This window comes from Mesorhizobium sp. LSHC420B00, from assembly GCF_000503055.1.
GTDB lineage: Bacteria > Pseudomonadota > Alphaproteobacteria > Rhizobiales > Rhizobiaceae > Mesorhizobium.
Genome location: NZ_AYVY01000031.1, coordinates 1 through 54,463, shown reverse-complemented (window position 1 = coordinate 54,463; position 54,463 = coordinate 1). Strand labels below are relative to the sequence as shown.

Sequence of the window (54,463 nt, the reverse complement as noted above, 5' to 3'; positions counted from 1 at the left end):
CGATGTCCGAACCCTTCATGCCGGGCCGCTGATTTGATGCCGCACCACATACTGGTCGCCGACGACGATCCGCACATTCGCGAAATCATCTGCTTCGCGCTCGAAAAGGCCGGCATGAAGACGCTGGCGGTGCCGGACGGCGCGGCTGCCTTGCAGGCGATCGAACGCCGCGCGCCCCATCTCGTCGTGCTCGACATCGGCATGCCGGAAATGGACGGGCTGGAAGTGTGCCGGCGGCTGCGCCACACATCCGACGTGCCGGTGCTGTTCCTGTCCGCGCGGGATGAAGAGATCGACCGCATCCTCGGGCTGGAAATGGGCGGCGACGACTATGTCACCAAGCCGTTCAGCCCGCGCGAGCTGGTCGCCCGCGTCAACGTCATCCTGCGCCGCGCCCGGCCTGCGCCCGAACATGCCGACGATCGGCAATTCTCGCATGGCAGACTGGCCTTAGTGCCGGCAAGCCATACAGCCAGCTTCGACGGCAAGCCGCTGGTGCTGACGGGCATCGAATTCGCGATCCTGAAAGGGTTTTTGGCGCGTCCCGCGCATGTGCTCGGCCGCGACATGGTGATGGCTAATGCCTATGCTGCCAATATCCACGTCGCCGACCGCACCGTCGACAGCCATGTCCGCAACATCCGCGCCAAGCTGGCGGCGGTCGGCTGCGTCGATGCAATCGAGACCGTGCATGGCGTCGGCTTCCGGCTCGGCAAATGCGGCGCGTGAGCGCCCAAGAACGGATTGGCAGCAAATGGCGGCCACGGCTTGCCACGGTCGTCATTGCCATCCTGATCATGGTGATGGCACTGCCGCTGGCCGGCCTGTTCTTCTTCCGGCTGTACGAGAACCAGCTGATCCGCCAGACCGAGGCCGAGCTGATCGCGCAAGGTGCCGCCCTTGCCGCGATCTATGCGCTAGAGGTCCGTGAGGCCGGCCTTGCCCCGGAAAAGCTCGGCACACCCATGCCTCCACCCAGTACAAGGGATCGGGCTTCTGCCTACCAGCCGATCGAACCGCGCCTCGATCTTGCGTCCGACAGGATACTGCCGACCCGGCCCGCGGCCACGGCGGCCAGCGTCGATCCTGCCTTCGCGGCAATCGGCGCGCGGCTGTCGGGCATTCTTGCCGAGACGCAGAAAACCACGCTGGCCGGCTTTCGGCTGCTCGATCCCAGCGGCGTGGTCATTGCCGGCCGCGAGGAGGCCGGCCTGTCGCTCGCCGCGGTCGAAGAGGTTCGCGCAGCGCTTGCCGGCCGCTACGCCAGCGCGCTCAGGCTGCGGGTTCCCGACCAGCCATCGCCGCCGCTCTATTCGGTCAGCCGCGGCACCAAAGTCCGCGTCTTCGTCGCCATACCAGTTGCGGTCTCCGGCAAGGTCGCCGGCGTGGTCTATCTGTCGCGGACGCCGAACAACATCGTCAAGCATCTCTTTGGCGAGCGCGGCAAGGTGGCGCTGGCGGCAATCGCCATCCTCGGCGGCACGCTGCTGATCGGGCTGGTCTTCCTGCGCACCGTCAGCCGGCCGATCTATGCACTGATCGAGCGCACCGAGCGCATCGCCGCCGGCGACCGTGAGGCGATCAGGTCGCTTGATCACCACGGCACGCGCGAAATGGCGGCGCTCTCCGCGGCCTTCCTCGACATGGCCGAAAAGCTGCATGCGCGCTCCGACAGCATCCAGACCTTCGCCACCCACGTCTCGCACGAACTCAAATCGCCGCTGACGGCGATCCAGGGGGCAGCCGAACTGCTGCGCGATTCGGGCGGCGCGATGGACGAGGCCGAGCGGCGGCGTTTTTCAGACAATATCGTCACCGATGCCGGCCGGCTCAATCTGCTGGTGCGCCGCCTGCTTGACCTTGCGCGTGCCGAAAATCTCGAGCCCAGCGGCCAAGGCACATCACTCGCTCCGGCACTGGCGCTGCTGCCGGCCGACCACAGGCTGGCGGTGCGCCTCGAGGCGGGCGCCGATATCGGCCTGCGCATATCGGCCGAAAACGCCGCGATCGTGTTGGCCAATCTCATCGACAATTCGGCGCGACACGGCGCGACGCTGGTCTCGGTCACGGCAGCAAGCGCGGACGGCAAGGCCACCATTGTGGTGGACGATGACGGCGCCGGCATTTCGCCCAGCAACCGAGGCCGCATCTTCGAGCCGTTCTTCACCACGCGCCGCGATTCCGGCGGCACCGGCATGGGCCTCGGCATCGTGCTGGCCCTCCTGAAAGCGCATGATGGCACGATCCGGCTGGTTGACTCGGCGAGCGGCACGCGCTTCGAGATCATCCTGCCGGCGGCGTGACTCGGCGGTTCAGACCGGAAGGGCGAAAAAGGTGCATTACGACATCATCATCATCGGCGGAGCCATCGTCGGCTCCTCGGTCGCCTATTATCTGCGCGAGGAAGGGTTTTCGGGCCCGATCGCGGTTGTCGAGCGCGACCCGCAATTTTCCCATGCGGCGACAACGCTGTCCTGCGCCTCCATCCGCCAGCAGTTCTCGATCCCTGAAAACATCCGGCTGTCGCAGTTCACGCTGAAACTGTTCCGGCGGTTGAAGGAAGAATTCGGGGCGGACGCCGATATCGGCTTTCGCGAAGGCGGCTATCTGATCCTTGCCGGCGAAAACGGGCTGCCTATCCTGCAGGCCAACCACGAGGCGCAGATGGCCGAGGGCGCCGACATCGTGCTCGAGGATGCCGAGGCGCTTGTTCGTCGGTTTCCGTGGCTATCGGCCGAGGGTATCACTGCCGGGGCCTACGGCCGCAGCGGCGAGGGCTGGTTCGACGCGCATGCGATGCTGATGCTGTTCCGCAAGGCGCTGCGGACGAAGGATATCGACTTCATCACGGCGTCGGTGACCGGCATCGAGCGGCAAGGCGGCCGCGTCACCGGTGTGACCCTCGAAAATGGCGAGCGGCTTGAGGCCGGCATCGTCGTCAATGCTGCCGGGCCGAATGCCGGCAAGGTGGCAGCAATGGCCGGGCTGGCGCTGCCGGTGGAGCCGCGCAAGCGCAATGTCTTCGTCTTCGAGGCGCGCGAAAAATATGACGACATGCCGCTGCTGGTCGACCCGAGCGGCATCTATGTCCGGCCGGAAGGTTCGGTCTACATCACCGGCGGCGCCGAGCCGGAAGAGGGCGAAGGCCCCGCCGACCCCACAGATTTCGAACCCGACTGGCCGCTGTTCGAAGAGGTGATCTGGCCGGTGCTGGCGACCCGTATTCCGGCCTTCGAGGCGATCAAGCCGACGCGCGCCTGGGTCGGCCATTACGACTACAACACGCTCGACCAGAACGCGGTGATCGGTTCGCATCCCGAGGTCGGCAATTTCTTCTTCGCCAACGGTTTTTCCGGCCACGGCTTGCAGCAGGCGCCGGCGGTCGGCAAAGCGCTGGCCGAACTGATCGTCCATGGCGGCTATCGCACGGTGGATTGCTCGGCGTTTGGGTATAGCCGAGTCGCTGAGGGGCGGGCGTTTCGTGAATTGAACGTGATTTGAGGGAAGGCCGCCCAGAATAAGCCGCTCTGTCGAGTTCCCGCCCTCCCCTCTGTCCTGCCGGACAGAGGGGAGGCTGCCCCGCCGATATCAAAAGTCCGCACGCTAGTAGTCAAAACCTGACGCTTGGTACCCGAAACGGAATACCGCTGCCGACTCATTTCGGACATCTAGGGCAGATACTTAAAGAGCCATGGAAAGCAGGAATTTGGCTTGACCTCCACTAGTTGGAAGGCACTTTCAGTGTTGATGTTCGCAATTATCCCATTCTCTGGATGCAGCAACGACCCTGAGTCACCGGAGAACAAACGTATATACTCTGTTCTCCAGCATCAGGAGTTTGAATTACGTCAGCAGAATAATCGTGCCAATTATTTTTTTGGCAAGCGAGTAATGGATACTGAAATCAATACTATCGCCTTCCCTCTCGCCGGTGAGGCGAAGGCTATGTAGTGTTTTATGCCACGCCCGAAGAGGGTGGGTTAATTCTGTCGGTTCCGCAGCAATATGACGATATCAGTCTGACGAAGCAGACGCTTGAAGCCATCGTTGATAAAGGCCTCATCTCAAAGCCGCTTGAAATTCACCTTGCGTCACGCGCGCACTGAGCGCTTTGCCAAAAAGTACATGGTAGCGTCCGCTTTCCACCCTGAGCGGGCTTACGGCCCCGGAACCAAGCGTCAGATTTCGACCACTAGTGGTTAAGTTCTAACGCTTGGTACCCGATCGTGAGCGCGGCCACATCGCGAGCGCTCCTTCTCCTACAGGCAGAAATGTCTGACGCCATCTGGCCGCAAATGTTATCTCTAGCGATCCGTCCTCGATCGAAGAAGGATGCAGTCAGTGGATGACTGGAGAATCGGGAATATCTGGATAACCAGAATTCTGGAGATGTGCGACCCTCTGCGGACGCCGTCGGAATGGTTTCCCGACTGCACCGATGAAGCGCTCGAACCGCATCTTCATTGGCTCACGCCGCGATTAATATCGCCTGCAACCGGCCGGCTTATTCTTCCCATCCAGAGTTTTCTTGTTCGTACCGGACACCACACCATTCTGGTCGACAGTTGCGTCGGCAACGATAAGACGTTCGCATACTTCCCCCATTGGCATCGCCGCAATGACGGCACCTTTTTGGAGCGCCTGGCAAATGCAGGTGTTGCTCCCGAGCAGATCGACTATGTGCTGTGCACCCATCTTCATGTCGACCATTGCGGTTGGAACACACGATTGGTGGACGGGCGTTGGGTACCGACATTCCCGAACGCCCGCTACATCATGGCGCGGCGCGAGTTCGAGGCCGCACAGGCGGCCTCCGGTGATGACGAAGATCGGACCTATGAGGACAATGTGTTGCCAATCGTCGAGGCTGGTCGGGCTGTGCTGTCGATATGGATTATGAACTCGATGGCGAAGTGTGGCTGGAACCGACGCCGGGCCACACCCCGGGGCACGTAGCCATCGGCCTGAAATCTCGAGGCGTAGGGGCAGTGTTTTCCGGCGATCTCATGCATTGGCCGATGCAATGCATATACCCTGACTGGAGCTTTCGGTACGACACGGACCCTGACCAGGCACGTCGGACGAGATGGGCATTCCTGGAGGCTTGCTCGGACAATGGCCGCATCGTAATGACGTCGCATTTTCCCTTGCCGTCGGTGGGAACCATCTCGCGACGCCAGTCATCATTCTGGTTCGAGGATCAGCAGCCGCCGTAATCGCCGAGGACGCCGACTGGGCGATCGCCCTCGGCCACCCGCACTTGTCGAAGCGCCGCTCAAGCGCGGCGTCTTCACTCGGTGGTCGACCTCCAGGGCGGCAATCTACCCCTTCCTCGCCGAGCACAACCAGCAGCCCAGACCCTTCATCTGGACCGCCGACCCCGACAGGATCGCCGCCGCGGTCAAACGCGGGCACCAAACGTTAGATTCGATCCACTAGCTGGCAAGGCAACGCGTCAGCGCTTGCGGTCGAACCAGAACGCGTCGGACACGCGCTTCATGCCGATGCGCTCATAAAAGCCGACGGCGTCGGGCATGGAAATCAGGCTTATGGCAACGGAAGGCCCGAGTTGCCGGCGCGCTTCATCAAGCAGGCCCTTGCCGATGCCGAGCCCTTGCGCCGATTTGCAAACGGCGAGCTCGGAAACGAAACAGACCCACGAGAAATCGGTAACACCGCGGGCAACACCGACCAGCGGCTTCCCTTCTGTATCGAGACGCGCGGTGAGCACCAAATTGGCCCCTGACAGCATCGCGTTCAATCGGGTGTCGTCATCGACGGGGCGATTGGCGCCGAGGCCGGATTCCACCAGAACGCGGCGGAACTCGGCGATGCCGAGACCCGGTTCGCTGGCGTAGAGGACCTTGGATCGCGTTGTCATGTCGACAAAAGTGCACCATGGGCCGGTGGTTTTGAAGCTGTTTTGTACCGATCATGCGTTTCGATCGACGACGGAGGTCCAAAAACAGCCGCCTTTTATTTGCCCGCGGCTTTGTGTAAACCGGGCGCCAGCAATTTCCCGCAACAAGAAGAAGACGGGCAAGGACATGGAAAAATTCACCAAGCTCACCGGCGTCGCCGCGCCGATGCCGATCGTCAATGTCGACACCGACATGATCATCCCCAAGGATTATCTCAAGACGATCAAGCGCACCGGACTCGGCACCGGCCTGTTCGCCGAAATGCGCTACAAGGACGATGGTTCGGAAAACCCGGACTTCGTGCTCAACAAGCCGGCCTACCGCAAGGCGCAGATCCTGGTCGCCGGCGATAATTTCGGCTGCGGCTCGAGCCGGGAACATGCGCCGTGGGCGCTGCTCGATTTCGGCATCCGTTGCGTCATCTCGACCTCGTTCGCCGACATTTTCTACAACAATTGCTTCAAGAACGGCATCCTGCCGATCACCGTCAGCCCGGAAGATCTTGAGAAACTGATGGACGATGCTTCGCGCGGTTCGAACGCGACGCTGTCGGTCGATCTGGAGGCCAAGGAAATCCGTGGGCCTGACGGCGGCGTGGTCAAGTTCGACCTCGACGAGTTCAAGCGCCATTGCCTGCTCAACGGGCTCGACGATATCGGCCTGACCATGGAAAAAGCCGGCGCCATCGCTTCGTTCGAGAAGAGGAACGCCGCTGAGCGCCCCTGGGCCTGAGCGGTACGATGCCCCGGCCGCGACAGGCCGGGTTCGTGGCGGCTGAACGGAGGGACAGTCATGACACGTTCGCTTCTTGTCGGGGCCTGCGCGCTGGCGTGGATTCTGATGCCGGTGGCTGGCGCGCATGCACAGACCGACATGGTGCTCGTGCCGGCTGACGATGCGCCCGGCAGGGCCGCCGACCAGGGCGCGTTGAGCAATGCGGCCCTAGCCGACAATGACAAACAGGCGCCGATCCCGTTCGAGGGCGGCCAACTGACCATCACCCAGGAGGAAGAGTACGGGGAACGGGTGCTCGCCTTCGACGGCAAGGAACTGGCGCGCAATTACGACGTCTTCTTCGACAAGATCGTCGAGGTCGGCGGCGTCAAGGTGGCGCTGGTCGATGTCGGCGACGGCGGCAATCAATGCGGCCCGGCCAAGGTGATCGTGTGGAAGCCGGAAGGCGGCACGATCCAGACGGTCACGGTCGAGCAGGATGAATGCGGCGCACCGCCGGCCGCGATCTCCGACAGCGCCATCTATTTTGTACCCTATCTTTTGCCGGGCGATTCCAAGCCGGCGCTGCAATGGTCGCCGACGGCCGGGCTGACGACCTCGGGCAATCTCACCTATATGCCGGAGCCGGGCACCGACTGGAAGGACGTCGATCCGTCGAAATACGACAACGTCATCGATGCCTTTCACAACGAGGCTGTCTACAGGCTAGCCGAGACGCTGCTCGGCAAGGACATGCCCGACATGGCGACTAGCCTGCTGGTCGGCGGCGGAACTGAGAAGACCGCTTCGGGCGCCTTTTTTGCCAGCGGCTGCGTGCCGCATGATTGCGGCGGCAATGACGGCTTCATGGCGGTCGACCCGGTCAAGCACAAGCTCTATTTCGCCCGCCGCGGCGACAAGCCCGAGCCGGACGCGTGGCCAGCGGTGAGTACATGGCCGGCCGACGTCAAGGAAGCGCTGGACAAGGCGCTGGGGTCGGCGAATTAGGTACTTTTGCAAAGCGCAGTGACCACCACGCCTTGGACGAGAGGGCTTTGTCGAGGCGGGAGACTCATAACAACCGTCAGTTCTATCTGGCCCATGGCGGGATCGGCTCGTTCCCTGCAAGATATCCGCGACGATTTGCGGAGGACCCATGCGAAAACTGATCTCCACCGGTTCGCCCTTCGAAAAGACCGCCGGCTATTCGCGCGCCGTGGTGCAGGGCGACTGGTGTTTCGTGTCCGGAACGACCGGCTACGATTATGCGACCATGTCGATGCCGGAGACCGTGGAGGCACAAACGCGCAATTGCCTGACGACGATCGCCAAGGCGTTGCGAGATGGCGGCTTCGAAATGGCTGACGTGGTGCGGGCACATTACTACATCACCGATGCGGCTTTCGTAGATGTGGTGTTCCCGATCCTCGGCGAGGCGTTTGGCGAGATCAGGCCGGCAGCAACGATGATCGTGTGCCAGCTCAACAAGCCGGAAATGAAGGTCGAGATCGAGGTGACGGCGCTGCGGCGCACAGCCTGATGCCTGTCACGGTTGCGACAACGACACGGTTAGCACGAGGATCGGCCCATGGTGAAGGTCAGACGCATCGTTGCAAACATAGACACGCAGGATATCGCGGCGGCACAACCCTTCTATCAGGATGTGCTCGGCCTCGATCTCAAGATGGATATGGGCTGGATCGCTACCTATGGCTCGCAAGAGACGATGTCCGTGCAGGTCAGTTTCATGGCCGAAGGGGGATCAGGAACGCCGGTGCCGGACATCTCTATCGAAGTCGACGACGTCGATGCCTCGCTTGAAAGCATGAGGACGGCCGGCTTTATCATCGAGTACGGTCCGGCAGACGAACCCTGGGGCGTGCGGCGCTTCTTCGTGCGCGACCCGTTCGGCAGGCTGGTGAATATCCTTTCGCATCTGTAGACGTTTTGTCTTGAGCATCGGATTTTCCCAAAACCGGTTGCCACTTTTGGGTCCGATGCTCTGAACCGCAGGCTTGCGCGTCGGTCGCTTGGCGTTTAGCAAGGCCGCGTTCATGCGCTAAAATAATCGGGACGGTTCTCATGGCTTCGAAAAATCTTCTCCTGCTTGCCGGCGATGGCATCGGCCCCGAGGCGATGGCCGAGGTGAAGAAGCTGATCGCCGCGATGAACGACAAGCTCGGCAGCGATTTCGTCACCGATGAGGGCCTTGTCGGCGGCTGCGCTTACGACGCACATGGCGCGGCGATTTCCGATGCCGACATGGCCAAGGCAATGGCGGCGGACGCGGTGCTGTTTGGCGCCGTCGGCGGACCGAAATGGGATGCCGTGCCTTACGAGGTGCGCCCGGAGGCGGGTCTGCTGCGGCTGCGCAAGGACATGGAGCTGTTCGCCAATCTTCGACCCGCCATTTGCTATCCGGCGCTGGCGGCGTCCTCCTCGCTCAAGCAGGAGGTGGTCGAGGGGCTCGATATCCTCATCGTGCGCGAGCTCACCGGCGGCGTCTATTTCGGTGAGCCGAAGCAGATCATCGATCTCGGCAACGGCCAGAAGCGCGGTATCGACACCCAGGTCTACGATACTTTCGAGATCGAGCGCATTTCGGGCGTTGCCTTCGAATTGGCACGCACGCGCAAGAACCACGTCACCTCGATGGAAAAGCGCAATGTGATGAAATCGGGCGTGCTGTGGAACGAGGTCGTCAGCCAGACGCAAAAGGCCAGGTATGCCGACGTCAAGCTCGACCATATGCTCGCCGATGCCGGCGGCATGCAGCTGGTGCGCTGGCCCAAGCAGTTCGATGTCATCGTCACCGACAATCTGTTCGGCGACATGCTGTCCGACATCGCCGCCATGCTGACCGGCTCGATCGGCATGCTGCCGTCGGCCTCGCTCGGCGCGCCGGATGCGAAGACAAAAAAGCGCAAGGCGCTCTACGAGCCGGTGCATGGCTCGGCGCCCGACATCGCCGGCAAGGGCATCGCCAATCCGATCGCCATGATCGCCTCCTTCGCCATGTGCATGCGCTATTCCTTCGGCATGGTGACTGAAGCCGACAAGCTCGAAGGTGCGATCGCCGCCGTGCTCGACGAGGGCCTGCGCACCAGGGATATTCATTCGCCGGGGATGACCGAGGTCGGCACCGCTGAGATGGGCGACGCGATCATCGCCAAGTTCCTGGGCTGATCCTGTGTAGGTCGACGTCCGCTGGGCGACTGCCGCCGATGCGGCGGCACTCCCGCGGTTAGATTTGGACACCCGCCGGCACCGGACCCCACTGGTTTTCACGCGGCTGGGTCGGGATCAGCGCAAAGATCAGGATGATCACGGTGCCGAAGGTCGGGATCAGGAAAAGCAGGAAGAGCCAGCCGGTCAGGCCGATATCGTGCAGGCGGCGCACGTTGAGCCCGAACCACGGCAGGGCTGTCGCCAGCAGGAAGAGGCCGCAAAGGCCGACCGTCACTGCCGGCAATTCACTGTTGTCGAGATTGCCCATGGCGTCGTCGATGAAGACGCCGAGTCCTGTCGCCACGATCAGCGCGATCGTCCAGAACAGGCAATAGCCCCAATATTCCTTGCGGCGGGCACGGCCGGCGAAGTTGAAATAATTTTCGGTCAGGCCACGCGAGAAGTAGCTCCACACGCCGGTGGATTCGGCGGTTTGATTTTCAGCGGAACGGCCGAAATGTTGCGGCTGACGTGCCGCGGGCGCATTGCCGGCCTGAGATGGGGCGGCCGTTGCAGCGGAGGCACGGGCGGGTGCACTGGCAGGTTGGGCGTGGATCGAAAAAACATCGCGTGCCCGTCCGCCAGCCGGCTGGAATTCGACGGTCGTGCCTCCGGCAACCGACGCTTGGCGGCGCAAGTCCTCGCGCGCGAAGCTGTAGCGGTTGCCATCGGCCCCGGTAATGAAACCGAAGGCCTGGTCCTCGTCATAGTGAAGAACTTCGCCGCGCATGTCCTGCCCACCCCATTGCCCTGCCCCAGACTGTGCAAAGTTCCGGTAGACCGCAAGGGGCGTGCGCGAAATGGAAGGGGCAGGCTATTCACCCCGGCCGTTTCTTCGATTTCTTGTGTTTCGCCGGTCCGCCTTCGAATTTCGCCTTGGCCGGTTTGCCGGCCCAGGGCCTTGCCTCGAATGCCGGGCGCTGGTCAGCCGGTGCGCGCTTCTCGAATTTGGGCGCGTTCTGATCGAATGTCCGCTTGCCGCGGTGCGGCTTCTTGTCGGGGCGCGGCTCCTGATAGCCGGCCCGCGACAGATCGGGCGTGCCGTCCAGCCGCTTGACCGCAATGTTGCCCTGCAGCTTGCGGTCGGGGCCGATCGCGGCGAGGAAGCGCTCGGCCCAGTCCGCCGCGATCTGCACGAAGGTTTCTTCCGGCTGCATCTTGATGGCGCCGATCTCGCGCTTGGAGATGCCGCCTGTCCGGCACAGCATCGGGATCAGCCAGCGCGGCTCGGCATTCTGCCGGCGTCCGACCGACAGCGAGAACCAGACGCTGTCGCCGAAATCGTCGCGGCGGCTCGGTGCCTCGTCCCGGCGCGCAAATTTTTCGCCCGACGGCGTGAACGGTGCGACGTCGAGAAGATCCTCCGGCGCCGAGCGGCTGGAGCGGCACATCCGTACGAAGGCTGCGGCGACCTGTTCGGGTCCGTGCTGATCGAGAAGCGCCTGGACGAAGCCTCGCTCCTCATCCTTCATAGGCTCGCTGAGGACCGGGTCGGCGAGAATGCGCTCGTCATCGCGCCGGATCACGTCGTCGGCCGAGGGCGGGCTCGCCCAGGTCGCCGCAAGGCCGGCACTCTGCAGCAGCCGCTCGGTGCGTTTGCGGGCATTGTTGGGCACGATCAGCGCGCTGACGCCCTTGCGCCCCGCCCGTCCCGTTCGCCCGCTTCGGTGCAGAAGCGTCTCCGGGTTGGTCGGCAAGTCGGCATGGATCACCAGCTCGAGGTTGGGCAGGTCGATGCCACGCGCCGCGACGTCAGTGGCGATGCAGACCTTGGCGCGGCCGTCGCGCATCGCCTGCAGCGCGTGGCTGCGCTCGTTCTGGCTCAGCTCGCCGGACAGTGCCACGACGGAAAAGTTGCGGTTGTTGAAGCGCGCTGTCAGGTGATTGACGGCGGCACGCGTGTTGCAGAACACCAGCGCGTTCTTCGCCTCATAGTACCGCAGCACGTTGATGATGGCGTTTTCGCGGTCGGCCTGCGCGACGCCCAGCGCCCGGTATTCGATGTCGAGATGCTGCTTCTCCTCGCCCGAGGCCGAGATGCGCACGGCATCGCGCTGGTAGCCCTTGGCCAGCGTGGCGATGGAGCGCGGCACGGTCGCGGAAAACATCAACGTGCGGCGCTCGGCAGGGGCGGCGTCGAGGATGAATTCCAGGTCCTCGCGAAAGCCGAGATCGAGCATCTCGTCGGCCTCGTCGAGCACGACTGCCTTGAGCGCCGACATGTCGAGAGAATTGCGGGTGATGTGGTCGCGCAGGCGGCCGGGCGTGCCGACGACGATATGGGCGCCACGCTCCAGCGCGCGTCGCTCGGTGCGCATGTCCATGCCGCCGACGCAGGACGACACCGTGGCGCCTGTCAGCTCGTAGAGCCATTCCAGCTCGCGCGTCACCTGCAGGGCCAGCTCCCGTGTCGGCGCCACGGCCAGCGCCAGGGGTGCCGCCGCGTGGGAAAAGCGCTCGGCGCCGTCGAGCAGCGTCGGCGCCAAGGCCAGTCCGAAAGCGACGGTCTTGCCGGAGCCGGTCTGGGCTGAAACCAGCGCATCGGCCTGACCGAGCTCAAGAACCGCTTTCTGCACCGGTGTCAGCTCGACATAGCCGCGTTTTTCCAGCGCCTTTGCCAGCGCGGGGACAATAGCTTCGAAGTTGGACATATGCTTCTTTCGAAATTCGGATTCTTAAATGCCCGGCGACGGGTCTGATGTCGGCAAGCGCCACGACGGGCGCCACGAGCCAAACGATGCCCGTTCGTACTTCGTGCCGCCCTCATTGTACAGGGCGGGCGATCCGCCTGGTTGCGATTGACTCCTTACGCAAACCGCGTAAAAGCCGGCACCGAACGGGATAGTTTTCGATGCGCGGCCTTTTGATGGCGCTTCTTGCCTTCGACATCCCCGGCCCCAATGCGAACCATTGGGCCGGACGTCTCGGTGCGCCTTTCCGTTCCAGCAAAACCACGTTCTTGGTCAAAAAAACCGGTAAAACGACCACCAAAACGGTCTGATTCCCTTGGCCTAACCACCCTCTCCCGGGTCCGGCCCGGGGTGAAACCCGCATTGGCCGGCGGGTTTTCTCCAGAAACCGAGCGGAGAGGGACAGGAGATTTCGATGAGTTTCAAGGTTGCGATCGTCGGCGCCACGGGCAATGTGGGCCGGGAAATGCTCAACATACTGGAAGAGCGCGGCTTTCCGGTGAGCGAGGTGGTGGCGCTGGCCTCGCGGCGCAGCCAGGGCACGGAAGTGTCGTTCGGCGACCGCACGCTGAAGGTCCGGACGCTCGACCAATATGATTTTTCCGACACCGACATCTGCATCATGTCGGCCGGCGGCAACGTCTCCAAGGAATGGTCGCCGAAGATCGGCAAGCAGGGCTGCGTCGTCATCGATAATTCATCGGCCTTCCGCTACGACCAGGACGTGCCGCTGATCGTTCCCGAAGTGAACCCGGATGCGATTTCGCTGTTCACACGCAAGAACATCATTGCCAACCCGAACTGCTCGACGGCGCAGCTGGTCGTGGCGCTGAAGCCGCTGCATGACTTCGCCACCATAAAGCGCGTCGTCGTCGCCACCTACCAGTCGGTCTCCGGCGCCGGTAAGGAAGGCATGGACGAACTGTTCACGCAGACGCGGGCGGTGTTCGTCGCCGATTCCGTCGACGTCAAGAAGTTCACCAAGCGCATCGCCTTCAACGTCATCCCGCATATCGACGTCTTCCTCGACGACGGCTTCACCAAGGAAGAATGGAAGATGGTGGCCGAGACCAAGAAGATGCTCGATCCCAAGATCAAGCTGACGGCGACCTGCGTGCGGGTGCCGGTGTTCATCGGCCATTCGGAAGCGGTCAACATTGAGTTCGAGAAGCCGATCACCGCCGATGAGGCGCGCGAGATCCTGCGCGAGGCGCCGGGCTGCCAGGTCATCGACAAGCGCGAGGACGGCGGCTACATCACGCCGCTGGAATCGGCTGGCGAGGACGCCACCTTCATCTCGCGCATCCGCGAGGATTCGACCATCGACAACGGCCTGTCGATGTGGATCGTCTCCGACAATCTGCGCAAAGGCGCGGCACTCAACGCGGTTCAGATCGCGGAGCTGCTGGTCGAGCGCGGGCTGATCCAGCCAAAGAAGAAGGCGGCATAACTTCTCGCTCACGGGCCGCATCGCCGCTTCGCGGCTGGCCCTCCGCGGGGGCGCCGGACGGCCGGCGGCCCGCGGTCGCAGGCTTGTGAGATGAGCATTGCGACTAAAATCGCGCTGCGTCCGGCTAACGGGTCGGACGCAGGCGCAATTGCCAGGATCATGCGCGCAGCGCTTTCGTCGTTCGACTGGATGCCGGTCCTGCATACACCGGATGAGGAGATGGCCTTCATCAGCGGCACCGTGCTGGCGCAGCAGCACGTGACGGTCGCCGAAATCGACGCGGCCATTGTTGGCTTTGTCGCCGTTGCAGGAGAATGGGTCGAGCAGCTCTATCTGGATCCTGCCTGGACTGAACAAGGCATCGGCGCCCGGCTGCTGACACAAGCAACCGCGAATTTGCCGGTTGTGAAATTGCATTGCTTTCAGTCGAACTCAGGCGCTCGGCGCTTCTACGAGCGCCATGGTTTTCGCGCGGAAGCTTTGGGCAACGGCACGAACAATGAAGAGCGATTGCCCGACATTTTGTACGTCCGAAGGCATTGATCCTTATCGTGCGGCGTCCGCAGCGAGTTTCTGCAAAACATCCAGCGCCTCCTCCGCCCGGTCGGCGGGCACGAACAGGTGATCGTGGTAGAAGGCCGAGACCGGATTGACGCCGATGCCGGCGGTGGCCAGCCGCGCGGTGATGGCGGCGAGGAAGCCGACCGCTTCCAGCGACGAATGGACGTTCAGCGTCAGCATCCGGCAGCGGAACACGGTTTTCAGGCCAGCGGTCTTGGCCTGGTCTTCAAGCACGATCAGCGTCATGCCCTGTGCTCGCGAAACAGCATTACCGGATCGAGCTGGGAACGGCCGCATCAGGTGGCAACGTGGTGAAGACATGAACGCCGGCAAGCAACTCCGGCGTCATTGCCGCCAGCAACTTTTTCAGGTCGGTCTCTCCGGCCATCGCTTACTTTCGTTGTGCGATTAGGCGGCTGCTGCCGTCGAGCGCTCGGGAGATACCCTTACGGATTTCCAATAACGCCCTCCACCTCACCTCGCAAGGTGGACTTGGCCAGGTTGGTTGCTGGCTGAACTTGCACATCCAAGGTCGCCGTCCCCGGAGTGAAAAAGCACTGGAGGCATGTCGGATGGCCGTCATGGGACGCGTCCTTGGTTCGAGCTGGCAGAAAAGCCAGTGCTCGCAACGACCGGAGGGAACATCAATGACCAAGTCTCAGGCAGCATCCGTCTCACCGCGCGCCCTCTGGGCCGGTCGCGTGCTCAGCGCCGTCATCGTGCTGTTCATGATCTTCGACGGCGTCATCAAGCTACCGCCGCTCGAAATCGTCACCCAGACCATGGTGCAGCTCGGCTGGCCAGCCGATGCCAATGTCTCGCGCATGCTCGGCATCATTGGATTAGTCTCGACAGCACTTTATGTACTGCCGCGCACCTCGGTGCTCGGCGCCATCCTGCTCACCGCCTATCTCGGCGGCGCCATCGCCACGCATGTGCGTATCGGCAGCCCTTTGTTCTCGCATATGCTGTTCGGCGTCTACCTCGGCGCCATCCTCTGGGGCGGCCTGTATCTGCGCGATCCAAGGGTGCGCGCGCTGATCCCGTTCAGCCAATAGCAGCGACTTCCAAAGCCGTTCGATGGCGGCCACGCCGCCAGAGAGGGCGCTGTCTGCCGCCGCCTTTCTTCTCTTTGGACAAATCGAGCGCCGCCCGGTCTGCTGCCGATCTTCTTCTTTGGATCAAATTGGCTGGTTGCGAGTTAGGGGGCGCAGCGGCGAGGACGGCACCCTGTTGGAGAGGAACGACAATGAAAAAGGTGATGATCTTGATGGCCCTGCTGGTGCCGCTCGGTGCCTGCTCCCGTACTGAGCAAGGCGCGGCCGTTGGTGGCCTGGGCGGTGCGGCGGTCGGCGCCGCAGTGGCCGGCAACCCGACCAAGGGCGCGGTGATCGGCGGTGCGGCCGGCGCCTTGGCCGGTGCGCTGATCGGCCGTGCCAGCGAAAGCGGCCAGTGCCGTTATCGCGATCGCAATGGCCGTGTCTACGTTGCGAGTTGCCCGGAAGGCTATTGATCGGGCCGCATCATACGGATGGACAGCAAAACGGCGGGCAAAGGCCCGCCGTTTTGTGACTGGTCAGCCGTTTTGTGAAGGGCAATCGATGACTTATTCGGCGCTGGCGGCTTCCGCCTCGGCCGGCGCGGCGGAAGCGGCGGCAACAGCGGCTGCAGCTTCCTCCTGCGCCTTCTTCAGCAGGGCTGCGCGCTCTTGCGCCTTCTTGCCGGGCTCGGCCTTCTTCGGGTTGGCGCGGGCTTCGCGCTTGGCGAGGCCGGCCTCGTCGAGGAAGCGCAGCACGCGGTCGGTCGGCTGGGCGCCGTGCGACAGCCAATGCTTGACGCGCTCGGCGTCAACCTTGACGCGTTCGCCGTCCTTGGGCAGCAGCGGGTTCCACGAGCCAAGCGACTCGATGAAACGGCCGTCGCGCGGCGAACGGGCATCGGCGACGACGACGTGGTAATAGGGACGCTTCTTCGAGCCCGCACGGGCCAGTCGGATTTTCAGTGGCATTTCTTTTCTCCTAAAAAGCTCTGATTTGGTTGATCGGTTGGTGGCTGGTCCTCAGCCGGTTTTCGTTATGCCGTTGGATGCGGCGATCTGCTCGTGATGGCGGATCACTTCGCGGACGACGAAGTTCAGGAATTTTTCCGCGAAATCCGGGTCGAGATGGGCGTCCTTCGCCAGTTGGCGAAGACGGGCGATCTGCTGCTGCTCGCGTGCCGGATCGGCAGGCGGCAGGCCATGCTCCGCCTTCAGCACGCCGACCGCCTTGGTGCAGCGGAAGCGCTCGGCCAGCATGTGGATCAGCGCCGCGTCGATGTTGTCGATCGAGGCGCGATAATTGACCAGCGCCGCGCGCGCGTCAGCCATGTCCTTTTCTTCGTTCATGGCGCCCTCATTTCTTCTTGCCGAGGCCAGGCAGCCCGCCGCCGGATCCCGGCAAACCAGGGAGCTTCATGCCGCCGGGCAAGCCAGGCAGGCCACCGCCAGCGGGAAAGCCGCCGGGCAGGCCCTTCATGCCGCCGAGCCCGGCCGCCTGTGCCTGCTTCTGCAAGGCCTCGAGCTGCTTGGGGTCCATCTTGGACAGATCGGGCATGCCGCCGCCCATCATGCCGCCTTGGCCGCCCATGCCGGGCATCATGCCGCCGAGCCCCATCTTGGAAGCGAGGCCGCCCATCATGCCGCGCATCAGGCCGCCACCTTTGCCCTTGCCGCCCATCGCCTTCATCATGTCGGCCATGCCGCGATGCATCTTCAACAGCTTGTTGATTTCGGCCGCGTCGGTGCCCGAGCCGGCGGCGATGCGCTTCTTGCGCGAGTGCTTCAGAATATCGGGATTGGCGCGCTCGGCCTTGGTCATCGACGAGATGATGGCGAGCTGGCGGCCGAACATCTTGTCGTCGAGACCGGCGGCGGCCATCTGGTCCTTCATCTTGCCCATGCCCGGCATCATGCCCATGATGCCGCCCATGCCACCCATTTTCGACATTTGCTGAAGCTGGCCGGCGAGGTCGTTCAGGTCGAACTTGCCCGACTGCATCTTCTTGGCCATCGCCGCCGCCTGCTCGGCGTCGATGTTCTCGGCTGCCTTTTCGACGAGGCTGACGATGTCGCCCATGCCGAGGATGCGGTCGGCGATGCGCTTGGGGTGGAATTCCTCCAGCGCGTCCATTTTTTCGCCGATGCCGATCAGCTTGATCGGCTTGCCGGTGACGGCGCGCATCGAGAGTGCTGCGCCACCGCGACCGTCGCCGTCCATGCGGGTCAGCACGAGGCCGGTGATGCCAACACGCTCATCGAAGCTTTTCGCCAGATTGACGGCGTCCTGGCCGGTCAGCGAATCGGCAACCAGCAGGATCTCGTGCGGCGACGACACCTTCTTGATGTCGGCCATCTCGACCATCAACGGCTCGTCGATGTGCGTACGGCCGGCGGTGTCGAGGATGACGATGTCGTGGCCGCCGAGCTTTGCCGCCTGCACGGCGCGGCGGGCGATGTCGACTGGCGTCTGGCCGGCGACGATCGGCAGCGTCGCGACCTTGACCTGCTCGCCGAGCTGACGGAGCTGCTCTTGCGCGGCGGGACGCCGCGTGTCGAGCGAGGCCATCAAGACCTTCTTGTTCTGGCGCTCGGCCAACCGCTTGGCGATCTTGGCCGAGGTCGTCGTCTTGCCGGAACCTTGCAGGCCGACCATCATGATGACGACCGGAGCCGGCGCATTGAGGTCGATGGCGACGCCCTCGGCGCCGAGCATCTCGACCAGCTCGTCATGGACGATCTTGACGACCATCTGGCCGGGCTTGATCGACTTGACCACGGCGGCGCCGACGGCCTTCTCGCGCACCTTGTCGGTGAAGGAACGCACCACTTCCAGCGCCACGTCGGCCTCGAGCAGCGCGCGGCGCACCTCGCGCAGCGCCGCCGAGACATCCGCCTCCGACAAGGCGCCGCGGCCGGTGAGGCCGTTCAGGATCGAACCAAGACGTTCCTGTAGCGATTCAAACATTCTTTTTCCTTTTCCCTGGCACCCGGATGATGCCCGAGAGGTAATGCGTTCGCGCCAGCTGTCCAAGCAAAAGCCGGTCCGGGCAAAAGCCCAAAGCCAAAAAGCACCCGGGGGCGCACAGCGCTGCCGGGTGTTGGCCTCCGGGATCGATTTACAGCACTTCACCTCAAAGAGGTTTCGGCGTCCCGGTCGGTTTGCTCGGAGGAATACTCGTCGCGGAATTTCGCGGCGTGTAGACAGGAAATCGGCCGCGGAGTCAAGCTTTGGTCAGGCTTTGCGCCAAATATGCTCAGGACCACCAGGCAAGGCGCATCAGCGCACGCTGCTGGCGCGCGCCATATCCGGCTCGACCTTCAGCGGGGAGCGCGGATGCAAAAGCAGCAGAACGGTCAACAGGCTGCTGACGATGCCGATCGCGGCGATGAGGACGGCGTCTGAAGTCGTCCAGCCGGCGGCTTCGAGCGGCTTGGCGTTGAACAGGGCGAAGGAATTATAGCTTTGCTGGTGCGAAATCAGCAGGAAGCCGGTCAGATTGTTGCCGAGATGGGCGCCGAAGCCGGCACCGAGATTGCCGGTTGCATAGACCAGAAGCGTCAGAAGCAGCGCAAAGGCGGCGATCGAGGCCAGCACGCAGGCATTGATCGCGGCGCTCGAGCCTGGGCTCCAATGTAGCGAGGTGAACAGCAATCCCGGCAGCAGCGCCCAGATGAAAGGGTTCTGGAACCGGCTCGCCAGGCCCCTGAGCAGATAACCGCGAAACAGCATCTCCTCCGACGAGGTCTGCAGAAAGGTCAGCGCAGCGATCGGGATCAGGAACAAAAGCCACGAGGACAGGCCGATCGTACCGCGCGCAATATCGGGCTGCAGGCCGTAAAGCAGGATCTCGGAAAGCAGCGAGGTGATCAGCACGGCGGCCAGCCCTTTCAGGAACCCCGACCATGAAATGCGCCGGCTGACGCCGATCAGGGCCGTCAGCTTCTCGCGATGGATCCAGCGCATGGCAGCCCAAAGGCCGAGCCAGATTCCGGCAAACGAAGCCAGCGCCGCGAGGATGCCCGCTGGAGAGGCCATGAAATCCTGCACCGCTCCTCCACCTGGCGGGGCGGTGCCAGACGACGCCTGCCAAACGGCAAAGGCATAGGTGCCGCCGAACAGCACGGCGGCAGTGATTCCGAGCCAGAACAGGATGACGACGACCGTTCCAAGCAGAAGGCGCGGCAAAGTGGTCTTCTCGTTGGCGGTGTGCCGGTACTGTTGGAAGGCGGTCGGGTCGATCGTCACGCGGGCTCGCTGGCTGGTGCTTCGGCTCGCATGATCTAGAGCATCGGACGCAAAAGTGGAAACCGGTATTGCAGCGGCAATGCCGGCTTGTGGCAATGTCGGGGTGTGAGCGGCCGCCATTACAGGGCGACCGCCCTGTTTTGCGCGTCAGCGCACGACGTACACGATACGCCGGCTGCTCGGATCGACCAGCGCCGGCTGGCCGTTCACATAGACGTAGCGATAATCATAATCGGGTATCTCGCGCAGTTCGACGGTGTCGGGCAACATCGCGCCGGTAACCACCTCGCCTTCGAGATAGACCGGATCGAGCCGGTTCGTTTCGACATAGGTGCGGATTTCCGCCGGCGGCCGCCGGATGGGCTCGATCGCCTCGCCGGCAACGATCGCTCCGGTATAGCTGTCGGAATATTCGGCGCTATCGGCAGGCGGTGTCACGACGGCAATGTCGGCGCCGGCCGGACGCTGTGTCAGGACCACACGGCTGCCGCCGAAATCGGCCGTCACATAGTCGGAATAGACCCAGCCCTGGCCGTTGGCCTCGGCGATGGTGCACCATTTGCTGTTGGCGATGCAGCCGTCGAGCGTCGCCGACTGGCCGGCCGCGAGTACCCCGATGACCGGATATTGCGGGCCGGGGCCGGCGCGTACATTGAGATCGGTGATGGCCGAGACGGCGGTTTCGGCCAAAGCAGAGCCCGACATCGCTATGAGCGCTCCGGCCACCGCCGGAAACAATATGCGTTTCATGGTTTTCTCTCCGTTTCACAGTCCCTCGGGACCGAAAACGAAGCAAAGCGGCATGCGTTCCGGCTAAAAAGCCTCCGCCGGCTCACGATTTGTTCCAATAGTTTTCGGCAGGTCAGTCAAAAGCTCGTGAACAAAAGCAAGCTTTTGCGCCGCCACGTCGGAGATTACGAAGGGATACAGATCGGGCAGGCCCATGCAGCGGTTGATCGAGTTGGAAGCTTCCGACAGCACCAGCCAGCGGTCGAGGATCTTTTCGAAAGGCTCCGGCCTGGTGGCGGGTTCCGATGGTGCCGGCTGCAGCTCGACGCCGGTATCGGCGCGCGGCAGCTCGTTGGCTTCGACGGTCTCCAGCCGGCCGAGCGGGAAATTCAGCGCATGCACCATCTCCAGCGTGTCGGTGATGTGCATGTGATGCGCCCATGTCTCGGCCCAGTCCTCCCACGGGTGCGACGTCGCATAGGCCGAGATATGGCGCTGCTGCCAGTCGGGCGGCGCGCCATCGGCGTAATAGGTCTTCAGCGCTTGTTCGTAGCCGGCGCGTTCGTCGCCGAACAAAACGCGAAAACCGGCAAGCTTTTGCGGATCGTCACGGATCAGGCGGTCCCAATAGTAATGGCCGAGCTCATGGCGGAAATGGCCGAGCAGCGTGCGGTAGTTCTCGCCCATCTCGACGCGCCGCCGCTCGCGCTCAGCCGAGTCCGCCTCGGCGACGTTGAGCGTGATCAGGCCGTTGTCATGGCCGGTCAGGATACGCTCGCCACCGGGACCGCCACCGATAGGATCGGCAAGAAAATCGAAAGCGAGGCCGATCTCGTCGCCGGGATTCTGCTTGGATGCGACCGGCAGGCCGAAGGCGAGCAGCGAATAGACGGCACGCTTCTTTGCCGCCTCGACACGGATCCAGCGGCGGCGATTGCCGTCGACCGACAGATCCGGGATCAGCTGGTTCAGCGTGCAGGCGCGGCAGAAGGCGTGGCCAGGCTCCGCCATCCAGTTGCAGGCGCATTCGTCGGCGTTGGTGCATTGGAAGATGTCGTCGATGCCGGACAGCACAAAACGCGCATGCTCGGGATCATAGAGCACGAGGCTGGCGCAGTTCAGGCATTGCGCGTTCTCGAAATAGAGACGGTGGCCGCAATGCGGGCAGTCGAAAAGCTTCATTGGCGTCTCAAATCATTCGAAATGCGGAGGACGAGGCGAACAGGACAAGGCCAAACGCCTGTCACCGGCCCACGTTCCTGCCGGCCGATGCTATTTTGCCGCAAGCTGGGCCACGACCTCCCTGGCCACTGCCTCGCCCGACAATCTGGCGCCGCCGCAGGTCTGCATCAGCGGACCGGCCAAATGCTCGCCGGCGAAGAAGATCTTTTCCGCCACCGGCTGCATCAGCGTGGCGCGCGCTTGCGAGCGGCCGGGCCGCGCCGCCGCATAGGCGCCGCGCACAAACCGCTCAGCGCCCCAATTGGTCATCATTGCGCGTCCGACATGCTTTCGTACGTCGCCGCCAAAGATGCCGCAGAGCCGGTCGACGACGAAGTCGATGCCGGCCGCCTCGCCCACCGCCGACATCTCCCAAGCGAAATCGCCGCCGACGAAACCGACCATCAAATCGAAGTCGAAGGGAAAGCAGAGGAAGTAGATGTCGTGCCGGGCCAGCCGCTCGATCAGCAAATCGTCGAACGGCTCCAAGCCAAGCCTCGTGCCGGATATTTCGACCGGCAGCTTGGTCAGCATGCCCATCGGCAGATCGAAGAAGGCAGCGAAATGCCCATCGGGGAGTGCGGGCGAGAACGCAATCTCCTCGAAGGCGAGCACTGCCGGCGAGGCGGTGACGATGACAGCCTTGGCGCGGATGGTACCGCGATCGGTGACGCAGGCTACGCCCGGCCCATCCCAGAGGATCTTGCGCACCGGCGTCGACAGCTCCACCGGCACGTCGGCGCCGAAGCGCGCAACCAGCGTGCCGAAGCCTTCCCTGGTGAAATAGTTCGGATCGAGATCGGCGGCGGCCTGAAAGTCGCGGATCGATATCTCGTCCTCGTCGGCGCCGAAATCCATCGGCCCCGCGAAGGTTGCGGCGGCGCGCGGCGCGTGGCCTTTGGCGAGCAATGCCGAAAGGCGGTCATCGTCGCCTTCCCTCACCTGATGTGCCGCCACCAGTTCGAGCAGTCTTGCGTCGGCCACCTTCATCGCGGCCTCTTCGGCTTCGCTTGCCTTTCGCTCGCGGTAGTAGAGATGATCGACATTCATGTCGTGGTGATGAAGCGTCCAGGCGGCGGCTTTCGCCTCGGGAAAGTAGGGATTGCGGTCTGCCGCATGCAGCCAGGCGCAGCCGATGTCGAACGGCACGCCGAAATGCTGGTCGCTGGTCCAGGCGCGGCCGCCGACGCGGTTCATCGCTTCTAACAATTTGAAGGAAAAACCGGCGGCGCGCAGGGTCTTGGCAGCCGAAAGTCCGGCCGAACCGGCGCCGACGATCACGACATCAACGTCTTTCATGCTTATTCTGTCCCCGCCACAATAATTACTTGATCGTAGGCAAATTCCCGGGCATCCGCCAGTGTGGTGGATTTGAAGTTCCTGCTGTATTGAGTGCATCGGCGCAGCGCCGGGACAGTGACAAGCAGGTGTTTCGCTGGCAAATTCGCAATTGGGAACGTGATTCAGGCAACCAGGAGAGCAGCATGGCATTTCTTGCCAAGGGGAAGATGTTTGTAGTGGCCACGGTGGTGGCGGTGCTTGCGCTGGCGACGGGCGCGCAGGCGGCGGCCAGTTGTGGCAAAAACGGCGCCGGCTTCGAGGCGTGGAAACCGGAGTTTGCCGCGGAGGCCAAGGCCGACGGTGTCGGCTCGAAGGGTCTGGCCGCTCTGGCTCGCGCAACCTACGCGACAAAGACGATCTCCGTCGACCGCGCCATCCATAAGGCTTTCAGCGGCTCGGTCGAAGCTTTCATGAAGCGCCGTGGCGCGTCCGCGATCATTGCCAGGGGCCGTGCGCTGAAGAAGGCCAATGCGGCGCTGTTCGACAAGATCGAACGGAATTACGGCGTGTCGCCGGGTGTGTTGATCGCCATCTGGGGTATGGAGACGGGCTTCGGTTCCGCCATGGGCAACCAGAATACGGTCTCTGCCATTTTAACGCTCGCCTATGATTGCCGCCGTCCGGAGTTCTTCTATCCCCATGCCATTGCAGCCCTGAAGCTGGTCGATCGCGGAGCGTTGAGCGCCTCGTCGGTCGGTGCCGCACATGGCGAGATCGGCCACACGCAGTTCCTGCCCGGAAATGTTTTGACGTATGGCGTCGGCAACAAAAATCTGCGCGACAAGAGCACTGCGTTGGCTTCCACGGCCAACTTCCTCAAGGGCCATGGTTGGCGGGCCGGAGCGAGCGCGCAGGCGAATATGGGCGCAATCGCTGGCTGGAATTCCGCTAGCGTCTATCAACAGGCCATCGCCCGCATGGCCACAGCCATCGATGCCGACTGACAGAAATCTCTATTCGATAGAATGATTCGACACAAAGCCCGGCCATGCGCCGGGCTTTCTATTTCACGTCGAGCGCGTAGGAGCAGCCGGCGAGAACCTTGCCGGGATGTGAATTAACGGTTGAGACATTGAGCGCAATGTGCGTGGAAAATGTCATGCCGTCGGCTTCCTCGCTGCTTTCGACGAGCACCTTCTCGCCAAGGAATTTGTCCGGTGTCGAGATTTGCGCTGTGACGCCGAGCGCTCGAGCGAGATCGGGCGCGGAAACATCGTCAAACACCGCCATCGGCCCGGTCGCGGTAAGGACGACGGCCGCCGTTTCGCGCCCGAAGACGCCGACCGTGGCCGGCAGCTCGTATTGCCTGAGGAAAGGATTGCCGGCGGTGACTTCCTTCCAGCCAAGTTTTTCCGCCGCGCCGGGCTCACCGCTCAGCCACAAGGCGAATCCGTTATAGGCCGGCACGTCGGCCCTGCATTCAACCAGCGCGGCGAGGTCGAGCGAGGTGGGATCGAATTCCTCCGCTCCGGCTGCTGCCAGGCCCGCCAGCAACATCAGCGGAAGTCGCGTGGCGCGTCGCAAACTAACCATCGCCGACTCACTTCCCTTTGATGACCTTCCAGATGTCGGTGGATTGGTCGAGCTGAAGGCTGTTTATGTCGGAGAAGCCAATTCGGCCGCTGCGCACCGCATCGCCCAAGCGCCGGCAGAAGAGGCTCGGCATGCGTTCCTGAGAAACGCCCATGAAGGCTGCGATCTCATGTTTGAACGTAATGGTCCATGTAGCGACAGCGGCGATGCATCCCGCCTGGGGATCCTTCTTCGTGGTGTCCTGTCCGGTCTGGCAGCCCGCCAGAATGCCAAACATCGCCGTCAAAATCAAAAGACCAAGTCGCATTATTACAGCCCCATTGCCCAAAAAAAAATTGGACAATCCGGCCATGAGGTCAAGCAAGAAAAGCCCTGCAGCTGTCATTAGAAATAACTACATTAGCTCACTAAGAGTATGGATCCAGGCTAAGCAGGATTTTCATGAATATATACTTAGCCTTTACGACCACGCGCCGCCAGCGTGCGCAGCCTCAGCGCATTGAGGCGGATGAAACCTTCGGCATCTTTCTGGTCGTAAGCGCCGCGGTCGTCCTCGAAGGTGACCAGCGCATCGGAATAGAGCGTCTTCCTCGACTTGCGGCCGGTGACCATGACGTTGCCCTTGTAGAGCTTCAGCCGCACGATGCCTTCGACGTCTTCCTGGCTCTTGTCGATCATCGCCTGCAGCATCAGCCGCTCGGGCGCGAACCAGAAGCCGTTATAGATCAGCTCGGCATAACGCGGCATGAACTCGTCCTTGAGATGGGCGGCACCGCGGTCGAGCGTGATCGATTCGATCGCCCGGTGGGCCGATATCAGGATGGTGCCGCCGGGGGTCTCGTAGACGCCGCGCGATTTCATGCCGACGAAACGGTTCTCGACCAGATCGAGCCGGCCGATGCCATTGTCGCGGCCGACATCGTTCAGCGCCGCCAGCATCGTTGCCGGCGACAGTTTCTTGCCGTTGAGCGCGACGGGATCGCCCTTGAGGAATTCGATTTCGATCTCTGTGACCTCATCCGGCGCATCCATCGGCGAGATGGTGCGCTGGTGGACGAATTCCGGCGGCTCGCTCCACGGGTCTTCCAGCACCTTGCCCTCGGAGGAGGAATGCAGCAGGTTGGCGTCGACCGAGAACGGCGCATCGCCCTTCTTGTCCTTCGGCACCGGAATCTGGTGCTGCTCGGCGAAATTGATCAGATCGGTGCGCGACTTGAACGACCAGTCGCGCCAGGGCGCGATGACCTTGATGTCGGGGTTGAGCGCATAGGCCGAGAGTTCGAAACGCACCTGATCGTTGCCCTTGCCGGTGGCGCCATGGGCGATCGCATCGGCGCCGGTCTCCCTGGCGATCTCGACAAGATGTTTCGAGATCAGTGGCCGGGCGATCGAGGTGCCGAGCAGATAGGTGCCTTCATAGACAGCGTTGGCGCGGAACATCGGAAAGACGAAATCGGATACGAACTCCTCGCGGACATCGACGATGCGAATATCCTTGATGCCCATCATCTCGGCCTTGCGCCTAGCCGGCTCCAGTTCGCCACCCTGGCCTAGATCGGCGGTGAAGGTCACGACCTCGGCGCCGAGCTCGGTCTGCAGCCATTTCAGGATGATCGAGGTGTCAAGGCCGCCAGAATAGGCGAGCACGACTTTCTTGACGGCTTTTGCTTTCGACATGGTGGGCGGTTCCGCGACAGGATTCTTGCGGGCGAGGTATCACGGCGTTTCGGGGCTGCGCAAGGGAGGAACAGGCGCCTGGGAGCCGCAAGCGCTGGACCAGACGCCGTGGCGGCGAGATGCTGGCGTCGGCGAGGCGCCTGCGCTATAGGCTGCGCCTTCTTGTCCGAGGCCGCCAATGTCCTTCATTCCCGACAACGCTACGCTTATCCAATTCGCCATCGCGACGGTGATCCTGGCGATTACGCCTGGGCCGGACATGACGCTGTTCGTGTCGCGCACGCTGAGCCAGGGCCGCGCCACCGGCTTCGCCTCGATGGCCGGCGCGCTGTGCGGCACGCTGATCCACACCACGTTGGTGGTGGTCGGCGTCTCGGCGCTGATCGTCGCCTCGCCGATGGCGTTCTTCGTGCTGAAGATTTTCGGCGCCGGCTATCTGGTCTTCCTGGCCTGGCAGGCGATCACAAAAGGGTCGGCGTTTTCACCGGAGAAGAAGAGCGGGCCGCAGATATCGCTGGTTCGCAGCTGGGCGGCGGGGCTCGGCGTCAATCTGCTCAATCCGAAGATCATCCTGTTCTTCATGACCTTCCTGCCGCAATTCGTCTCCGCGCATGATCCCAATGCGCCGGGAAAGCTGTTCTTCCTCGGCGCGATGTTCGTCGTGCTGTCGGTCCCGGTGACAGCGCCGATGGTGCTGGCGGCGGAAAAATTCTCGGCGGCGATGAAAGCCAGCCCGCGCGTGACGCGCGTCGTCGACTATCTGTTTGCCGGAGTTTTTTCGGCCTTCGCGCTCAAGATCCTGACGGCCCAGGCGAAATAGGGCGTCCGATTTGACGCCAGCTCCCAGCCGAGCGGCCGGCGCTCAGCCAGTAGAAAATACCGCCGACCATGCCGCAGCCGATCACCGCCAGCATGACGCTTGTGTTGGTAACCTCGAAATTGGCGTCGTTCGTCTGGTGGACGAAGCCGAGGAAGACCGCCGCCACCGCCGCGCCCGCCAGTGCATAGAACAGCCAGTCGCGCCGGCCGAGGATTTCGGAAACCAGGATGGCGATCGCCGCCGGCATGAAAGCGAAATAGGCGACGAACAGCGCGACGAAGGGGACGGAAAAATAGAGGGAAGCCGTCGCCGCCGGCGGTGCCTGCTCCGGCGTGTAGCCCAGGGACGCCAGAAACATGATATTGAGAAATGCGCTGGCCGCCAGCGAGGCGACGCCATAACCGATCAGGATGACGGCGAAGCGGATCAGATAGGCGACGACGCGATTCACGCCTCGCCGTGCCCTGCGATCATCATCGCTTCCAGCGCCAGCCGGTCGACTTTGCGCATGCGCTCGGAGTCCGATTTGAGCTGGCCGCAGGCGGCGAGGATGTCGCGGCCGCGCGGCGTGCGGATCGGCGAGGCATAGCCGGCATTGTTGATGTAGTCGGCGAATTTCTCGATCGTCTCCCAGTCCGAGCACTGGTAGTTGGTGCCCGGCCACGGATTGAACGGGATCAGATTGATCTTGGCCGGGATGCCCTTGAGCAGCTTGATCAGCGCCTTGGCGTCCTCGATGGAATCATTGACGTCCTTCAGCATCACATATTCGAAGGTGATGCGCTTGGCGTTGGACAGGCCGGGATAGGCACGGCAGGCAGCGATCAGCTCGTTGAGCGGATACTTCTTGTTGATCGGTACCAAAAGGTCACGCAGATCGTCATTGGTAGCGTGCAGCGAGATTGCCAGCATGACGCCGATCTCCTCGCCGGTGCGGAAGATTTCGGGCACGACGCCCGAGGTCGACAGCGTGATGCGCCTCTTCGACAGGGAAAGCCCGTCGCCGTCGGATGCAATCAGCAGCGCCTTCTTCACCGCCTCGAAATTGTAGAGCGGCTCACCCATGCCCATCATGACGACGTTGGACACTTTCCGGCCCTCGGCCGGCACGATGGCGCCGTCGGGCGTGTCGCGGTCGGGGAAATCGCCGAGCCGGTCGCGAGCTGTCAAAAGCTGGGCGAGGATTTCTTCCGCCGTCAGGTTGCGCACCAGCTTTTGCGTGCCGGTGTGGCAGAAGGAGCAGGTCAGGGTGCAGCCGACCTGCGAGGAGATGCAGAGCGTGCCGCGGCCTTCTTCGGGAATGTAGACGGTCTCGATCTCGACCGGCCGGCCGGCGCCGCGCGGCGGAAAGCGGAACAGCCATTTGCGCGTGCCGTCGGAGGAAATCTGCTCCTCGACGATCTCGGGCCTGGCAACGGTGAAATGCCTGTCCAGTGCGGCGCGCAAATCCTTGGAGATGTTGAACATGCCGGCAAAATCGGAAACGCCGCGCACATAGATCCAGTGCCAGAGCTGCTGGGCGCGCATCTTCGCCTGGCGCTCCGGCACGATGCCGGCGGCGACGAGGGCGGCCCCGAGTTCGGCGCGCGTCAAGCCGATCAGCGACGGCTTTTCAGGCGCCGTGCGGGTGCGCAACGCGTCACGCGCGCCTTCGGCGGTAAGATCGAATGAAAGGGTCATTGTTGCGCCAATATAAGCGATTTGCGGCCGATTACAGCATCGTGCCCGAAATGAAGCGCGGCGCATAGCACAGGTTGATGGCGGAGTCATGCAGGGGGTTCTTCCTTCTCCCACAAGGAGAGAAGGCAAGACCGCACGAACACTGGTTCTTTACGTCGCTGTGTTAGGTCGTGAACGTCCCGGACGAGGACTTTACTTGCACTTGGCGATCGAGGCCAGCGCCGCCGAGATGCCCTTCAGCGAGAAGACGTAGGTGGTGGTATTGCCGCGGCCGGACTTGGCTGACACCTTCATGTCGGTGCCGGTCTTCATCGCGGCGATCAGCACCGGCTCCTCGGCGGCGTTCTCGACCCAGGCCGACTTGCCGCGCGTGAACATCGAAAAAGACTTCTTGTCGATGGTGACGGTGGCCTTGGAACCTTCCTGGAAGGTATAGCCGGCGATGAATTGCGGCTCGTAGGACACTTGCTGCCCCGGCCGCTGGCTGACGAAGAAGAACATGTCGCCATGATCGAGCGTCGGCGGCTGCTTGTCGGTTGGCACGGTCAGGACATAGCAGACCTTGCCGCCGCCCGACGCCTGGTAGCTGTAGGTGCCCCAGGCATTGTGCTGGCCGATCTTGGTTGCCGACTGCGCCAGCGCGGGCGCCGTCAAGGCCACCAGGGCCAGGCTGGAAACTATAGCAATCAATCCGCGCATCGCTTTTCCCGTATTCCACTGGTGCGGCGGCAGGCCGGCTCGGCGTCCTGCCCGTCGCTTCATTTTGATTTAATCTGGGTTACCAAACGGTGAATTTCCCCTGAGAAAAGGATGTTCACGCCAGGAAACCGCCGCCGTCTTCGCGCTGCCGCTTGAAAAAGCGGCTGGCGCAATGTCCCTGCCGCGACTTGGAGGCCACGAAAACGGCAAGAGTTTGACTTTTCAAGCAGCTAGGTCTTGCAGCGATTCTCGCTTTTCTGAGAGCTACGTGACGAATTTCCCGCCAGGCGGTATATGTCTGCGTTCGGCTCCACGGCACTCGGCCAGGGTGCCCTCCTTGGCGGCTTACGGGAGATTTGGCCATGGCCATTTCCGAGACAGTTCTGATCCTGGCGGGCGGCACAGTCGTCCTGGCGATCGTGTTCGGCATTCGTGTCGCCGTCCGCGCGGTGGCCAGCGGCGCGGTGCCCCGGTCGGATGGCGGAGAGGTGGCGGGCGGACCGGGCGCGCCCGACGTGGCGGGGGTCATTGCGCTGCCGCCTTTGATCTTCCTCGGCTTCCTGGGGGCGGCAACCGTGCTCGAGGTGCTCGCGCCGCTCCCGGTCATGGCCGGGCAGGCCCTCGCCCGCTATCTGGCCGGCGCCGTGCTCGCGGTGTGCGGCTTCGTGCTCATCTTTATGGCCGCGGGGCGCTTTCAGGCCGCTGGAACCAACATACCACCGACCTTGCCAACGACGGCGCTGGTCGTCGACGGTACCTATCGGTGGACCAGAAATCCGTTCTATCTGGGAGCGACCCTTATCTATCTGGGCCTCGGTGTCGCGGCCGGAAGTCTTTGGGGTATCGCGCTCGTCATTCCCTTGCTGTGGGTGATCAATACGGGCGTCATCGCGCCGGAAGAGCGTTATCTCGAGCGTAAGTTCGGAGACGCCTATCGCGCCTACAAGACGCGGGTGCGGCGGTGGCTTTGACGGCCGGAAAGTCGGTTCCCGCGCGATTTTTTGCGCCGTACCGGCTCAGCTCTTGTCGGCGATGGCCTGCCTGGCGGCGAGCCGGTGCGCCGGCGTGATGTGGGCGCTGACGGTTGTGATCGCCGCGGTCAGCACAGCGATGTCGTCGGTGAAGCCAAGCCCAAAGATGAAATCGGGGATGACGTCCGTCGGCAGCACGAAATAGCCGAGCGCAGCCAGCAATGTGCCCTTGGCGCGCAGCGGCGTCTTCTTGTCCATGGCGCAGTAATAGGCGGCGACCACCTCCTCCATGAACGGGATCTGCCGGGCAGCCTTCTTCGCCGTACGCCAGAACTTTTCGCGCACTTCGCTCTCATTGCCCAGCTTGCTGCCGAGGCCGAAGAAATCAAAACCGGATTTTTGCGCCATCAACCTCTCCTTGCCGCCGTCGCGTGACTTCACGCGTGACCGCGAGGCAAAATGTGGTGAAAGCCGAACCTCGCTGCAAGGTGCAGATAACGTCAGGTGCCGAAATAGCGGTTCATCTTCCTGGCCAGATCGAAATCCAGCGCGGTCAGGCCGCCGGCGTCGTGTGTGTTGAGGGTCACGTTTACCGTCTTGTAGACGTTCGACCAGTCGGGGTGGTGGTCCATCTTCTCCGCCGCCAACGCCACGCGGGTCATGAAGGCAAAGGCTTCCGAGAAATTCTTGAAAGTGAAGCTGCGGCTGATCGAACCACCATCCTTGGCCAGCGACCAGCCGTCGAGGCCGGCAAGTTCGGCGCTGATCGCCTCTTTTGCTAGTTTCTCCCTGGCCATATCCGTCTACCGCATGATCCGCGAAGCGTCGGCGGCGCCGGCCAAACGGCTGGCGATGCGGTTGTCGGCACCTGAAAGCGGCCAAGCCTCCTCGACGACGTAAGGCCCGCCGCCGACCGAGTCGCGCGACGACATCAGCACGAAGCGGCCGACCCGGAACGGCAGCGTCGAAAAATTGCCGCGCGCCGACAGATACTGGGCGACGTCGAGCGGGCTCGCATTGCGCAGGCGGGCCAGCGTCACATGCGGCATGAACTTGCGCGGGTCGGCCGGGATGCCGAGCCGCTGGCAGATGCGCTCGATTTCGCTTTGCAGAGCGGAAAGATCGGGCGAAGCGGCGACCCCGGCCCACACCGCATGCGGCTTCTTCTGGCCGAAGGCGCCGACGCCGGACAGCGTCAGCGAGAAGGACGGGCGGTGAACGCGGTCGAGCGTGTTGGCGATTTCGTCGGCGACATGGCCCTCGACATCGCCGATGAAGCGCAGCGTCAGATGATAGTTTTCGACGTCGATCCAGCGGGCTCCGGGCAGGCCGCCCCTGAGCAGGGACAGCGAAAGAGCGGCATCACGCGGTATTTCGAGGGCGGTAAAAAGACGCGGCATGGGAAGCCTCCTGTCCTCGAATCGAACTCTTGCCCCTAGCGAATCATCGATATTCAAACGGGGCAAGGGGTTTGTTGGTCGCAGGCCTGCCTAAAAGCTTCCCCTGCGGAAGGTGTTGCAGCGGCGAACCCTCGCCTTCAGGAATTGCCCCGGATCGCTTCAATGGTCTTCTCCACGCTGGGCAGGATACCCTCGACGATGCGGTCGACGCCTCGGGCGTTTGGATGAAGACCGTCTTCGAGCTGCAGGACGGATTGGCCGGCGATGCCCTCGAGAAAGAAAGGATAGAGCGGCACGCCGTATTTTTCAGCCAGTCTCGGAAAAGTCGCGTCGAAGGCCCTCTGGTAATCGGCGCCGAGATTCGGCGCCGCGCGCATCCCGGCCAGCAACACGGCGATCTTGCGCTGCTTCAGCTTTGCCAGCATGGCGTCCAGGTTCTTTTCCGCTATGGCGGGCGAAACGCCGCGCAGCATGTCGTTGGCGCCGAGCTCCAGGATGACCAGCTGCGTGCCGTCCGGCACCGACCAGTCGAGCCGCGACAGGCCGCCGCTCGTCGTATCGCCGGAAACGCCGGCATTGGCGACCGTGACATCGTAGCCCTTGGCGCGAAGCGCGGCCTGCAGCTTTTCGGTGAACCCCTGACCCGGCCCAAGGCCATAACCCGCCATCAAGCTGTCGCCGAAGCCAACGATGGTGAAGGGCTCGGCGCGCGCCGACGAAATGGCGCTGCAGATCGCGAGGAAAAGGGCGAAGGCTGCGGCAAAAGTGTGTTTGAAAGCCATGCGGCAGGCCCCATATGACCAGGAACATCTGTTGGCGAAGGCAGGTTTTCGTCTTTGTCGAGCATCGGATGCTCTAGCCCTCTTCCCCCATATAGGACGATTTGATTTTGGAAGAAGCCGTCATTTCGCTGAAAGACGTATCGCTGACGCTCGGCGAAGGCGCATCCTCGGTGCATGTGCTGAAGGGCGTCAGCCTCGATGTGGCGAGCGGCGAAGCGACAGGCATCGTTGGACCTTCGGGTTCGGGAAAGTCGACATTGCTGATGGTTTTGGCCGGGCTTGAAAGGGTCGATTCGGGTGCGGTACGAATTGCCGGCGAGCTGCTCAACGGCAAAAGCGAAGACCAGATCGCATCGTTTCGAGGGCGAAACATCGGCATCGTGTTCCAGTCGTTCCACCTCATCCCCAATATGACGGCGCTGGAAAACGTCGCCGTCCCGCTTGAGCTTGCCGGCCATGCCGATCCGTTCGGCGTGGCGGCGCGCGAACTGGCGGCGGTCGGCCTTAGCGATCGCATCACCCATTATCCCGGCGAATTGTCTGGCGGCGAGCAGCAGCGCGTGGCGATCGCCCGGGCGCTGGCGCCGTCGCCTCGCATCCTGATCGCCGACGAGCCGACCGGCAATCTCGACCAGGCGACGGGACGGCACGTCGCCGACCTGCTGTTCGCCAAGGCGGCCGAACGCGGCATGACGCTGGTGCTGGTCACGCATGACCCGGTGCTCGCGGCGCGCTGCTCGCGCCAGGTGTCGATGCGGTCGGGGCTGATCGAGGACGCATCCAAGCCGGCCTCCAGGGCCGGCAAGGTGACCGCCTAATGCCGCTGTCGCAAACGCTGAGGCTGGCCTTCAAGTTCTCGCTGCGCGAAATGCGCGGCGGGCTGTCCGGGTTCCTGATCTTCCTTGCCTGCATTGCGCTTGGCGTCGCGGCAATCGGCGGCGTCAATTCGGTGGCGCAGGCGATTTCCGCCGGTGTTGCCGACCAGGGCCAGACGCTGCTCGGCGGCGATCTCCGCTTCCAGCTCAACCAGCGCGATCCGACCAGAGCCGAACGCAGCTTCCTCGACCGGCTTGGCACGGTTTCGCACAGCGCCAACATGCGCTCGATGGCGAGGCTCGAGGACGGCTCCGACCAGGCGCTGGTCGAGGCCAAGGCGGTCGACGGCGCCTATCCGCTCTATGGCGCGCTGGAGACCCAGCCGGTGCTGTCGCGAGAGGATTTGTTCGGCGAAAAATCCGGTGTCTTCGGCGCCGCCGCCCCGGACCTTCTGTTCGAGCGGCTGAACCTTGGCATCGGTAACCGGTTGAAGCTCGGCAGCGCGACATTCGAGCTGCGCGCCAAGCTGGTCAACGAGCCAGATGCGGTGTCGGATGGCTTCGGTTTTGCGCCGCGGCTGATGGTGTCGACCGACGGGCTTGCCGCTTCAGGCCTGATCCAGCCGGGCAGCCTGGTCGAGAACGCCTATAAGGTCCGCCTGCCCGGCGGCACCACTGAAGTACAGATCAAGGCGATCCAGGAGCAGGCCGCGAAAGAGTTCCCGCAGGCCGGCTGGTCGATCCGCACGCGCAGCAACGCAGCGCCGGCGCTGTCCTCGAACATCGAGCGGTTCTCGCAATTCCTGACGTTGGTCGGGCTGACGGCGCTGGTGGTCGGCGGCGTCGGCGTGGCCAATGCGGTGCGTGCCTATCTCGACGGCAAGCGCGGCGTCATCGCCACCTTCAAGAGCCTGGGGGCTTCGGGCGGGTTCGTCTTTGCCGTCTACCTGGTGCAGATCCTGATGATCGCCGCCCTCGGTATCACGCTGGGCCTGGTGCTTGGCGCGCTGATGCCGTTCGCGGCCAGCGCGGCACTCCAGTCGGTTATTCCGGTGCCGGCGGAAGGTGGGTTCTATCCCGGCGCCCTCGGCATGGCAGCGCTGTTCGGGCTGCTGGTGACGCTGGCCTTCGCCCTGCTGCCGCTCGGCCGTGCTCGCGACGTGCCAGCGACGGCGCTGTTTCGCGAAATGGGTTTTGAGGGCCGCGGTTTTCCCCGCCCGCTCTATGTCGCCGCGGCAATGGCCATCGCGCTGCTGCTCGCGGTGCTGGCGATCCTGTTTTCCGGCGACCGCCGTATTGCCTCGATCTTCGTCGGCGCCACGGTCTTTTCGTTCCTGGTGCTGCGTGTCGTCGGTACGCTGGTGCAGTGGGCGGCGAAGAGAAGTCCGCGTGTGCGCTCGACGGCGCTCAGGCTCGCCATCGGCAACATCCATCGGCCTGGCGCCTTGACGCCGTCCGTGGTGCTGTCGCTGGGTCTCGGGCTGACGCTCCTGGTGACGCTGGCGCTGATCGATGGCAATCTCAGGCGGCAGATTTCCGGCAGCCTGCCGGAACGGGCGCCGAACTTCTTCTTCGTCGATATCCAGAGCGGCGACGTCGATGCCTTCTCCGCGCTGGTCGGCAAAGAGGCGCCGCAGGGCAGGCTGATCAAGGTGCCGATGCTGCGCGGCCGGGTGATGGCGCTCAACGGCGTCGATGTCGACAAGGTCAAGGTTCCGGCCGAAGGCGCCTGGGTGCTGCGCGGCGACCGTGGGCTGACCTATGACGCACAATTGCCGGAGAATGCAACGCTGACCGAGGGCAGCTGGTGGCCGGGGAATTATTCCGGCGAACCGCTGGTCTCGTTTTCCGCCGAGGAGGGCAAGGAGATCGGGCTGAAGCTCGGCGACACCATCACCGTCAATGTGCTCGGCCGCAACATCACGGCCAAGATTGCCAATTTCCGCCAGGTCGAATGGGAAACCATGGGCATCAATTTCGTCATGGTGTTCTCGCCCAACACATTCGCCGGGGCGCCGCATGGCTGGTTGGCGACGCTGACCGAGACGAATGCGTCGGCGGCCGACGACGCGCATCTTCTCAATGCCGTCACCCGGGCTTTTCCCGCGGTGACGACGGTCAGGGTCAAGGACGCGCTCGACATCGTCAACCGGCTGGTGGCGCAGCTCGGCACCGCGATCAGGGCCGCGGCGGGCGTGGCGTTGATCGCCTCGGTGCTGGTGCTGGCCGGGGCGCTCGCCGCCGGCAACCGGGCCCGCATCCACGACGCGGTGGTGCTGAAGACCCTGGGTGCGACCAGGAAAACGCTGATCGCGGCCTTTTCGCTGGAATACATGCTGATCGGCCTTGCGACCGCGATCTTCGCGCTGGCGGCGGGCGGTGTGGCGGCGTGGTACGTCGTCGCGCGCGTCATGACGCTGCCATCGCACTTCATGCCCGAGGTGGCGGTGGCGACCATCGGCTTTTCACTGGTGGTCACGGTGGGTATCGGCCTGGCCGGCACGTGGCGAGTGCTGGGCCACAAGGCGGCGCCGGTGCTGCGGAATCTTTGAGCCAGAGCCGGTTTTGATTAAATCTCGTTAATGTTTCGACCGGCAAGGCCAATAAAACCGGATCTCCGGCACTTCACGGAGCATTACGTCCGGTTACGGTCTTGTCCTTTACGCCAAGAACCATCATATTTCGGCGCAGGCATGCTGGAGCCCCGCCAGCGGCGCCTGGGTTCAAAAGGACCTGACACCGGACGGGGCAGAAGCAATATGAGGATTTCCATGGCTGATCCCGTTCGCAATTATCAGACGCGCGCCGTGCCCGGCGCCGGCGTCGATGCTGCCATCGACCAGGGCCTGCGCGCCTACATGATCAAAGTCTACAACCTGATGGGGCTTGGCCTCCTCATCACCGGCCTTGCCGCGGTTGGCACAATCATGCTGGCCACCACCAGCGATCCCGCCTCGGCGGTTGCCACGTTGCCAAGCGGCGAGATGCTGACCTCGTTCGGCTACGCGATCTTCGGCTCGCCGCTGAAATGGCTGGTGATCTTTGCCCCGCTGGCAGCGGTGATGTTCCTGTCGTTCCGGGTCCAATCGATGAGCGTTTCGGCGGCGCAGACGACGTTCTGGGTTTACGCCGGCCTTGTCGGCCTGTCGCTGTCGTCGATCTTCCTGGTCTACACCACCGCCAGTATCTCGCAGACCTTCTTCGCCACCGCCGCCGCGTTTGGCGGGCTGTCGCTCTACGGCTACACGGCCAAGCGCGACCTTTCCGCGTTCGGCTCGTTCCTGGTCATGGGCCTGGTCGGCCTGATCATCGCGATGGTGATCAACATCTTCCTGCAGTCGTCGGCGCTTTCCTTCGCCGTTTCGGCGATCGGCGTGCTGATCTTCGCAGGCCTCACCGCCTATGACACGCAGAACATCAAGGAGATGTATTTCGAGGGTGACGAGACTGATGTCGCCGGCCGCAAGGCGATCATGGGCGCGCTGAGGCTCTATCTCGACTTCATCAACCTGTTCATGTTCCTGCTGCAGTTCATGGGCGACCGTCGCTAGTACGGCGTTCTTTGTTGACCATGATCTGTTCCGAAAACCGGTTTCCACTTTTCGGGATCATGGTCTGACTCCAGCGAGTTTGGAAAGGGCGGCCCAATGGCCGCCCTTTTCTTTTGTGCCGGCTCTTGCTGTGATATAGGGCAGATGAACGACGTGCATAAATTATGAGCAGCATCACCTTGCGGGCCGCGACGTCGGCCGATCTCGACCGGATCACGGAAATCTATGCCGACGCGGTGACAAACGGCACGGCGAGCTATGAACTCGACCCGCCAAGTCGTATCGAGATGGGAGCGCGCTTCGACAGTTTGGTAGCGGGTGGCTTTCCCTATCTCGTGGCGGAAAAAGGCGGCATTGTGCTCGGCTATGCCTATGCCGGCGCTTTCCGGCCGCGCTCGGCATACCGCTTCGTGGTTGAGGATTCCGTCTATGTCGCGCCCGACGCCAAGGGGCAGGGCGTCGGGCTGCTCCTGATGCAAAGGCTGATCGAGGCAGCCAAGGCGGCGGGCTTTCGCCAGATCATCGCGGTGATTGGCGATGGCCGGCCCGACAGCGCCTCGGTGCGGTTGCACGAGAAGCTCGGCTTTCACCATTCCGGCCGCCTGGAAGGCTCCGGCTACAAGCACGGACGCTGGCTGGACACGATGTTCATGCAACTGCCGATCAACGGTGGAGCGTCGGTCCCGCCCGATCCGCAATCGCTGCCCGAGCGGAAGTTCCGCAAACAAAAATAAGGGGTTACGCCTCGACCAGCTTCAGCGTTCGGTCGAACACGCCAAGCACCCGGCCGAGTTCCTGGCCACGCTTGAGGATGCGTCCGCCGGCGGCGATGACGGCGAATGCGCCTTGCCGGCGCGCCAGCTTCGGATCCTTGACGATCTGGAAAAGCGGCACTTCGCTGGTGCGACGGAAGACGGAAAAAACGGCGCGGTCGGTGAGATGGTCAATAGCATAGTCGCGCCATTCATTGGCGGCGACCATACGGCCGTAGAGCCTGAGGATCTGGTCCAGTTCGCGGCGGTCGAAGCGCACCGGCTGGTCGAGGCGTTCGTGTCTTGCCTCGTGCAGCGGGATCAATATTGCGGATGCGTCCCCATCCTCCGTCCCGCTGCTGCGATCAGTCATGCCTGGATCCTCGCAATGAATCGTACGCCGACCAAAGTTGGCGCTTTCGTTGCCGAATTGCAAGGCCCGGCCGGGCAACGGCAGCACCGCGCGGTTTCTCCAACGTCCAGTCACGTTTGCGAAACGCCTGTTGGAATTGGTGATGCTTCGCCACAATCCTGCCTTTTTTTATCCGTGCTCATGCCCCAATGTCCGACGAATTTACCGGCGTTGCCTGAGACGGTTCGGTCCGGCACCGGCTCGTAAACCCCAAGCCCCCCGCCCACGGGTCTGCGTCGGATCGAACCAACCTCGGTCTTTCCTTGGAAAGATCGGGTGCGACGATCCCAAAACCTAAATGACCGGCGTCAGAAGCAAGCTGACGCCGGTTTTTTATTGGCTGGAGCCGTGGCGGCGCGATCCATCCGGATAGGCTGTCGTCGGAGGCTTGAGCGCGGCTATCCCTTCTCCCCTTGTTGTGGAAGAAGGTGGATCGGCGCGCAGCGCCGAGACAGATGAGGGTGTTGGACGGAGTGAGGCGTTGGCGTTCCCTGGAACACCCTCATCCGTCGCCTTCGGCGACACCTTCTCCCACAAGGGAGAAGGGAGAGCGCTCCATCTAAGGCTTGCGGATAAAGGCTGCACCCAGGATCGGACCGGGCACGCCGTCCTTGCCGACCGACTGCAGCAGCACGGCGCAGCCGCCCTTCTTGGCGATCTCGCTCATCGGCAGTTCGTAGCGCTGCGCCTTGCCGTGCCACATGCCGGCGGTCTGGATGCTGGAGACGGCGTTCCAGTAGGTCATGCTGCGGCCGGTGTTTTCACCCTTGCCGATCTTGATCGTCTGCGGCGGGTTGAAATAGACGATGACGACATGCGCGTCGGCGGGGCCGGTCACGGCGTCGCCGGCATCGATCATGACGCGATCGCTGGTCCGGCTGACCTTGATGCCGACGCGCATGCCTTCGCCGACCCTCTCCATGCGTGCCAGCGCGCCGTCGACTTCCTTGCGGCTGGCGCCATTGACATGGCTGCGGCCGTTGATGACGGCTTGCGGGGTGTAGACGGAACGGCTGCCGAAGGCGCGCATATACTCATATTGCCGCTCGGTATTTTCCTTGCGGCTCAGCGTATCCTGCCAGCCGAGGTAATCCCAATAGTCGACATGATAGGCGAGCGCGACGATGTTCTCCTTGGCGGCGAGCTCGGCGAAGAATTCGTCGGCCGGCGGACAGGAATTACATCCCTGGCTGGTGAAGAGCTCGACGACGCCTAATGGCTTGTCGGCCTGCTCGGCGAAGGCGCTTCCGGCAAACGCCGAGAGAGCCAGCGCAACGGCCGCAAGCCGCAATGGTCTTCGAGATGACATGGCCGTTCCGATCCCGCCGGTGATGCCGGCTTTGTTCTGATTGTCGAAATATGTGGCAGAAGCGGCAGTCAACGGGAAGTCACGTTGCGGTGAAATTTTGCCGTTGCAACCGCTGGCAAGGGCGCAATAGGTGGACGCGCACTTCACGATGGAAGCGATTCGGGCGGCAATCAGCATGTGGCAATCTCTCCTGGCGCCGGTCGACCTCTATTGCGAACGGACGGGGCCGGAATTCTGGGCTGAACCGCTCAATGCGCTGAGCAATCTGGCTTTTTTTGCCGCCGGGCTATGGGGTGTCTGGCAGGTGCGCAAGCGCGGCACCGGCGCCTTCGCCGAAGTGCTGGCCTGGTGGGTGGTGGCGATCGGCGTCGGCTCGTCGCTGTTCCACACCTTTGCCACAAGGGGAATGATCCTGGCCGACGTGCTGCCGATTGCAGGGTTCACGCTGGCCTACACGCTGTTCAACCTGCGACGTTTTCTCGGCATGAAATGGGGCAAGGCGATCGTCATCTTCGTCGCCTTTTACGCCGTTGCCGGGCTGGTGACCTTTGCCGTGCCGGACTGGCTGCGCCAAGCGTCGAACGGCACGACCGGCTATCTGCCGCCCTTCCTGGCGCTTGCCTTCTTCGGCGCCTGGGTGGCGGCCAGCGGCAATCGTGCCGGCTGGTACAATCTGGCGGGTTCGGCGATCTTCGTCGTGTCGGTCGTCTGCCGGATGATCGATCCGCTGGTCTGCGGCGGCTTTCCGCTCGGCACGCATTTCCTGTGGCACATCCTCAACGGGCTGATGCTCGGCGTGCTGCTGGCGGCGACAGCGCGGTTTGGAAAGCCAAAGTAGGGCAGTTGGGCAGTAGGTGCTTGTCCTTGCTTCCCCTACTGCCCTACTCCCTTATTGCCCTACTCCCTTAAGCCGCAAGGTCGCGCAGCACGTATTGCAGGATGCCGCCATTCTTGAAGTAGTCGAGCTCGTCCAGCGTATCGATGCGGCAGATGATCGGAACCTCTTTGACGCTGTCGTCGCCATAGGTGATCCTGGCGATCATCTTCTGCCGCGGCTTGATGTTGCTCAGTCCGTCGATCTCGACCAGTTCGTCGCCCTTGAGGTTGAGCGAGGCCCACGAGGTGCCTTCCTCGAAGACGAAGGGGATTACGCCCATGCCGACCAGGTTGGAGCGGTGGATGCGCTCGAAGGACTGAGCGATGACCGCGCGGACACCGAGCAGATTCGTACCCTTGGCCGCCCAGTCGCGCGACGAGCCGTTGCCATATTCGACGCCGGCGAAGATGACCAGCGGCACGCCCTCCTTCTTGTAGTGCATGGCGGCGTCGTAGATCGATTCCTCTTCCTTCGACGGGTAATGGATGGTGTAGCCGCCCTCGCGGCCGTTCTCGCCCAGCATGTGGTTGCGGATGCGGATGTTGGCGAAGGTGCCGCGCATCATCACCTCGTGGTTGCCGCGGCGCGTGCCATACTGGTTGAAATCGGCGACGCCGACGCCGTGGTCGGTGAGGTACTTGCCGGCCGGGGAGGCCGCCTTGATCGAACCGGCCGGCGAAATGTGGTCGGTGGTGATCTTATCGCCGAACAGACCGAGCACACGCGCGCCCTTGATATCGCCGATCTTGCCGAAGCCTGATGTCATGCCGGCGAAATAGGGTGGGTTCTGCACATAGGTCGAATTGTCGTCCCAGGCATAGGTCTGGCCTTCCGGCGCCTTGACGTTCTGCCAGTACTCGTCGCCCTTGAAGACGTCGGCATATTTGCGGGCGAACAATTCGCGCGTGACATTCTTCTCGATGAATTCCTGGATCTCGACTGAACTCGGCCAGATGTCCTTGAGATAGACCGGATTGCCGTTGCGATCCTCGCCGAGCGGCTCGGTGGTCAGATCCTTGGTCACGGTCCCGGCCAGCGCGTGGGCGACGACCAGCGGCGGCGAGGCGAGATAGTTCGCCTGCACGTCGGGCGAGACGCGGCCTTCGAAATTGCGGTTGCCGGACAAGACTGCCGCAGCAATCAAGCCCTTATCGTTGATGGTCTTGGAGATCGGCGCCGGCAGCGGGCCGGAATTGCCGATACAGGTGGTGCAGCCGAAGCCGACCAGGTTGAAGCCGATCTGGTCGAGCTCCTTCTGCAGACCGGATTTCTCCAGATATTCGGCGACGACCTGGCTGCCCGGCGCCAGTGAGGTCTTGACCCACGGCTTCTGCTTGAGGCCGAGCCGGTTGGCGTTGCGCGCCAACAGCCCGGCGCCGATCAGCACGCTCGGGTTCGAGGTGTTGGTGCAGGAGGTAATGGCGGCGATGACGACATCGCCATGGCCAAGATCGTAGTCCGTGCCCTCGACGGCATAGCGCTTGTCGATTTCGGCGGCCTTCTTGTATTCGGTCTCCATGGCCTTGTCGAAGCCGGCCGGAATGTCTTCAAGTGCCACGCGGCCTTCCGGCCGCTTCGGGCCGGCCATCGACGGGACGACACTGCCGAGATCGAGCTCGAGCAGATCGGTGAAGACCGGATCGGCCGAGCCGACGTCGCGCCATAGGCCTTGCGCCTTCGAATAAGCCTCGACCAGGGCGATGCGGCTTTCGTCACGGCCGGACATGGTGAGGTAGCGGATGGTTTCGCTGTCGACCGGGAAGAAGCCGCAGGTGGCGCCATATTCCGGCGCCATGTTGCCGATGGTGGCACGATCGGCCAGCGTCATGTTGGACAGGCCCGGACCGAAGAATTCGACGAACTTGCCGACGACGCCCTTCTTGCGCAGCATCTGCGTGACGGTGAGCACCAGGTCGGTGGCGGTGACGCCCTCCCTCAGCCTGCCGGTGAGGCGAAAGCCGATCACTTCGGGCAACAGCATGGAGACGGGCTGGCCGAGCATCGCGGCCTCGGCCTCGATGCCACCGACGCCCCAGCCGAGAACACCAAGGCCGTTGATCATGGTGGTGTGCGAATCGGTGCCGACGCAGGTGTCGGGATAGGCGGTGGTCTCGCCATCTTCGCTGTTGGTCCACACGACCTGGCCGAGGTACTCAAGGTTGACCTGATGGCAGATGCCAGTGCCGGGCGGCACGACGCGGAAATTGCGGAACGCCTGCTGGCCCCATTTCAGGAATTTGTAGCGTTCCTCATTGCGCTCATACTCAAGCTCGACATTGCGGGCGAAAGCCAGCGGCGTGCCGAATTCGTCGACGATGACCGAATGGTCGATGACCAGATCGACCGGCACCAGCGGGTTGATCTTTTGCGGGTCGCCGCCGAGCGAGGCCATGGCGTCGCGCATGGCGGCAAGGTCGACCACAGCCGGAACGCCGGTGAAATCCTGCATCAGCACGCGGGCCGGGCGATAGGCGATCTCGACGCCGGCAGTGCCCCGGTCGGTCAGCCAGCCGGCGACCGCCTGGATGCTCTCCTTGGTGACGGAACGGCCGTCCTCGTTGCGCAGCAGGTTCTCCAGCAGCACCTTCATCGAATAGGGCAATTGAGCGATGCCGGTGAGGCCGTTCTTTTCGGCCTCGACAAGGTCATAGTAGATGTACTCGGTGCCGCCGGCGGTCAGCGTGCGGCGGCAATTGAAGCTGTCGAGTGATTTGGACACGTGCGATCCCTAACTGTCGGTTGCCGGGGAGGGAACGGACGCCAGTGGGCATGCAAATCACGCGCAAAGGTGCGGGTACGGCCATTTCCGCTATCCGTTCCCAAGCGTCCGGGCCGTTCAAGGCGGCACGCGCGCTGGTTCGGCGCAAATTCGGTTCCCGTGCCGACCGCTGGCACGGATGATGCGGATATAGAGAATTTTCTGGAATAGTTCTAGACACGGAATTGCCATTTTTGCTGCGGCGCACCGAAGCCGCGCTTGAACTTTCGGCGAAGGGGAACGGATGCGGCTGATCGCCGAAAATCTGGGCGGCGAACGCGGCGGCGAGACGGTATTTTCCGGCATCGAATTCGCGCTGGGGGATGGCCAGGCGCTGGTCGTCACCGGGGCGAACGGCGCCGGCAAATCGACGCTGCTCAGGATCATCGCCGGACTGTTGCCGGTGGCGGCAGGCCGTGTGCGGTTCGAAGGTGGTGGCGAAGACTTTCCGTCGGCCGCCTCGGCCTGTCACTATCTCGGCCACCTCGACGCAATGAAGAGCGCACTCACCGTTAAGGAGAATCTGTGCTTCTGGCGCGATTTTTCGGGCGCCGGTTCCAGGGGTGTTGAAGAGGCGCTGGAGACCGTCGGGTTGGGCGGCATCGGCCATCTGCCGTTCGGCTATCTCTCGACCGGCCAGCGCCGCCGCGCCGCGATCGCAAAACTGCTGGTCAGTCATCGGCCATTGTGGCTGCTCGATGAGCCGACGGCGGGACTGGACAAGGCTTCGGAGGAGAGATTCGGCGGGCTAATGCGGAAGCATCTCGATGGTGGGGGGATCGTGGTTGCGGCCACGCATTTGCCGCTGGGGCTGGAGGGGGCGAGGGAGCTTGTGATGGGGATGGTTGGGTGATGCCGGCGCTCTGTCGCACCCCCCTCTGTCCTGCCGGACATCTCCCCCGCAAGGGGGGAGATTGGCGGTTTCAACGACTCGCCCTCTCTTTCACGTTGAAGACTGACGAAAGCCGAGGCGACATCCAATCTCCCCCCTTGCGGGGGAGATGTCCGGCAGGACAGAGGGGGGTGCCTGGGCGAAAGCATCTCACATCATGCTAGCCCTCTTCCTGCGCGACATCCGCTTAAGTATCCGCGCCGGCGGCGGGGCGCTTACCGGCGTGATTTTCTTTCTCGCCGTTATCGCGACCATCCCCTTCGGCGTCGGTCCCGACCTGAAGCTGCTGGCCCGCATCGGCCCGGCGATCCTGTGGATCGCCGCCTTGCTGGCCTGCCTGCTCGGCCTCGACCGGCTGTTCCAGGCTGACCGCGAGGACGGCTCGCTCGATCTTCTGGTGCTTGGCAACGACCGGCACATGCTGGCCCTGACCGTGCTGACGAAATGCCTGGCGCATTGGGCGGGAAGCGTGCTGCCGCTGGTCGTCGCGGCTCCCCTGCTCGGCCTGTTCATGAACATGGAGCCGGCCGGCATCGGCGCCACGGCGCTGACGCTTCTGGTCGGCACGCCGGCGATCACCTTCATCGGTGCTGCCGGTGCCGCGGTGGCGGTAGCGTTGCCGCGCGGCGGACTGCTGATCTCGGTGCTGGTGCTGCCGCTGACCATTCCCGTACTGATCTTCGGCGTATCGGCAAGCTATGGCGCGGTGGCGGACCCCGATCCCTTCCTGCATCCCTTCCTCATTCTTACCGCGCTGACCCTGTTTCTTGCCGTGCTCGGGCCGGTGGCAGCGGCGCTGGCGCTGCGGCACGGAACGGATTGATGTGGCCGCTGCGCATAGAGAACCCGATCTTTCTCCAGACCATCTACGGCAACTACCCCGATCTGTCCTCCGTCGAGGTTACCGGGGCCAAGATGGACCGCAACGGGCCTAGCATGCACCTTTCCTTCATCTCGACCGTCCTTCCCTACCGGCCCCCCGCCAAATGGGCGGCGTTCAATGCCGTGTCTTTCGGGGCTTGAGTTCATCGCGGTCGAATCCATTAGCCTTCGCAAGTTCCAGAGCCATGGCTCCAGTGCAATCAGGATGTGGGATGACGCCGGTAGAATCCTGCTTACCTGCGAAGGGGCTGTCAGGCTGTCCCTGACGTGCCAATACATGCGTATCAAAAACATATCAGGTGTTTTGCTTTCGCAGTGACCTTCGGCTTGCGATAACCGCAAATCTGCCGCAGACCCGTTCATTGCGACAAACAGCCGGTGAGGCTATGAATTTCGCCGTGAGAAGCCTTGGATCGGGAAAATGAGCATGCATGCCCTTTATGTCACCGCCGCCTATGCCATTACGGCCGTGGTGCTGGCCGGGCTGGTTGGCTGGATCCTGCTCGACCAGCGCGGCCGCAAGCGAGAGCTCGCCGAGCTGGAGGCGTCCGGCGTGCGCCGGCGCTCCGACAAGGCAGCAAAATCATGAGCACGGAAACGGAAACACCGGCGCGTCGCCGCCTGATCGTGCTGGTGCCGCTGCTGGTCTTTCTCGGGCTGGCGGGATTGTTCCTGGCGCAGCTGTTGTCCGGGCGCGACGTGTCGGAAGTGCCGTCGGCGCTGATCGGCTTGCCGGCGCCGCAGACCAACCTGCCGGCGCTCGAGGGCACCAATTTGCCGGGCCTCGATTCAAAACAGTTCGCCGGCAAAGTGACGCTGGTCAACGTCTTCGCGTCCTGGTGCGCGCCATGCCGCGACGAGCATCCGGTGCTGCTGGCGCTGTCGCAGGACAGACGCTTCGTCATGGCAGCGCTGAACTACAAGGACCAGCCGGAAAACGCCCGTCGGTTCCTTGGCGATCTCGGCAATCCGTTCCAGGCGATCGGCGTCGACCAGGCCGGGCGCACAGCGATCGACTGGGGTGTCTACGGCGTGCCGGAGACCTTCGTCATCGGAAAGGATGGCAAGATCGCCTACAAGCATGTCGGGCCGCTGACGCCGGACTCGGCGCAGACGCTGCTGCTGCCGGAGATCGAGAAGGCGCTGACGGCACCGGGCTGAGGACCGGAAAACGCGATGGACGAACGAGACATCCGCGATCATTTTCTGGCTCAGGCGAAAGCCTGTGACGGGCTTGGCTCGCCGTTCACCGCGAAATTATGCCGTGCGCTGGCCAAGGTTCTCGACGCAAACACCAGGACCGGGCAGGCGGTACGCGGTTGGCCGGGCGACGCGCGCGCGGACGGCCTCTCCTTGCGGCTCTGCGGCGCGCTGCATGCATTGGTCCTGACGGGTGCGGATGAGCGACTGACACAAGTTTATCCGCCTAACCAAACAAGCGAAGATGAGATCGCGGCGGTGCTGCCGGAAGCAATTGCGCGATCCGACGAGCGGATCGTCGCTGGCCTCGCCGGCGCCCCGCAGACGAATGAGATCGCCCGGTCGGCGATGCTGCTGCCAGGATTTCTGACGGTCGCGCGCGAAACCGGCTTGCCGCTGGATCTGTGTGAGATCGGCGCCAGCGCTGGGCTCAATCTCCTGTTCGACAGCTTTCACTATCGCTATGGCGATGCCGAGTGGGGCGACCAGGCCTCCCCCGTCCGGCTGGCGCCAGAGGTGCGTGGCCGTGCTGTTCCGCTGAATGGAGAGATCAACGTTCGCCATCGCTCCGGCTGCGACATCGCGCCGGTCGACTTCGCCGACGCGGCCGCGCGGCTACGGCTTCGGTCCTTCATCTGGGCCGATCAGGCGGCGCGGCTGGCCCGGCTCGACGCCGCGCTGTCACTTGCCGAAAAGTTCCCGCCGCTGCTTGTCAGGGCGGATGGAGCGGAGTTTGTCGAGAAGGCACTGGCCGCACGGCAGCAGGACGGCGCCTTCGTCCTCTATCATTCGATCATGTGGCAATATTTGCCGCGGGCGACCAAGGATGCCATCACCGCCACCCTGGAGCAGGCGGGCAGACAGGCCACGGCCGCTGCACCTATCTCAAGGCTGAGGATGGAGCCGCGCGATCCCACAAACAATTGGGCGGTACTCAGCCTGACCCTATGGCCGGGCGGCGAGACACGCCGCTTGGCCCATTGCGATTATCACGGCCGCTGGATCGAATGGATGGGTTAAACCGATCGAACAATTCTAATTACGCATGCTCTCGTCCGAAAAGTCTGCAACTTTTTGCTGCGCCGACCTTCGGTTCGGGATCATGTGTTCGCCTCAGCCGTAGATCTGCTTGTGGACCTGGTAGAGCATTTCTGAGCGGTCGGCGCGCATGTCGGCGAGGTCGCGGCTGCTGAAGCTGTCGATTTCGGCGACGAGGCGGTTGTAATGCCGGCGCTTGGCGATGCTGGCGCGAGCGCGGCTCATGAGGCTGTCGATGATCATAGCGAGTTTCCTTTTACGCCGCATTTCGCGGCCAGTTGTTCCTCCCTTGATCGATACGGAGCATGACATAGTTATGGTGCGTTGCAAAAATAAGATGTTGCAATGCACCATTGCGCTGGGCGCATAGCCGGTTAGCGGGATGTGACCTGCCGCCTGGGCCAGCATTCGTTTCCATAATGCTTCTGACGCATCATCGATCTTGCCATATCGATCGCAGGCTGGCTTGATCGCGGCTCGCCAAGCGATTGATACCGGGAGGAACCATGGCCAGCGAATTCTACGAAGTCCTCGATCCGCGCTTTTCGCGGCTGTTCAACGGCAATGCACAGGTCGACAGGTTGTTTACCGGCTGCCGATGGGCGGAAGGACCGGCCTGGTTTGCGGCCGGGCGCTATGTGGTCTGGTCCGACATCCCGAACAATCGCATGCTGCGTTACGACGAGACCGACGGCAGCGTCAGCGTGTTCCGTCAGCCGTCCGGCAATTCCAACGGCAACACCGTCGACCGGCAAGGCCGGCTGGTCACTTGCGAGCATTCCGGCCGCCGCGTCAGCCGCACCGAGCATGACGGGTCGGTCATCACCATCGCCGACAAATGGCGCAGCAAGCGGCTGAACTCGCCCAATGACGCGGTGGTCAAGTCCGACGGCTCGATCTGGTTCACCGACCCGAGCTACGGCATCGATACCGATTACGAGGGCGACAAGGCCGAAAGCGAGATCGGGGCCTGCCATGTCTACCGGGTCGATCCCGGCACCGGCGAGACCGAGGCGGTGATCACCGACATGGTCAGGCCCAACGGGCTCGCCTTCTCGGTTGATGAGAGCAAGCTCTATGTCGCCGACACCGGCCGCACGCATGGCGCCCAAAACCCGGCGCACATCCGGGTTTTCACTGTTGGCCAGGGCGGCAAGACGGTCTCCGGCGAAAAGGTCTTTGCCGACTGCACCGCCGGCCTGTTCGACGGTTTCAGGCTGGATGCGGACGGCCGCATCTGGACCAGTGCCGCCGACGGCATCCATTGCTACGATCCAGACGGGACGCTGATCGGCAAGGTCAAGGTACCGGAAGTCGTCGCCAATTGCGTGTTCGGCGGCAACAAGCTGAACTGCCTCTACATCGCCGGCACGACCTCGCTCTACATGGTCCGGCTCATGGTCAACGGCGCCAAAACCTATTGAACGGCCGCCAAGCATATCCAAGGGAGGGCACCATGCCATTCGTGAATATCCGCCTGGTCAAGGAGGTGATTGCCGATGACCCGGCCGGCAAAAAGGCCGCGATCGCCGCCCAGGTGACGGCGGCCATCACCGGCGCCACCGGCCTGACCAGCAACGATGTCTGGGTGGTGTTCGAGGAAGTCGCTGCACGCGACTGGTTCGTCGGCGAGACCGACGTCGAGACGCGGAGACGGAAGGGCTAGTTCCCGGCTCAGATTGGCCGCAGCCCCTAGCGTCGTCATCCCAGGGCGGAGCAGGAGCGAAGCTCCGTCGCGGAGACCCTGGGATCCATGCCGTGACCTACCAGTAGAACAGCGGTGCGGTTCTGTTGTGCAGCGCGCCGGTGTAATGTCCAACGTCAGGCCTCCGGCGGCCTTCCCGAACCGCTGCATCTCCGACGAATGTCACGGCATGGATCCTAGGGTCTGCGCCGCGTCGCTTCGCTCCTTGCTCCGCCCTAGGATGACGAAAGCACGGCCCGACGTTCACCGCGAGCGGATGAACTCCGCGAAGGCGGATAGGGCATCGCGCATTGTCTGCCTACTTGCCGGCTGCGCCAGGATTTTCTCCACCTCCGGCGGCTTCTTGCCGAGCAACGCGATTTCGAGCGCTGCTTCCTCATAGAGCGCGAAAGACATTGTCCGCATGATCTCGGCAAGTGCGGCGCGGGCAAACAGCGAGCGCGGCGAGGCATGTACCAGCATGGCCGGTTTGCCGACGGCTGCATCGCGCGACACCAGCCAGTCGAGCGCGTTCTTCAGGCCGCCTGGCACACCATGGGCATATTCCGGGCAGGAGACGATGACGCCGTCAGCGGCGGTGACCGCGTCGATCAGCGCCGCTGCTTGCGGTGGCGTTCGCTCGCCTTCGTCGTCGGGGTTGAAGATCGGCAGCCGCCCAAGCCCATCGTAGACGGCGACGTGACAGTCCGGCAGCGCGTTTTGCGCGAGTGCCGCGACCAGGGCCGAATTGGTCGAGGCGGCGCGCAGGCTGCCAGAGATGGCGAGGATGTTGAGCAAGGAAATGGAGACCGGCTCGAGCGATTCGTCGCCGGGCACACTACCACATGGTCTCTCTGTATTCCTCGTCCAGCCAGCGGTCGGTCGCCTCGGCCGAATCGGCGAGCGCCAACTGGTCGCGCAGGATCTGGCCGAGCGTCGGCAGCGTCGCGCGGTCGTACCAGCTCTCCGGCTTCCACAATTCGGAGCGCATGAAGGCCTTGGCGCAGTGCATGTAAGCGGCCTTGACGCTCACCACGACGACGCTTTGCGGTTGCTTGCCGTCGACGGTGAGGCGCTCGCGCAAACCGGCATCGACNCGACGCTTTGCGGTGCCTTGCCGTCGACCGCCAGCCGCTCACGCAATGACGCATCGACGGTGATGCGGGCATCGCCATTGACACGCAGCGTTTCGTTCATGCCGGGAATGAGGAAGAGCAGCCCGATCGAGGGATGAGAAGGATGTTCTCCAGCGTGTCGAGCCGGTTGTTGCCGGGCCGGTCGGGGATGGCGATGGTCTTCTCGTCAAGCACTGTTACGAAGCCCGGCCTGTCGCCCTTCGGCGTCACATCGGCATTGCCGGCGCCGTCGGACGAGCCGATCAGCACGAAGGGGCTCTTGCCGATGAAGGAACGGCAGTGGCCGTCCAATGCCTTCAGTTCCTTGCGGATCGAACCGTCGGTCGGCCGAGGCGTCTTGTAGATCGTCCTCAACTCGTCGCGCGTGGTGATGAATTCCATGCCCCTCTCCTCCTATTCTGACGCAATTCCCTAGGGAAAGCGCTACGCGCTTTTCCCCGGAAAACCGCTACACACTTTTCTTGGAATTGCTCTATTTGCCGGCTTTCTCTTCCTTGGCGGCCTTGTCCTCGAGCGAGTGGCGCAGGATCAACGGCATTTGGCTTAACGTGAAGACAAGGGTAATGGGAATCGTGCCCCAGACCTTGAAATAAAGCCAGGTTTCCTCAGAAAAATTGCGCCACACGACCTCGTTCAGCACAGCCAGAAAAAGGAAGAAAAGCCCCCATCGGAAAGTGAGCTTGCGCCAGCCTTCGGCGTCGAGATTGAAGGCGGAATCAAAGACATAGCCCAACAGCGATCTGCCAAACGCCAACCCGCCAAGCAGCGTGATGCCGAACAGGCTGTTGATGATTGTCGGCTTCATGAAAGCGAAGGTCTTGTCCTGCAGCCACAGCGCCAGCGCACCAAACACAAACACGACGATGGCCGAGACCAGCGGCATGATCGGCCAGCTGCGCGTCAAAATCCACGAAACGCTGAGCGACAGCGCCGTCGCCACCATAAAGAACGCTGTGGCAATCAGGATAGGCTCGCCGATATGGCTGAGGATCGGGAATTTCCCGACAAGCCACGCGCCGCGGATGGTGGTGAAAAAGAACACCAGACCAGGCCCGAGTTCGAGCAGGAATTTCAGGCCGGAGTTCAACGCCTTGCGTCGCGGATCGGACAGGTCGCGTTCGAGGATGGGTGGGTTCATGGGATCCTTCTTACGCACGATCCAATCCAAAAAGTCTGCAACTTTTCGGGATCATGCTCGTCAAGCCACGCCAGCGATCGCCCTGGCGAACTCGCTTGCGGAAAAGGGTTCGAGGTCGTCGACCTGTTCGCCGACGCCGATGAAGTAGACCGGCAATTTGTGCTTTGCCGCGATCGCCACCAGAATACCGCCGCGCGCCGTGCCGTCCAGCTTGGTCATCACCAGGCCGTTGACGCCGGCGACATTGCGGAAGATCTCGACCTGGTTGAGCGCATTCTGGCCGGTGGTGGCATCGACCGTCTGCAGCACGGTGTGCGGCGCTTCCGGATCGAGCTTGCCCAGCACGCGGACGATCTTTTCCAGTTCCGCCATCAGTTCGGTCTTGTTCTGCAGCCGCCCGGCGGTGTCGATGATCAGCACGTCGGAGCCGGCCTCCTTCGCCCGCTCGAAGGCGTCGTAAGCGAGGCCGGCGGCGTCGGCGCCGAGCTTCGAGGCAATGACCGGCGAGTTGGTGCGCTCGCCCCAGATCTTCAACTGCTCGATCGCGGCGGCGCGGAAAGTGTCGCCGGCGGCGAGCATCACCGAGAGGCCGCCATCGGTGAGCTTTGCGGCGAGCTTGCCGATGGTTGTGGTTTTCCCCGTGCCGTTGACGCCGACGACCAGGATGACGTGCGGCTTGTGGCTGAGGTCGAGTTCCAGCGGCATGGCGACATGGGTCAGTACCTTCTCCACCTCGGCCGCCATGATGGCGCGGACTTCCGTCTCGGAGACATCCTTGCCGTAGCGGCTGGCGGAGAGCGCGTCGGTAACGCGCAAAGCCGTCTCCATGCCGAGATCGGCGCGGATCAGCACATCCTCCAGGTCCTGCAGCGTGTCCTCGTCGAGCTTGCGCTTGGTGAAGACGCCGGCGATGTTGCCGGACAACTCCCTGGAAGAGCGGGCCAGCCCGTCTCGCATGCGCTGGAACCAGGAGCGCCTCGGCGCCGGTTCGGGCGCTCTTTGCGGCTCGGCCTTCTGCTCGACCTTCTTGGTTACGGTCACCTTGCCGGGGGCAGGTTTTGGCTCCGGCGATGGTTGCGGAATGGCCTCTGGTTCGGGCGCAATCTCGGTCAAGACCGGTTTCGTTTCGACCGGGGCGGGCTGGCGGAGCGGAGGCGGGATTTCGGCCGGCGGCGCTTCGGGCGCTGCGGAGGGGCTCTCGGCGGGCGGTGCGGTATCTTGCAGAGGTTCGCGCTGCCCCTCACCCTTTCCCGTTCCGGGGCGAGCCGCTTGTCTCGCCGGTCCTTCGGACCCCCGTGAAGGACGGAGAGAGGGGGACGTCAGCGTTGCAGCTTCTTCTTCATCGCTTTCAAAAGGAGGCTCGGCCTGCCGATCAGCCCCCTTCTCCCCGTCACCATACGGGGAGAAGGTGCCGGCAGGCGGATGAGGGGCAGCGCCAGCTTCCGATGACCGAGGCTCAGTCTGGACAATCTCCGGCTGCTCCGGCTCGGGAATAACAAGCTCGGCCGGGATTTCTTCCGGCTCCTCAGCAGGCGTTTCCGACTCCGGCTGGATCTCTGGCTCGGGCGGAATGGTTGGTGCGAGTTCGAGCGGTGGCTGCGGCGCGGGCGGCGCTTCCGTCTCGACAGACGGCGGAGGCGCAGTGTCTGCCTCGGGCCGCGACTCTTCGCGTTTCAAAAACTCCGGGACGGCCTGCTCGGCCGCCGGCTTCAGCGCCTCCAGTTCGTCCCATTTGATCGGCGGCAGCGGTGCGGTCTCGTCGGGCCGCTCCTCGACAACTTCCTTCTTGCCGAACGAAAATATCTTCTTGAAAAACCCGGCCATGTCTTGCGCTCTCAGGCGGCGCGGGCGGCAAGCGGCGCGGCGATCAGTCTGATACCGTCATTGCCAGCGATATCAGCCTCGACGATGTCGCCCGGCGCCCCGGCTGACAACACGGCCAGCGTAAACCCTTCGGTGCGGCCGAGCCCATCGCGCTCGACCAGGATCGACTGGCGTGTGCCAGCGAGCGAGGAAAGGTGACGGCGGTAGGCGACCTCGCCGGCGGCGCGCAACCGTGCGGCGCGCTGCTTGACCATTTCGCGGCGAAGCTGCGGCATGCGCGCGGCGGGCGTGCCCTGGCGCGGCGAAAACGGGAAGACATGGAGATGCGTCAGGCCGCATTCCTCGACGATCTCCAGCGAGTTTTCGAACATGGCATCCGTCTCCGTCGGGAAGCCGGCGATGATGTCGGCGCCGAAAACGATGCCGTGGCGCAGTTTGCGCACATCCTCGCAAAAGCGGATCGACTGGTCGCGGCTGTGCCGGCGCTTCATCCGCTTCAGGATCATGTCGTCACCCGATTGCAGCGACAGGTGCAGATGCGGCATCAGCCTCGGCTCGGTGGCGATGGCGTCCAGCAGATCGTCGTCGGCCTCGATCGAATCGATGGAAGAAAGCCGCAGGCGTTTCACGTCTGGCACCTGCTTCAGGATGGTCTTGACCAATTTGCCGAGCTTCGGTGCGCCCGGCAGATCGGCGCCAAAACTGGTCATGTCGACGCCCGTCAGCACGATCTCGGCATAACCATTGCCGGCGAGTCGCTTGACCTGCTCAACCACGGCGCCCATCGGGACCGAGCGCGAATTTCCGCGACCGTAGGGAATGATGCAGAAGGTGCAGCGGTGGTCGCAGCCGTTCTGCACCTGGACAAAAGCGCGCGCCCGGCCCTCGATGGCGTCGACCATGTGGGTGGCCGTTTCGCGCACCGAAAAGATATCGTTGACGCGCGCCTTTTCGGTGTCGTTGACGCCGAAATCCGGCAGCGCGCGATATGAATGCGCCTTCAGCTTCTCCTCATTGCCGAGGACGAGATCGACCTCGTCCATGGCGACGAAATCCTGCGGGCCGGTCTGCGCGGCGCAGCCGGTGACGATGATGCGGGCGGCCGGGTTCTCACGGCGGGCTTTTCTGATCGACTGCTTGGCCTGGCGCACCGCCTCGCCGGTGACGGCGCAGGTGTTGAAGATGATAGCGCCGCCTTCGAGCCCGCCGAGGCCCGCACTTTCGGCTTCACGCCGCATCACCTCGGATTCATAGGTGTTCAGCCGGCAGCCGAAGGTGACGACGTCGATACCCCTGTTGCCACGAGGAGCCATCAGGCGGCGCTTTCGGTGTCGCGCGCCCACGCCCCGGTCGACGGATCGAAGTTGCCGGAAAATTCCCATTCGGCGGCACCGGTCAGGATGACGTGGTCGTCGTCGCGCCACAGGACGTGCAGCGAGCCGCCGCCGGGCGTCATCAGCGTGACGCTGCGGCCGGTGCGCCGGGTGCGGGCC

60 protein-coding genes and 4 pseudogenes (1 of these 64 cut by a window edge) are annotated in these 54,463 nt (G+C 63.1%); 34 read left to right on the top strand and 30 right to left on the bottom strand.

The window, feature by feature from the left end:
- From X760_RS68010 to X760_RS77420, 7 genes and pseudogenes are all read left to right on the top strand, one after another.
- A protein-coding gene (locus tag X760_RS68010) for a DUF4173 domain-containing protein (RefSeq protein WP_023721932.1) crosses the window boundary here: on the top strand, positions 1 to 32 show its 3' portion. The gene continues 1,522 nt to the left of window position 1, outside the view; 32 of the gene's 1,554 nt are visible here — the last part of the coding sequence; its start codon lies off the left edge, out of view; its stop codon occupies positions 30 to 32.
- Positions 33 to 36: 4 nt separating this feature from the next.
- Positions 37 to 729: a response regulator transcription factor gene (locus X760_RS68005; RefSeq protein WP_023721931.1), complete on the top strand. Its 693-nt coding sequence runs from the start codon at positions 37 to 39 to the stop codon at positions 727 to 729.
- Entirely contained in the window at positions 717 to 2,303 is a 1,587-nt protein-coding gene (locus X760_RS68000; protein WP_023721930.1) for an ATP-binding protein, read from the top strand. Before X760_RS68005 ends, X760_RS68000 begins: the two co-directional genes overlap by 13 nt.
- Positions 2,304 to 2,334: 31 nt before the next feature.
- The gene (locus X760_RS67995) at positions 2,335 to 3,501 is read left to right on the top strand and encodes an FAD-binding oxidoreductase (protein WP_023721929.1); all 1,167 of its coding nucleotides are present in this window, start codon (positions 2,335 to 2,337) and stop codon (positions 3,499 to 3,501) included.
- A gap of 449 nt (positions 3,502 to 3,950) precedes the next feature.
- Entirely contained in the window at positions 3,951 to 4,106 is a 156-nt protein-coding gene (locus X760_RS76695; protein ID WP_023721927.1) for a hypothetical protein, read from the top strand.
- Positions 4,107 to 4,341: 235 nt separating this feature from the next.
- Entirely contained in the window at positions 4,342 to 4,956 is a 615-nt protein-coding gene (locus X760_RS73905; RefSeq protein ID WP_198030553.1) for an MBL fold metallo-hydrolase, read from the top strand.
- A 318-nt stretch (positions 4,957 to 5,274) separates the two neighbouring features.
- Positions 5,275 to 5,439 (top strand): annotated as a pseudogene (locus X760_RS77420) (IS630 family transposase); the annotation flags it as partial.
- 16 nt (positions 5,440 to 5,455) lie between these two features.
- On the opposite strand, the gene X760_RS67980 reads toward X760_RS77420, so the two are convergent.
- Positions 5,456 to 5,881: a GNAT family N-acetyltransferase gene (locus tag X760_RS67980; RefSeq protein WP_023721925.1), complete on the bottom strand. Its 426-nt coding sequence runs from the start codon at positions 5,879 to 5,881 to the stop codon at positions 5,456 to 5,458.
- A 166-nt stretch (positions 5,882 to 6,047) separates the two neighbouring features.
- On the opposite strand from X760_RS67980, the gene leuD reads away from it, so the two are divergent.
- From leuD to leuB, 5 genes are all read left to right on the top strand, one after another.
- Positions 6,048 to 6,653 (top strand): 3-isopropylmalate dehydratase small subunit, encoded by a 606-nt coding sequence (gene leuD / locus X760_RS67975; protein ID WP_023721924.1) that lies wholly within the window; start codon positions 6,048 to 6,050, stop codon positions 6,651 to 6,653.
- 60 nt (positions 6,654 to 6,713) lie between these two features.
- Positions 6,714 to 7,643: a hypothetical protein gene (locus X760_RS67970; protein ID WP_023721923.1), complete on the top strand. Its 930-nt coding sequence runs from the start codon at positions 6,714 to 6,716 to the stop codon at positions 7,641 to 7,643.
- 148 nt (positions 7,644 to 7,791) lie between these two features.
- Complete coding sequence (locus X760_RS67965; RefSeq protein ID WP_023721922.1) at positions 7,792 to 8,175, top strand: RidA family protein; 384 nt, start codon at positions 7,792 to 7,794, stop codon at positions 8,173 to 8,175.
- Between the two features lie 51 nt (positions 8,176 to 8,226).
- Positions 8,227 to 8,577, top strand: coding sequence for a VOC family protein (locus X760_RS67960; RefSeq protein ID WP_023721921.1), 351 nt, complete (start codon positions 8,227 to 8,229; stop codon positions 8,575 to 8,577).
- Positions 8,578 to 8,717: 140 nt separating this feature from the next.
- Complete coding sequence (gene leuB / locus X760_RS67955; protein WP_023721920.1) at positions 8,718 to 9,821, top strand: 3-isopropylmalate dehydrogenase; 1,104 nt, start codon at positions 8,718 to 8,720, stop codon at positions 9,819 to 9,821.
- Between the two features lie 58 nt (positions 9,822 to 9,879).
- On the opposite strand, the gene X760_RS67950 is transcribed toward leuB, so the two are convergent.
- The gene (locus tag X760_RS67950) at positions 9,880 to 10,593 is read right to left on the bottom strand and encodes a DUF805 domain-containing protein (RefSeq protein ID WP_023721919.1); all 714 of its coding nucleotides are present in this window, start codon (positions 10,591 to 10,593) and stop codon (positions 9,880 to 9,882) included.
- A gap of 88 nt (positions 10,594 to 10,681) precedes the next feature.
- Positions 10,682 to 12,514, bottom strand: a complete 1,833-nt coding sequence (locus X760_RS67945; protein WP_023721918.1) for a DEAD/DEAH box helicase — start codon at positions 12,512 to 12,514, stop codon at positions 10,682 to 10,684.
- Positions 12,515 to 12,714: 200 nt separating this feature from the next.
- Here X760_RS67945 and X760_RS77415 point away from each other — a divergent pair, with 200 nt between their 5' ends.
- From X760_RS77415 to X760_RS67935, 3 genes are all read left to right on the top strand, one after another.
- The gene (locus X760_RS77415) at positions 12,715 to 12,864 is read left to right on the top strand and encodes a hypothetical protein (RefSeq protein ID WP_023721917.1); all 150 of its coding nucleotides are present in this window, start codon (positions 12,715 to 12,717) and stop codon (positions 12,862 to 12,864) included.
- Between the two features lie 104 nt (positions 12,865 to 12,968).
- Positions 12,969 to 14,003, top strand: coding sequence for an aspartate-semialdehyde dehydrogenase (locus tag X760_RS67940; RefSeq protein WP_023721916.1), 1,035 nt, complete (start codon positions 12,969 to 12,971; stop codon positions 14,001 to 14,003).
- Positions 14,004 to 14,093: 90 nt separating this feature from the next.
- Positions 14,094 to 14,546, top strand: a complete 453-nt coding sequence (locus X760_RS67935; RefSeq protein ID WP_023721915.1) for a GNAT family N-acetyltransferase — start codon at positions 14,094 to 14,096, stop codon at positions 14,544 to 14,546.
- Positions 14,547 to 14,549: 3 nt separating this feature from the next.
- Here the strand turns inward: X760_RS67935 and X760_RS67930 are convergent.
- Positions 14,550 to 14,952 (bottom strand): annotated as a pseudogene (locus tag X760_RS67930) (ACT domain-containing protein).
- 259 nt (positions 14,953 to 15,211) lie between these two features.
- Between X760_RS67930 and X760_RS67925 the strand changes: the two are divergent.
- Entirely contained in the window at positions 15,212 to 15,622 is a 411-nt protein-coding gene (locus X760_RS67925) for a DoxX family protein (RefSeq protein ID WP_023721914.1), read from the top strand.
- Positions 15,623 to 15,813: 191 nt separating this feature from the next.
- Positions 15,814 to 16,077: a YMGG-like glycine zipper-containing protein gene (locus X760_RS67920; protein WP_023680734.1), complete on the top strand. Its 264-nt coding sequence runs from the start codon at positions 15,814 to 15,816 to the stop codon at positions 16,075 to 16,077.
- A 93-nt stretch (positions 16,078 to 16,170) separates the two neighbouring features.
- On the opposite strand, the gene rpsP is transcribed toward X760_RS67920, so the two are convergent.
- From rpsP to X760_RS67885, 7 genes are all read right to left on the bottom strand, one after another.
- Positions 16,171 to 16,572: a 30S ribosomal protein S16 gene (gene rpsP / locus X760_RS67915; RefSeq protein WP_023721913.1), complete on the bottom strand. Its 402-nt coding sequence runs from the start codon at positions 16,570 to 16,572 to the stop codon at positions 16,171 to 16,173.
- A gap of 51 nt (positions 16,573 to 16,623) precedes the next feature.
- Positions 16,624 to 16,950 (bottom strand): chorismate mutase, encoded by a 327-nt coding sequence (locus X760_RS67910; protein WP_023721912.1) that lies wholly within the window; start codon positions 16,948 to 16,950, stop codon positions 16,624 to 16,626.
- A 7-nt stretch (positions 16,951 to 16,957) separates the two neighbouring features.
- Positions 16,958 to 18,568: a signal recognition particle protein gene (gene ffh / locus X760_RS67905; RefSeq protein ID WP_023721911.1), complete on the bottom strand. Its 1,611-nt coding sequence runs from the start codon at positions 18,566 to 18,568 to the stop codon at positions 16,958 to 16,960.
- Between the two features lie 312 nt (positions 18,569 to 18,880).
- Positions 18,881 to 19,849 (bottom strand): type II CAAX endopeptidase family protein, encoded by a 969-nt coding sequence (locus tag X760_RS67900; protein ID WP_023721910.1) that lies wholly within the window; start codon positions 19,847 to 19,849, stop codon positions 18,881 to 18,883.
- 147 nt (positions 19,850 to 19,996) lie between these two features.
- Positions 19,997 to 20,599: a DUF1236 domain-containing protein gene (locus tag X760_RS67895; RefSeq protein ID WP_023721909.1), complete on the bottom strand. Its 603-nt coding sequence runs from the start codon at positions 20,597 to 20,599 to the stop codon at positions 19,997 to 19,999.
- 63 nt (positions 20,600 to 20,662) lie between these two features.
- Entirely contained in the window at positions 20,663 to 21,760 is a 1,098-nt protein-coding gene (locus tag X760_RS67890; RefSeq protein ID WP_023721908.1) for a putative zinc-binding metallopeptidase, read from the bottom strand.
- Between the two features lie 90 nt (positions 21,761 to 21,850).
- A complete protein-coding gene (locus X760_RS67885; protein ID WP_023721907.1) occupies positions 21,851 to 23,098 on the bottom strand; it encodes an NAD(P)/FAD-dependent oxidoreductase in 1,248 nt (415 codons plus the stop codon).
- A gap of 185 nt (positions 23,099 to 23,283) precedes the next feature.
- On the opposite strand from X760_RS67885, the gene X760_RS67880 reads away from it, so the two are divergent.
- Positions 23,284 to 24,084 carry a lytic transglycosylase domain-containing protein gene (locus X760_RS67880; protein WP_023721906.1) on the top strand — a complete coding sequence of 267 codons (801 nt, stop codon included), beginning with the start codon at positions 23,284 to 23,286 and terminating at the stop codon, positions 24,082 to 24,084.
- Positions 24,085 to 24,142: 58 nt separating this feature from the next.
- Here X760_RS67880 and X760_RS67875 read toward each other — a convergent pair whose 3' ends face one another.
- Entirely contained in the window at positions 24,143 to 24,637 is a 495-nt protein-coding gene (locus X760_RS67875; RefSeq protein WP_245278720.1) for a hypothetical protein, read from the bottom strand.
- A 13-nt stretch (positions 24,638 to 24,650) separates the two neighbouring features.
- On the opposite strand from X760_RS67875, the gene X760_RS77410 reads away from it, so the two are divergent.
- Positions 24,651 to 25,061, top strand: coding sequence for a hypothetical protein (locus X760_RS77410; protein WP_198030555.1), 411 nt, complete (start codon positions 24,651 to 24,653; stop codon positions 25,059 to 25,061).
- A 65-nt stretch (positions 25,062 to 25,126) separates the two neighbouring features.
- Here X760_RS77410 and X760_RS67870 read toward each other — a convergent pair whose 3' ends face one another.
- A complete protein-coding gene (locus tag X760_RS67870) occupies positions 25,127 to 26,350 on the bottom strand; it encodes an argininosuccinate synthase (protein ID WP_023721903.1) in 1,224 nt (407 codons plus the stop codon).
- Between the two features lie 178 nt (positions 26,351 to 26,528).
- Here X760_RS67870 and X760_RS67865 point away from each other — a divergent pair, with 178 nt between their 5' ends.
- Positions 26,529 to 27,170, top strand: a complete 642-nt coding sequence (locus X760_RS67865) for a LysE family translocator (protein WP_023721902.1) — start codon at positions 26,529 to 26,531, stop codon at positions 27,168 to 27,170.
- On the opposite strand, the gene X760_RS67860 is transcribed toward X760_RS67865, so the two are convergent.
- The 3 genes from X760_RS67860 to X760_RS67850 form a co-directional block, all read right to left on the bottom strand.
- On the bottom strand, positions 27,142 to 27,621 hold the full coding sequence (locus tag X760_RS67860; protein ID WP_023721901.1) for a hypothetical protein: 480 nt from the start codon (positions 27,619 to 27,621) through the stop codon (positions 27,142 to 27,144). The genes X760_RS67865 and X760_RS67860 overlap by 29 nt on opposite strands.
- Positions 27,618 to 28,850, bottom strand: a complete 1,233-nt coding sequence (gene rlmN / locus X760_RS67855; RefSeq protein ID WP_023721900.1) for a 23S rRNA (adenine(2503)-C(2))-methyltransferase RlmN — start codon at positions 28,848 to 28,850, stop codon at positions 27,618 to 27,620. The genes X760_RS67860 and rlmN overlap by 4 nt, the downstream gene beginning before the upstream one ends.
- Positions 28,851 to 29,042: 192 nt before the next feature.
- Positions 29,043 to 29,549, bottom strand: coding sequence for an invasion associated locus B family protein (locus tag X760_RS67850; protein ID WP_023721899.1), 507 nt, complete (start codon positions 29,547 to 29,549; stop codon positions 29,043 to 29,045).
- Between the two features lie 362 nt (positions 29,550 to 29,911).
- Between X760_RS67850 and X760_RS78310 the strand changes: the two genes are divergently transcribed.
- Positions 29,912 to 30,520, top strand: a complete 609-nt coding sequence (locus tag X760_RS78310) for an isoprenylcysteine carboxylmethyltransferase family protein (RefSeq protein WP_023721898.1) — start codon at positions 29,912 to 29,914, stop codon at positions 30,518 to 30,520.
- Between the two features lie 45 nt (positions 30,521 to 30,565).
- Here the strand turns inward: X760_RS78310 and X760_RS67845 are convergent, their stop codons facing one another.
- The 4 genes from X760_RS67845 to X760_RS67830 form a co-directional block, all read right to left on the bottom strand.
- Positions 30,566 to 30,928, bottom strand: a complete 363-nt coding sequence (locus X760_RS67845; RefSeq protein WP_023721897.1) for a YkvA family protein — start codon at positions 30,926 to 30,928, stop codon at positions 30,566 to 30,568.
- A 92-nt stretch (positions 30,929 to 31,020) separates the two neighbouring features.
- Entirely contained in the window at positions 31,021 to 31,317 is a 297-nt protein-coding gene (locus X760_RS67840) for a 4a-hydroxytetrahydrobiopterin dehydratase (protein WP_023721896.1), read from the bottom strand.
- 6 nt (positions 31,318 to 31,323) lie between these two features.
- On the bottom strand, positions 31,324 to 31,920 hold the full coding sequence (gene thpR, locus X760_RS67835; RefSeq protein ID WP_023721895.1) for an RNA 2',3'-cyclic phosphodiesterase: 597 nt from the start codon (positions 31,918 to 31,920) through the stop codon (positions 31,324 to 31,326).
- A gap of 137 nt (positions 31,921 to 32,057) precedes the next feature.
- The gene (locus X760_RS67830; protein ID WP_023721894.1) at positions 32,058 to 32,702 is read right to left on the bottom strand and encodes an arylesterase; all 645 of its coding nucleotides are present in this window, start codon (positions 32,700 to 32,702) and stop codon (positions 32,058 to 32,060) included.
- 107 nt (positions 32,703 to 32,809) lie between these two features.
- Here X760_RS67830 and X760_RS67825 point away from each other — a divergent pair, with 107 nt between their 5' ends.
- The 4 genes from X760_RS67825 (at position 32,810) to X760_RS67810 (ending at position 37,802) form a co-directional block, all read left to right on the top strand.
- Complete coding sequence (locus tag X760_RS67825) at positions 32,810 to 33,520, top strand: ABC transporter ATP-binding protein (protein WP_023721893.1); 711 nt, start codon at positions 32,810 to 32,812, stop codon at positions 33,518 to 33,520.
- Positions 33,520 to 36,069, top strand: a complete 2,550-nt coding sequence (locus X760_RS67820) for an ABC transporter permease (RefSeq protein ID WP_023721892.1) — start codon at positions 33,520 to 33,522, stop codon at positions 36,067 to 36,069. The genes X760_RS67825 and X760_RS67820 overlap by 1 nt, the downstream gene beginning before the upstream one ends.
- Positions 36,070 to 36,288: 219 nt before the next feature.
- The gene (locus X760_RS67815; RefSeq protein WP_023721891.1) at positions 36,289 to 37,068 is read left to right on the top strand and encodes a Bax inhibitor-1/YccA family protein; all 780 of its coding nucleotides are present in this window, start codon (positions 36,289 to 36,291) and stop codon (positions 37,066 to 37,068) included.
- Positions 37,069 to 37,232: 164 nt separating this feature from the next.
- Positions 37,233 to 37,802: a GNAT family N-acetyltransferase gene (locus X760_RS67810; protein ID WP_023721890.1), complete on the top strand. Its 570-nt coding sequence runs from the start codon at positions 37,233 to 37,235 to the stop codon at positions 37,800 to 37,802.
- Between the two features lie 4 nt (positions 37,803 to 37,806).
- Here the strand turns inward: X760_RS67810 and X760_RS67805 are convergent, their stop codons facing one another.
- Together X760_RS67805 and X760_RS67800 are read right to left on the bottom strand one after the other, a co-directional pair.
- On the bottom strand, positions 37,807 to 38,193 hold the full coding sequence (locus X760_RS67805) for a DUF2794 domain-containing protein (protein WP_023721889.1): 387 nt from the start codon (positions 38,191 to 38,193) through the stop codon (positions 37,807 to 37,809).
- Between the two features lie 598 nt (positions 38,194 to 38,791).
- On the bottom strand, positions 38,792 to 39,541 hold the full coding sequence (locus X760_RS67800; protein ID WP_023721888.1) for a thioredoxin family protein: 750 nt from the start codon (positions 39,539 to 39,541) through the stop codon (positions 38,792 to 38,794).
- A gap of 175 nt (positions 39,542 to 39,716) precedes the next feature.
- Between X760_RS67800 and X760_RS67795 the strand changes: the two genes are divergently transcribed.
- Positions 39,717 to 40,379, top strand: coding sequence for a ceramidase domain-containing protein (locus tag X760_RS67795; protein WP_023721887.1), 663 nt, complete (start codon positions 39,717 to 39,719; stop codon positions 40,377 to 40,379).
- A 67-nt stretch (positions 40,380 to 40,446) separates the two neighbouring features.
- Here the strand turns inward: X760_RS67795 and acnA are convergent, their stop codons facing one another.
- Complete coding sequence (acnA, locus tag X760_RS67790) at positions 40,447 to 43,137, bottom strand: aconitate hydratase AcnA (protein WP_023721886.1); 2,691 nt, start codon at positions 43,135 to 43,137, stop codon at positions 40,447 to 40,449.
- A 283-nt stretch (positions 43,138 to 43,420) separates the two neighbouring features.
- Here acnA and ccmA point away from each other — a divergent pair, with 283 nt between their 5' ends.
- The 6 genes from ccmA (at position 43,421) to X760_RS67760 (ending at position 47,170) form a co-directional block, all read left to right on the top strand.
- Complete coding sequence (gene ccmA / locus X760_RS67785; RefSeq protein WP_023721885.1) at positions 43,421 to 44,029, top strand: heme ABC exporter ATP-binding protein CcmA; 609 nt, start codon at positions 43,421 to 43,423, stop codon at positions 44,027 to 44,029.
- A 196-nt stretch (positions 44,030 to 44,225) separates the two neighbouring features.
- Positions 44,226 to 44,891 (top strand): heme exporter protein CcmB, encoded by a 666-nt coding sequence (gene ccmB / locus X760_RS67780; RefSeq protein WP_023721884.1) that lies wholly within the window; start codon positions 44,226 to 44,228, stop codon positions 44,889 to 44,891.
- Positions 44,891 to 45,091, top strand: a complete 201-nt coding sequence (locus tag X760_RS67775; protein ID WP_023721883.1) for an Imm50 family immunity protein — start codon at positions 44,891 to 44,893, stop codon at positions 45,089 to 45,091. The genes ccmB and X760_RS67775 overlap by 1 nt, the downstream gene beginning before the upstream one ends.
- A gap of 280 nt (positions 45,092 to 45,371) precedes the next feature.
- Positions 45,372 to 45,539 carry a heme exporter protein CcmD gene (gene ccmD / locus X760_RS67770; RefSeq protein ID WP_023721882.1) on the top strand — a complete coding sequence of 56 codons (168 nt, stop codon included), beginning with the start codon at positions 45,372 to 45,374 and terminating at the stop codon, positions 45,537 to 45,539.
- Entirely contained in the window at positions 45,536 to 46,111 is a 576-nt protein-coding gene (locus X760_RS67765) for a DsbE family thiol:disulfide interchange protein (RefSeq protein WP_023721881.1), read from the top strand. Before ccmD ends, X760_RS67765 begins: the two co-directional genes overlap by 4 nt.
- A 15-nt stretch (positions 46,112 to 46,126) precedes the next feature.
- Positions 46,127 to 47,170 (top strand): DUF2332 family protein, encoded by a 1,044-nt coding sequence (locus X760_RS67760; protein ID WP_023721880.1) that lies wholly within the window; start codon positions 46,127 to 46,129, stop codon positions 47,168 to 47,170.
- Positions 47,171 to 47,263: 93 nt separating this feature from the next.
- Here X760_RS67760 and X760_RS75440 read toward each other — a convergent pair whose 3' ends face one another.
- Positions 47,264 to 47,431, bottom strand: coding sequence for a hypothetical protein (locus tag X760_RS75440; protein ID WP_023721879.1), 168 nt, complete (start codon positions 47,429 to 47,431; stop codon positions 47,264 to 47,266).
- A 263-nt stretch (positions 47,432 to 47,694) separates the two neighbouring features.
- Between X760_RS75440 and X760_RS67755 the strand changes: the two genes are divergently transcribed.
- Both X760_RS67755 and X760_RS67750 read left to right on the top strand, forming a co-directional pair.
- Positions 47,695 to 48,612: an SMP-30/gluconolactonase/LRE family protein gene (locus tag X760_RS67755; protein ID WP_031194900.1), complete on the top strand. Its 918-nt coding sequence runs from the start codon at positions 47,695 to 47,697 to the stop codon at positions 48,610 to 48,612.
- Positions 48,613 to 48,644: 32 nt separating this feature from the next.
- Positions 48,645 to 48,854 (top strand): tautomerase family protein, encoded by a 210-nt coding sequence (locus X760_RS67750; protein WP_023721877.1) that lies wholly within the window; start codon positions 48,645 to 48,647, stop codon positions 48,852 to 48,854.
- A gap of 282 nt (positions 48,855 to 49,136) precedes the next feature.
- Here X760_RS67750 and X760_RS67745 read toward each other — a convergent pair whose 3' ends face one another.
- From X760_RS67745 to X760_RS0139525, 6 genes and pseudogenes are all read right to left on the bottom strand, one after another.
- Positions 49,137 to 49,670, bottom strand: coding sequence for an NADPH-dependent FMN reductase (locus tag X760_RS67745; protein ID WP_023721876.1), 534 nt, complete (start codon positions 49,668 to 49,670; stop codon positions 49,137 to 49,139).
- 40 nt (positions 49,671 to 49,710) lie between these two features.
- Positions 49,711 to 50,389: pseudogene (locus X760_RS67740) on the bottom strand (pyridoxamine 5'-phosphate oxidase family protein).
- Between the two features lie 91 nt (positions 50,390 to 50,480).
- Positions 50,481 to 51,146 (bottom strand): septation protein A, encoded by a 666-nt coding sequence (locus tag X760_RS67735; RefSeq protein WP_023721875.1) that lies wholly within the window; start codon positions 51,144 to 51,146, stop codon positions 50,481 to 50,483.
- A 60-nt stretch (positions 51,147 to 51,206) separates the two neighbouring features.
- The gene (gene ftsY / locus X760_RS67730) at positions 51,207 to 52,970 is read right to left on the bottom strand and encodes a signal recognition particle-docking protein FtsY (protein ID WP_023721874.1); all 1,764 of its coding nucleotides are present in this window, start codon (positions 52,968 to 52,970) and stop codon (positions 51,207 to 51,209) included.
- An 11-nt stretch (positions 52,971 to 52,981) separates the two neighbouring features.
- Positions 52,982 to 54,283: a tRNA (N(6)-L-threonylcarbamoyladenosine(37)-C(2))-methylthiotransferase MtaB gene (mtaB, locus tag X760_RS67725; protein ID WP_031194899.1), complete on the bottom strand. Its 1,302-nt coding sequence runs from the start codon at positions 54,281 to 54,283 to the stop codon at positions 52,982 to 52,984.
- Positions 54,283 to 54,463: pseudogene (locus X760_RS0139525) on the bottom strand (diaminopimelate epimerase); the annotation flags it as partial. The gene mtaB and the pseudogene X760_RS0139525, both read right to left, overlap by 1 nt.

Bases quoted from the DNA above. Each gene is read 5' to 3' on its own strand.
- X760_RS67735 (WP_023721875.1), bottom strand. From the start codon at position 51,146: ATGAACCCACCCATCCTCGAACGCGACCTGTCCGATCCGCGACGCAAG.
- X760_RS67765 (WP_023721881.1), top strand. From the start codon at position 45,536: ATGAGCACGGAAACGGAAACACCGGCGCGTCGCCGCCTGATCGTGCTG.
- X760_RS67805 (WP_023721889.1), bottom strand. From the start codon at position 38,193: ATGACTGATCGCAGCAGCGGGACGGAGGATGGGGACGCATCCGCAATA.
- X760_RS67980 (WP_023721925.1), bottom strand. From the start codon at position 5,881: ATGACAACGCGATCCAAGGTCCTCTACGCCAGCGAACCGGGTCTCGGC.
- X760_RS67945 (WP_023721918.1), bottom strand. From the start codon at position 12,514: ATGTCCAACTTCGAAGCTATTGTCCCCGCGCTGGCAAAGGCGCTGGAA.
- leuD (WP_023721924.1), top strand. From the start codon at position 6,048: ATGGAAAAATTCACCAAGCTCACCGGCGTCGCCGCGCCGATGCCGATC.
- rpsP (WP_023721913.1), bottom strand. From the start codon at position 16,572: ATGCCACTGAAAATCCGACTGGCCCGTGCGGGCTCGAAGAAGCGTCCC.
- X760_RS67970 (WP_023721923.1), top strand. From the start codon at position 6,714: ATGACACGTTCGCTTCTTGTCGGGGCCTGCGCGCTGGCGTGGATTCTG.
- X760_RS67755 (WP_031194900.1), top strand. From the start codon at position 47,695: ATGGCCAGCGAATTCTACGAAGTCCTCGATCCGCGCTTTTCGCGGCTG.
- X760_RS67885 (WP_023721907.1), bottom strand. From the start codon at position 23,098: ATGAAAGACGTTGATGTCGTGATCGTCGGCGCCGGTTCGGCCGGACTT.
- X760_RS67875 (WP_245278720.1), bottom strand. From the start codon at position 24,637: ATGTTGCTGGCGGGCCTGGCAGCAGCCGGAGCGGAGGAATTCGATCCC.
- X760_RS67840 (WP_023721896.1), bottom strand. From the start codon at position 31,317: ATGGCCAGGGAGAAACTAGCAAAAGAGGCGATCAGCGCCGAACTTGCC.
- ccmA (WP_023721885.1), top strand. From the start codon at position 43,421: ATGCGGCTGATCGCCGAAAATCTGGGCGGCGAACGCGGCGGCGAGACG.
- X760_RS67870 (WP_023721903.1), bottom strand. From the start codon at position 26,350: ATGTCGAAAGCAAAAGCCGTCAAGAAAGTCGTGCTCGCCTATTCTGGC.
- X760_RS67910 (WP_023721912.1), bottom strand. From the start codon at position 16,950: ATGAACGAAGAAAAGGACATGGCTGACGCGCGCGCGGCGCTGGTCAAT.
- ccmB (WP_023721884.1), top strand. From the start codon at position 44,226: ATGCTAGCCCTCTTCCTGCGCGACATCCGCTTAAGTATCCGCGCCGGC.
- X760_RS67830 (WP_023721894.1), bottom strand. From the start codon at position 32,702: ATGGCTTTCAAACACACTTTTGCCGCAGCCTTCGCCCTTTTCCTCGCG.
- ffh (WP_023721911.1), bottom strand. From the start codon at position 18,568: ATGTTTGAATCGCTACAGGAACGTCTTGGTTCGATCCTGAACGGCCTC.
- X760_RS67810 (WP_023721890.1), top strand. From the start codon at position 37,233: ATGAGCAGCATCACCTTGCGGGCCGCGACGTCGGCCGATCTCGACCGG.
- X760_RS75440 (WP_023721879.1), bottom strand. From the start codon at position 47,431: ATGATCATCGACAGCCTCATGAGCCGCGCTCGCGCCAGCATCGCCAAG.
- X760_RS77415 (WP_023721917.1), top strand. From the start codon at position 12,715: ATGCGCGGCCTTTTGATGGCGCTTCTTGCCTTCGACATCCCCGGCCCC.
- X760_RS67795 (WP_023721887.1), top strand. From the start codon at position 39,717: ATGTGGCAATCTCTCCTGGCGCCGGTCGACCTCTATTGCGAACGGACG.
- X760_RS67935 (WP_023721915.1), top strand. From the start codon at position 14,094: ATGAGCATTGCGACTAAAATCGCGCTGCGTCCGGCTAACGGGTCGGAC.
- X760_RS67965 (WP_023721922.1), top strand. From the start codon at position 7,792: ATGCGAAAACTGATCTCCACCGGTTCGCCCTTCGAAAAGACCGCCGGC.
- thpR (WP_023721895.1), bottom strand. From the start codon at position 31,920: ATGCCGCGTCTTTTTACCGCCCTCGAAATACCGCGTGATGCCGCTCTT.
- ftsY (WP_023721874.1), bottom strand. From the start codon at position 52,970: ATGGCCGGGTTTTTCAAGAAGATATTTTCGTTCGGCAAGAAGGAAGTT.
- X760_RS67890 (WP_023721908.1), bottom strand. From the start codon at position 21,760: ATGAAGCTTTTCGACTGCCCGCATTGCGGCCACCGTCTCTATTTCGAG.
- X760_RS67920 (WP_023680734.1), top strand. From the start codon at position 15,814: ATGAAAAAGGTGATGATCTTGATGGCCCTGCTGGTGCCGCTCGGTGCC.
- X760_RS67925 (WP_023721914.1), top strand. From the start codon at position 15,212: ATGACCAAGTCTCAGGCAGCATCCGTCTCACCGCGCGCCCTCTGGGCC.
- X760_RS67815 (WP_023721891.1), top strand. From the start codon at position 36,289: ATGGCTGATCCCGTTCGCAATTATCAGACGCGCGCCGTGCCCGGCGCC.
- X760_RS78310 (WP_023721898.1), top strand. From the start codon at position 29,912: ATGGCCATTTCCGAGACAGTTCTGATCCTGGCGGGCGGCACAGTCGTC.
- X760_RS67845 (WP_023721897.1), bottom strand. From the start codon at position 30,928: ATGGCGCAAAAATCCGGTTTTGATTTCTTCGGCCTCGGCAGCAAGCTG.
- X760_RS67750 (WP_023721877.1), top strand. From the start codon at position 48,645: ATGCCATTCGTGAATATCCGCCTGGTCAAGGAGGTGATTGCCGATGAC.
- X760_RS67880 (WP_023721906.1), top strand. From the start codon at position 23,284: ATGGCATTTCTTGCCAAGGGGAAGATGTTTGTAGTGGCCACGGTGGTG.
- mtaB (WP_031194899.1), bottom strand. From the start codon at position 54,283: ATGGCTCCTCGTGGCAACAGGGGTATCGACGTCGTCACCTTCGGCTGC.
- X760_RS67865 (WP_023721902.1), top strand. From the start codon at position 26,529: ATGTCCTTCATTCCCGACAACGCTACGCTTATCCAATTCGCCATCGCG.
- X760_RS67850 (WP_023721899.1), bottom strand. From the start codon at position 29,549: ATGCGCGGATTGATTGCTATAGTTTCCAGCCTGGCCCTGGTGGCCTTG.
- X760_RS67800 (WP_023721888.1), bottom strand. From the start codon at position 39,541: ATGTCATCTCGAAGACCATTGCGGCTTGCGGCCGTTGCGCTGGCTCTC.
- ccmD (WP_023721882.1), top strand. From the start codon at position 45,372: ATGAGCATGCATGCCCTTTATGTCACCGCCGCCTATGCCATTACGGCC.
- X760_RS67950 (WP_023721919.1), bottom strand. From the start codon at position 10,593: ATGCGCGGCGAAGTTCTTCACTATGACGAGGACCAGGCCTTCGGTTTC.
- X760_RS67820 (WP_023721892.1), top strand. From the start codon at position 33,520: ATGCCGCTGTCGCAAACGCTGAGGCTGGCCTTCAAGTTCTCGCTGCGC.
- X760_RS68000 (WP_023721930.1), top strand. From the start codon at position 717: ATGCGGCGCGTGAGCGCCCAAGAACGGATTGGCAGCAAATGGCGGCCA.
- leuB (WP_023721920.1), top strand. From the start codon at position 8,718: ATGGCTTCGAAAAATCTTCTCCTGCTTGCCGGCGATGGCATCGGCCCC.
- X760_RS67760 (WP_023721880.1), top strand. From the start codon at position 46,127: ATGGACGAACGAGACATCCGCGATCATTTTCTGGCTCAGGCGAAAGCC.
- X760_RS67775 (WP_023721883.1), top strand. From the start codon at position 44,891: ATGTGGCCGCTGCGCATAGAGAACCCGATCTTTCTCCAGACCATCTAC.
- X760_RS67895 (WP_023721909.1), bottom strand. From the start codon at position 20,599: ATGAAACGCATATTGTTTCCGGCGGTGGCCGGAGCGCTCATAGCGATG.
- X760_RS68005 (WP_023721931.1), top strand. From the start codon at position 37: ATGCCGCACCACATACTGGTCGCCGACGACGATCCGCACATTCGCGAA.
- X760_RS67940 (WP_023721916.1), top strand. From the start codon at position 12,969: ATGAGTTTCAAGGTTGCGATCGTCGGCGCCACGGGCAATGTGGGCCGG.
- rlmN (WP_023721900.1), bottom strand. From the start codon at position 28,850: ATGACCCTTTCATTCGATCTTACCGCCGAAGGCGCGCGTGACGCGTTG.